At 63.1% G+C, this 55181-nt stretch carries 60 protein-coding genes and 2 tRNA genes (2 of these 62 cut by a window edge); 35 read left to right on the top strand and 27 right to left on the bottom strand.

Annotation, left to right across the window (positions count from 1 at the left end; all coding sequences use genetic code 11):
• Positions 1 to 1055 carry the 3' end of a beta strand repeat-containing protein gene (locus tag AC04PH_RS09500; RefSeq protein WP_483065504.1) on the top strand. Its footprint begins 3985 nt before the window's first position, so only the last 1055 of its 5040 coding nucleotides appear in the window; the start codon falls outside the window, past its left edge; it ends in the stop codon at positions 1053 to 1055.
• A 185-nt stretch (positions 1056 to 1240) separates the two neighbouring features.
• Here the strand turns inward: AC04PH_RS09500 and AC04PH_RS09495 are convergent, their stop codons facing one another.
• A complete protein-coding gene (locus AC04PH_RS09495) occupies positions 1241 to 1507 on the bottom strand; it encodes a hypothetical protein (protein WP_483065503.1) in 267 nt (88 codons plus the stop codon).
• A gap of 334 nt (positions 1508 to 1841) precedes the next feature.
• Here AC04PH_RS09495 and AC04PH_RS09490 point away from each other — a divergent pair, with 334 nt between their 5' ends.
• The gene (locus AC04PH_RS09490) at positions 1842 to 2108 is read left to right on the top strand and encodes a hypothetical protein (protein WP_483065502.1); all 267 of its coding nucleotides are present in this window, start codon (positions 1842 to 1844) and stop codon (positions 2106 to 2108) included.
• Positions 2109 to 2206: 98 nt separating this feature from the next.
• Here the strand turns inward: AC04PH_RS09490 and AC04PH_RS09485 are convergent.
• Positions 2207 to 2296, bottom strand: a tRNA-Ser gene (locus tag AC04PH_RS09485).
• 163 nt (positions 2297 to 2459) lie between these two features.
• Between AC04PH_RS09485 and AC04PH_RS09480 the strand changes: the two genes are divergently transcribed.
• Positions 2460 to 3296: a DUF2059 domain-containing protein gene (locus AC04PH_RS09480; RefSeq protein WP_483065501.1), complete on the top strand. Its 837-nt coding sequence runs from the start codon at positions 2460 to 2462 to the stop codon at positions 3294 to 3296.
• A gap of 44 nt (positions 3297 to 3340) precedes the next feature.
• On the opposite strand, the gene AC04PH_RS09475 is transcribed toward AC04PH_RS09480, so the two are convergent.
• On the bottom strand, positions 3341 to 3694 hold the full coding sequence (locus AC04PH_RS09475) for a hypothetical protein (protein ID WP_483065500.1): 354 nt from the start codon (positions 3692 to 3694) through the stop codon (positions 3341 to 3343).
• A gap of 189 nt (positions 3695 to 3883) precedes the next feature.
• Here AC04PH_RS09475 and AC04PH_RS09470 point away from each other — a divergent pair, with 189 nt between their 5' ends.
• The 7 genes from AC04PH_RS09470 to AC04PH_RS09440 all read left to right on the top strand — a co-directional run bounded on the left by AC04PH_RS09470 (position 3884) and on the right by AC04PH_RS09440 (position 9656).
• Positions 3884 to 4696, top strand: coding sequence for a 50S ribosomal protein L21 (locus AC04PH_RS09470; protein ID WP_483065499.1), 813 nt, complete (start codon positions 3884 to 3886; stop codon positions 4694 to 4696).
• 12 nt (positions 4697 to 4708) lie between these two features.
• Entirely contained in the window at positions 4709 to 4978 is a 270-nt protein-coding gene (gene rpmA, locus AC04PH_RS09465) for a 50S ribosomal protein L27 (RefSeq protein WP_483065498.1), read from the top strand.
• Between the two features lie 126 nt (positions 4979 to 5104).
• Complete coding sequence (locus AC04PH_RS09460) at positions 5105 to 5668, top strand: GNAT family N-acetyltransferase (protein WP_483065497.1); 564 nt, start codon at positions 5105 to 5107, stop codon at positions 5666 to 5668.
• On the top strand, positions 5668 to 6189 hold the full coding sequence (locus tag AC04PH_RS09455; protein ID WP_483065496.1) for a GNAT family N-acetyltransferase: 522 nt from the start codon (positions 5668 to 5670) through the stop codon (positions 6187 to 6189). The genes AC04PH_RS09460 and AC04PH_RS09455 overlap by 1 nt, the downstream gene beginning before the upstream one ends.
• 38 nt (positions 6190 to 6227) lie before the next feature.
• Complete coding sequence (obgE, locus tag AC04PH_RS09450; RefSeq protein WP_483065495.1) at positions 6228 to 7286, top strand: GTPase ObgE; 1059 nt, start codon at positions 6228 to 6230, stop codon at positions 7284 to 7286.
• Positions 7274 to 8380 carry a glutamate 5-kinase gene (gene proB, locus AC04PH_RS09445; RefSeq protein ID WP_483065494.1) on the top strand — a complete coding sequence of 369 codons (1107 nt, stop codon included), beginning with the start codon at positions 7274 to 7276 and terminating at the stop codon, positions 8378 to 8380. Before obgE ends, proB begins: the two co-directional genes overlap by 13 nt.
• Positions 8381 to 8393: 13 nt before the next feature.
• Positions 8394 to 9656, top strand: coding sequence for a glutamate-5-semialdehyde dehydrogenase (locus tag AC04PH_RS09440; RefSeq protein ID WP_483065493.1), 1263 nt, complete (start codon positions 8394 to 8396; stop codon positions 9654 to 9656).
• Between the two features lie 40 nt (positions 9657 to 9696).
• On the opposite strand, the gene AC04PH_RS09435 is transcribed toward AC04PH_RS09440, so the two are convergent.
• Positions 9697 to 10287, bottom strand: coding sequence for a histidine phosphotransferase family protein (locus tag AC04PH_RS09435; protein ID WP_483065492.1), 591 nt, complete (start codon positions 10285 to 10287; stop codon positions 9697 to 9699).
• 32 nt (positions 10288 to 10319) lie between these two features.
• Between AC04PH_RS09435 and AC04PH_RS09430 the strand changes: the two genes are divergently transcribed.
• The 3 genes from AC04PH_RS09430 (at position 10320) to olsA (ending at position 12269) form a co-directional block, all read left to right on the top strand.
• Positions 10320 to 10511, top strand: a complete 192-nt coding sequence (locus AC04PH_RS09430) for a DUF3553 domain-containing protein (protein ID WP_483065491.1) — start codon at positions 10320 to 10322, stop codon at positions 10509 to 10511.
• 151 nt (positions 10512 to 10662) lie between these two features.
• A complete protein-coding gene (olsB, locus tag AC04PH_RS09425; RefSeq protein ID WP_483065490.1) occupies positions 10663 to 11430 on the top strand; it encodes an L-ornithine N(alpha)-acyltransferase in 768 nt (255 codons plus the stop codon).
• Between the two features lie 11 nt (positions 11431 to 11441).
• Positions 11442 to 12269, top strand: a complete 828-nt coding sequence (gene olsA, locus AC04PH_RS09420; protein ID WP_483066177.1) for a lyso-ornithine lipid O-acyltransferase — start codon at positions 11442 to 11444, stop codon at positions 12267 to 12269.
• Here the strand turns inward: olsA and AC04PH_RS09415 are convergent.
• Positions 12231 to 12866, bottom strand: coding sequence for a thiamine phosphate synthase (locus tag AC04PH_RS09415; RefSeq protein ID WP_483065489.1), 636 nt, complete (start codon positions 12864 to 12866; stop codon positions 12231 to 12233). The two genes, olsA and AC04PH_RS09415, sit on opposite strands and share 39 nt — an antisense overlap.
• Before the next feature lie 120 nt (positions 12867 to 12986).
• On the opposite strand from AC04PH_RS09415, the gene AC04PH_RS09410 reads away from it, so the two are divergent.
• The 4 genes from AC04PH_RS09410 (at position 12987) to AC04PH_RS09395 (ending at position 17304) form a co-directional block, all read left to right on the top strand.
• The gene (locus tag AC04PH_RS09410) at positions 12987 to 13733 is read left to right on the top strand and encodes an RNA methyltransferase (RefSeq protein ID WP_483065488.1); all 747 of its coding nucleotides are present in this window, start codon (positions 12987 to 12989) and stop codon (positions 13731 to 13733) included.
• 251 nt (positions 13734 to 13984) lie between these two features.
• Positions 13985 to 14518 carry a hypothetical protein gene (locus AC04PH_RS09405; RefSeq protein ID WP_483065487.1) on the top strand — a complete coding sequence of 178 codons (534 nt, stop codon included), beginning with the start codon at positions 13985 to 13987 and terminating at the stop codon, positions 14516 to 14518.
• A 174-nt stretch (positions 14519 to 14692) separates the two neighbouring features.
• Entirely contained in the window at positions 14693 to 15838 is a 1146-nt protein-coding gene (gene ctaA / locus AC04PH_RS09400) for a heme A synthase (RefSeq protein ID WP_483065486.1), read from the top strand.
• Positions 15835 to 17304 carry a carboxypeptidase M32 gene (locus tag AC04PH_RS09395; protein WP_483065485.1) on the top strand — a complete coding sequence of 490 codons (1470 nt, stop codon included), beginning with the start codon at positions 15835 to 15837 and terminating at the stop codon, positions 17302 to 17304. The genes ctaA and AC04PH_RS09395 overlap by 4 nt, the downstream gene beginning before the upstream one ends.
• A 127-nt stretch (positions 17305 to 17431) precedes the next feature.
• On the opposite strand, the gene AC04PH_RS09390 is transcribed toward AC04PH_RS09395, so the two are convergent.
• Positions 17432 to 18214, bottom strand: coding sequence for an enoyl-CoA hydratase (locus tag AC04PH_RS09390; protein WP_483065484.1), 783 nt, complete (start codon positions 18212 to 18214; stop codon positions 17432 to 17434).
• Between the two features lie 52 nt (positions 18215 to 18266).
• Between AC04PH_RS09390 and AC04PH_RS09385 the strand changes: the two genes are divergently transcribed.
• Positions 18267 to 18692: a PaaI family thioesterase gene (locus tag AC04PH_RS09385; RefSeq protein WP_483065483.1), complete on the top strand. Its 426-nt coding sequence runs from the start codon at positions 18267 to 18269 to the stop codon at positions 18690 to 18692.
• Here the strand turns inward: AC04PH_RS09385 and AC04PH_RS09380 are convergent.
• Both AC04PH_RS09380 and AC04PH_RS09375 read right to left on the bottom strand, forming a co-directional pair.
• Positions 18689 to 19729, bottom strand: coding sequence for a hypothetical protein (locus AC04PH_RS09380; RefSeq protein WP_483065482.1), 1041 nt, complete (start codon positions 19727 to 19729; stop codon positions 18689 to 18691). The genes AC04PH_RS09385 and AC04PH_RS09380 overlap by 4 nt on opposite strands.
• A complete protein-coding gene (locus AC04PH_RS09375; RefSeq protein ID WP_483065481.1) occupies positions 19726 to 20037 on the bottom strand; it encodes a hypothetical protein in 312 nt (103 codons plus the stop codon). Before AC04PH_RS09375 ends, AC04PH_RS09380 begins: the two co-directional genes overlap by 4 nt.
• Before the next feature lie 243 nt (positions 20038 to 20280).
• On the opposite strand from AC04PH_RS09375, the gene rplM reads away from it, so the two are divergent.
• The 7 genes from rplM to AC04PH_RS09340 all read left to right on the top strand — a co-directional run bounded on the left by rplM (position 20281) and on the right by AC04PH_RS09340 (position 25377).
• Entirely contained in the window at positions 20281 to 20778 is a 498-nt protein-coding gene (gene rplM / locus AC04PH_RS09370) for a 50S ribosomal protein L13 (RefSeq protein WP_483065480.1), read from the top strand.
• Positions 20778 to 21278 (top strand): 30S ribosomal protein S9, encoded by a 501-nt coding sequence (gene rpsI / locus AC04PH_RS09365; protein ID WP_483065479.1) that lies wholly within the window; start codon positions 20778 to 20780, stop codon positions 21276 to 21278. The genes rplM and rpsI overlap by 1 nt, the downstream gene beginning before the upstream one ends.
• Before the next feature lie 205 nt (positions 21279 to 21483).
• Positions 21484 to 21969, top strand: a complete 486-nt coding sequence (locus AC04PH_RS09360; RefSeq protein ID WP_483065478.1) for a hypothetical protein — start codon at positions 21484 to 21486, stop codon at positions 21967 to 21969.
• A gap of 206 nt (positions 21970 to 22175) precedes the next feature.
• Entirely contained in the window at positions 22176 to 22556 is a 381-nt protein-coding gene (locus tag AC04PH_RS09355) for a hypothetical protein (protein WP_483065477.1), read from the top strand.
• 75 nt (positions 22557 to 22631) lie between these two features.
• Positions 22632 to 23489 (top strand): ABC transporter permease, encoded by an 858-nt coding sequence (locus AC04PH_RS09350; protein WP_483065476.1) that lies wholly within the window; start codon positions 22632 to 22634, stop codon positions 23487 to 23489.
• Positions 23486 to 24295, top strand: coding sequence for an ABC transporter permease (locus AC04PH_RS09345; RefSeq protein ID WP_483065475.1), 810 nt, complete (start codon positions 23486 to 23488; stop codon positions 24293 to 24295). The genes AC04PH_RS09350 and AC04PH_RS09345 overlap by 4 nt, the downstream gene beginning before the upstream one ends.
• Positions 24292 to 25377 carry an ABC transporter ATP-binding protein gene (locus tag AC04PH_RS09340; RefSeq protein WP_483065474.1) on the top strand — a complete coding sequence of 362 codons (1086 nt, stop codon included), beginning with the start codon at positions 24292 to 24294 and terminating at the stop codon, positions 25375 to 25377. Before AC04PH_RS09345 ends, AC04PH_RS09340 begins: the two co-directional genes overlap by 4 nt.
• Here AC04PH_RS09340 and AC04PH_RS09335 read toward each other — a convergent pair.
• From AC04PH_RS09335 to mnmA, 8 genes are all read right to left on the bottom strand, one after another.
• Positions 25374 to 25889, bottom strand: a complete 516-nt coding sequence (locus tag AC04PH_RS09335; RefSeq protein WP_483065473.1) for an acyloxyacyl hydrolase — start codon at positions 25887 to 25889, stop codon at positions 25374 to 25376. The two genes, AC04PH_RS09340 and AC04PH_RS09335, sit on opposite strands and share 4 nt — an antisense overlap.
• A 24-nt stretch (positions 25890 to 25913) precedes the next feature.
• Complete coding sequence (locus AC04PH_RS09330) at positions 25914 to 26531, bottom strand: TetR/AcrR family transcriptional regulator (RefSeq protein WP_483065472.1); 618 nt, start codon at positions 26529 to 26531, stop codon at positions 25914 to 25916.
• Complete coding sequence (ppk2, locus tag AC04PH_RS09325) at positions 26524 to 27378, bottom strand: polyphosphate kinase 2 (RefSeq protein WP_483065471.1); 855 nt, start codon at positions 27376 to 27378, stop codon at positions 26524 to 26526. Before ppk2 ends, AC04PH_RS09330 begins: the two co-directional genes overlap by 8 nt.
• A 52-nt stretch (positions 27379 to 27430) precedes the next feature.
• On the bottom strand, positions 27431 to 28429 hold the full coding sequence (locus tag AC04PH_RS09320; protein WP_483065470.1) for an alpha/beta fold hydrolase: 999 nt from the start codon (positions 28427 to 28429) through the stop codon (positions 27431 to 27433).
• Positions 28413 to 29330, bottom strand: a complete 918-nt coding sequence (gene metA, locus AC04PH_RS09315; protein WP_483065469.1) for a homoserine O-acetyltransferase MetA — start codon at positions 29328 to 29330, stop codon at positions 28413 to 28415. The genes AC04PH_RS09320 and metA overlap by 17 nt, the downstream gene beginning before the upstream one ends.
• A gap of 39 nt (positions 29331 to 29369) precedes the next feature.
• On the bottom strand, positions 29370 to 30233 hold the full coding sequence (locus AC04PH_RS09310) for an ATPase (RefSeq protein WP_483065468.1): 864 nt from the start codon (positions 30231 to 30233) through the stop codon (positions 29370 to 29372).
• Positions 30234 to 30266: 33 nt separating this feature from the next.
• Complete coding sequence (locus tag AC04PH_RS09305; RefSeq protein WP_483065467.1) at positions 30267 to 31556, bottom strand: MFS transporter; 1290 nt, start codon at positions 31554 to 31556, stop codon at positions 30267 to 30269.
• A gap of 83 nt (positions 31557 to 31639) precedes the next feature.
• Complete coding sequence (gene mnmA / locus AC04PH_RS09300) at positions 31640 to 32779, bottom strand: tRNA 2-thiouridine(34) synthase MnmA (RefSeq protein ID WP_483065466.1); 1140 nt, start codon at positions 32777 to 32779, stop codon at positions 31640 to 31642.
• Positions 32780 to 32916: 137 nt separating this feature from the next.
• Between mnmA and sciP the strand changes: the two genes are divergently transcribed.
• The 5 genes from sciP to AC04PH_RS09275 all read left to right on the top strand — a co-directional run bounded on the left by sciP (position 32917) and on the right by AC04PH_RS09275 (position 38593).
• Entirely contained in the window at positions 32917 to 33195 is a 279-nt protein-coding gene (gene sciP, locus AC04PH_RS09295; RefSeq protein ID WP_483065465.1) for a CtrA inhibitor SciP, read from the top strand.
• 91 nt (positions 33196 to 33286) lie between these two features.
• Positions 33287 to 34000: a response regulator transcription factor CtrA gene (gene ctrA / locus AC04PH_RS09290; protein ID WP_483065464.1), complete on the top strand. Its 714-nt coding sequence runs from the start codon at positions 33287 to 33289 to the stop codon at positions 33998 to 34000.
• Between the two features lie 121 nt (positions 34001 to 34121).
• On the top strand, positions 34122 to 36272 hold the full coding sequence (gene ligA / locus AC04PH_RS09285; protein WP_483065463.1) for an NAD-dependent DNA ligase LigA: 2151 nt from the start codon (positions 34122 to 34124) through the stop codon (positions 36270 to 36272).
• A complete protein-coding gene (recG, locus tag AC04PH_RS09280; protein WP_483065462.1) occupies positions 36269 to 38359 on the top strand; it encodes an ATP-dependent DNA helicase RecG in 2091 nt (696 codons plus the stop codon). The genes ligA and recG overlap by 4 nt, the downstream gene beginning before the upstream one ends.
• A 111-nt stretch (positions 38360 to 38470) precedes the next feature.
• Positions 38471 to 38593, top strand: a complete 123-nt coding sequence (locus tag AC04PH_RS09275; RefSeq protein ID WP_483065461.1) for a hypothetical protein — start codon at positions 38471 to 38473, stop codon at positions 38591 to 38593.
• Positions 38594 to 38811: 218 nt separating this feature from the next.
• Here the strand turns inward: AC04PH_RS09275 and AC04PH_RS09270 are convergent, their stop codons facing one another.
• Positions 38812 to 39261, bottom strand: a complete 450-nt coding sequence (locus AC04PH_RS09270) for an iron-sulfur cluster assembly scaffold protein (protein ID WP_483065460.1) — start codon at positions 39259 to 39261, stop codon at positions 38812 to 38814.
• A gap of 67 nt (positions 39262 to 39328) precedes the next feature.
• Here AC04PH_RS09270 and hisI point away from each other — a divergent pair, with 67 nt between their 5' ends.
• Entirely contained in the window at positions 39329 to 39691 is a 363-nt protein-coding gene (gene hisI, locus AC04PH_RS09265) for a phosphoribosyl-AMP cyclohydrolase (RefSeq protein ID WP_483065459.1), read from the top strand.
• 36 nt (positions 39692 to 39727) lie between these two features.
• Here hisI and gluQRS read toward each other — a convergent pair whose 3' ends face one another.
• The 8 genes from gluQRS to rocF all read right to left on the bottom strand — a co-directional run bounded on the left by gluQRS (position 39728) and on the right by rocF (position 49266).
• Entirely contained in the window at positions 39728 to 40576 is an 849-nt protein-coding gene (gene gluQRS, locus AC04PH_RS09260; RefSeq protein ID WP_483065458.1) for a tRNA glutamyl-Q(34) synthetase GluQRS, read from the bottom strand.
• Positions 40573 to 41190: a class I SAM-dependent DNA methyltransferase gene (locus tag AC04PH_RS09255; RefSeq protein WP_483065457.1), complete on the bottom strand. Its 618-nt coding sequence runs from the start codon at positions 41188 to 41190 to the stop codon at positions 40573 to 40575. Before AC04PH_RS09255 ends, gluQRS begins: the two co-directional genes overlap by 4 nt.
• A 22-nt stretch (positions 41191 to 41212) precedes the next feature.
• Positions 41213 to 42568 carry a methylenetetrahydrofolate--tRNA-(uracil(54)-C(5))-methyltransferase (FADH(2)-oxidizing) TrmFO gene (gene trmFO / locus AC04PH_RS09250; protein ID WP_483065456.1) on the bottom strand — a complete coding sequence of 452 codons (1356 nt, stop codon included), beginning with the start codon at positions 42566 to 42568 and terminating at the stop codon, positions 41213 to 41215.
• Positions 42569 to 42671: 103 nt separating this feature from the next.
• Positions 42672 to 43379 (bottom strand): hypothetical protein, encoded by a 708-nt coding sequence (locus tag AC04PH_RS09245; protein ID WP_483065455.1) that lies wholly within the window; start codon positions 43377 to 43379, stop codon positions 42672 to 42674.
• 93 nt (positions 43380 to 43472) lie between these two features.
• Entirely contained in the window at positions 43473 to 46217 is a 2745-nt protein-coding gene (gene gyrA, locus AC04PH_RS09240; RefSeq protein ID WP_483065454.1) for a DNA gyrase subunit A, read from the bottom strand.
• Positions 46218 to 46338: 121 nt separating this feature from the next.
• A complete protein-coding gene (locus AC04PH_RS09235) occupies positions 46339 to 47385 on the bottom strand; it encodes an ornithine cyclodeaminase (protein WP_483065453.1) in 1047 nt (348 codons plus the stop codon).
• Position 47386: 1 nt separating this feature from the next.
• On the bottom strand, positions 47387 to 48325 hold the full coding sequence (gene ctlX / locus AC04PH_RS09230) for a citrulline utilization hydrolase CtlX (protein WP_483065452.1): 939 nt from the start codon (positions 48323 to 48325) through the stop codon (positions 47387 to 47389).
• A complete protein-coding gene (gene rocF / locus AC04PH_RS09225; RefSeq protein WP_483065451.1) occupies positions 48322 to 49266 on the bottom strand; it encodes an arginase in 945 nt (314 codons plus the stop codon). Before rocF ends, ctlX begins: the two co-directional genes overlap by 4 nt.
• A gap of 85 nt (positions 49267 to 49351) precedes the next feature.
• Between rocF and AC04PH_RS09220 the strand changes: the two genes are divergently transcribed.
• Positions 49352 to 49771, top strand: coding sequence for an Lrp/AsnC family transcriptional regulator (locus AC04PH_RS09220; protein ID WP_483065450.1), 420 nt, complete (start codon positions 49352 to 49354; stop codon positions 49769 to 49771).
• On the opposite strand, the gene AC04PH_RS09215 is transcribed toward AC04PH_RS09220, so the two are convergent.
• Together AC04PH_RS09215 and AC04PH_RS09210 are read right to left on the bottom strand one after the other, a co-directional pair.
• Positions 49754 to 50206 (bottom strand): disulfide bond formation protein B, encoded by a 453-nt coding sequence (locus AC04PH_RS09215; protein WP_483065449.1) that lies wholly within the window; start codon positions 50204 to 50206, stop codon positions 49754 to 49756. The two genes, AC04PH_RS09220 and AC04PH_RS09215, sit on opposite strands and share 18 nt — an antisense overlap.
• Positions 50203 to 50781 carry a YqaA family protein gene (locus AC04PH_RS09210; RefSeq protein ID WP_483065448.1) on the bottom strand — a complete coding sequence of 193 codons (579 nt, stop codon included), beginning with the start codon at positions 50779 to 50781 and terminating at the stop codon, positions 50203 to 50205. The genes AC04PH_RS09215 and AC04PH_RS09210 overlap by 4 nt, the downstream gene beginning before the upstream one ends.
• Before the next feature lie 116 nt (positions 50782 to 50897).
• Here AC04PH_RS09210 and ypfJ point away from each other — a divergent pair, with 116 nt between their 5' ends.
• From ypfJ to AC04PH_RS09195, 3 genes are all read left to right on the top strand, one after another.
• Positions 50898 to 51758, top strand: a complete 861-nt coding sequence (gene ypfJ / locus AC04PH_RS09205; protein ID WP_483065447.1) for a KPN_02809 family neutral zinc metallopeptidase — start codon at positions 50898 to 50900, stop codon at positions 51756 to 51758.
• A gap of 61 nt (positions 51759 to 51819) precedes the next feature.
• Positions 51820 to 51905 (top strand) — tRNA-Leu (locus AC04PH_RS09200).
• Positions 51906 to 52597: 692 nt separating this feature from the next.
• Positions 52598 to 55181: the 5' end (the start) of an Ig-like domain-containing protein gene (locus AC04PH_RS09195; protein ID WP_483065446.1), read on the top strand. The gene runs 6872 nt beyond the window's last position; only the first 2584 of its 9456 coding nucleotides appear in the window; it begins with the start codon at positions 52598 to 52600; its stop codon lies off the right edge, out of view.

Raw genomic sequence — 55181 nt, 5'->3', positions numbered from 1 at the left:
ACCATTCCACCAGCGTCACGCTGAGCGGCCTTGCGGGGAGCGACGAGCTGACCGGCGGTGACGGCGCGGACCTGATCTTTGGTGGTGATGGCAATGACTCGATGTTCGGCGGGGGCGGCAACGATATCCTGAACGGCGGCACGGGGTCCGACAATATGTTCGGCGGGTCCGGTGACGACAGGATTTTCGCGAACTTCGAGGACACCGGCACGACCATCTTTGGCGGAACCGGCACTGATACGCTGGTCGTGGCGGACTCGTTCTCGTCGACCTTCACCCTCGCCGGTGACATCGAAAAGGTCTTCGGTAATGTCGGCGACGACACGCTGGACGTCAGCGCCAACATGACCGGCGTGACGATCAGCGGGCAGGAAGGGAGCGATACGCTGACCGGGGGCAGCGGCGACGATACAATATTCGGCGGTGATCAGGCCGATGCCCTGTTCGGCGGCGGTGGCAATGACCGGCTCAACGGTCAGGTCGGGGCCGATACGCTGTCCGGGGGCGCAGGTGACGATACGCTTTACGTCGATGCAGCCGATCTTTCGGCCGACGTGTCGGGCGGGGCGGACACGGATACCCTCGTATTCCTCGACGATACCGGTATGGCGTTCACGCTGAACGCGGATATCGAACGCGGCTTTGGCGGTGGCGGCGGCGACACGATGGATGCGTCCGCCAACACCGCGGGCGTCTTGTTGAGCAGCGGTGCAGGCATGGACCAGGTCATCGGCGGATCGGGCAGCGACACGCTTTTCGGCGGTTCGGACGGCGACCGGCTGACCGGCGGCGGTGGCGACGACCTGCTGAACGGCGGCGCGGGGGCGGACACCTTCGTCTTTTCGTCCGGCAGCGGTGCCGACCGCGTGCTGGTCTTCGAAGACGGCACCGATCTTCTGGACGTGACCGGTTACGGTATCTCTCAGGTCTCGCAGTTCACCGCGGTCACGACGGTCGGCGCACACACGCTGATCGACATCGACGGAACCAACAGCATCCGGCTCGATAATTTCCTGGTCGCCGATCTCGACAACAGCGACCTGGCGACGGTTTAGGGGCGCAAATACAAGACAGCGGATTGTGCGGTCAGCGGATCGCACAATCCGACATTCGCTGCGGCGTACAGCGTAACCCTGTCGTGCGCCGGGGCGACAGGGCATTCACACAGGCGCCTACACCCAGACGCATAGGCGCGACATGGACCGCGCCGGATTAGGCCGCGTCTTCGGGCGCGGCCTTTTTAAATGAAATGCTTATCAAGCCACGCGTTAGTACCTTTAAGCACATACGTGTACGCTGGTCGTTTAGTAAATTCGATAACCATTAACCTGTCGTCTTCATCAACGTATTGAGCGAAGTGGTCTTTCACTTCCTTCTGCGTATTGTTGGCCGAAAGCAACCACTGCGAAAGTTGTACTTTCACCGTATCCAGTTCTTTGAGCCGATCAATCAAAGCGTCGTAGCCTTTGTCTGCGACAAGATCATATGTGATGCTAAAGAATGCCATAGTAGTAATCGTCCTTTCTTACGCACTTACGTCGTAGTAGTTATTTTCGTTGCGCGGGCAGTTTTCGCGCAGAAGGTATGCGCACCGCTTCAAAGATGGATCATCCGTGCCGAAGCTTTCTTCGGAGTGGCCGCACTTGGAACAAGTCACTTCGACGCCTTCAACGGTCCCGTAGTCACCGTCCAAATCAACGTAGTCAGTGGTTGTCGAAACATATCCCATTCCGCGTTCCCTTCGAATGTCGCCGTCGCGTATTTGGCCCCCTTCAAGGGCCTTGCCGCAACCCCTTGTGTCGTAGCATAGTCGAATACGAACAATAAGGGAACATCGAAACATGATTAGTATCAAAGATCACCCGCTTTACATCTGCATGAAACAACTACCGCCGAAAGAGGTTGCCGCTTGGGTTCTGGACGACACGCTCGTAGAGAAAGCCGAAGTCAAGGACCGCAAGGCCGCGTTTCGCCGGGTCGCAAAGCACATCATGGGCGGTCGTGCAGAGCGGACGAAGTATGGCTTCAACTCCGACACGAACGGCAAAATCGCACGCGCTATGGAATGGGCGTTCAAGGCCGGGCAGAAGGTCGCGAAGGGCAAATGAACCGACGCAGCCTGTGGGCAGACTGTGGGTAGCGGAAATTCACCCCGAACGCAAAACCCCTTAAGATATTGAAAAATAACAGAAATATTGGATTAAAGTGGCGGAGAGACAGGGATTCGAACCCTGGGACCCCGTGAAGGGTCAACGGTTTTCGAGACCGCCCCGTTCGACCACTCCGGCACCTCTCCGCGCTGGGGTCAACGTGGTGGCGTTTACTGCGGGATGTGGGCCGGTGCAAGCGCAAAGCTGACGATCCGGGGGGCGGTCGTCGGGATGACAATCCCGTCAGCCCGCTTGGCAAGCCGTCGCGCGCGGATTATCTGACGGGAAGTGCAATCAGGGGTTTGTCATATGTTCATGCGACACGTCACATTGCCGGTGCTGCTGGCCACCGGATCGCTTTGGCTCGGCGGTTCCGTCGCGGCGCAGGACGACAGGACGCGCGCCCTGTTCGAGGCGATGGCATTGCCGGAGGTTCTGGACGTGATGCGCGCGGAGGGGCTGGTTTACGGCGACGAGATCGGCGCCGACCTCTTCGACGGGCCGGTCAGCGCGGACTGGCAGGCGAATGTTGCGGACATCTACGATATGGACCGGATGGAGACGCTGGTTGTCGACCGGATGGCGGACAGCCTTGCCGATGCGGATGTCGATGCGATGCTCGATTTCTTCACCTCGGACCCCGGTCGCACCTTCGCCCGGCTGGAGGTGTCCGCCCGCCGCGCCATGCTCGACGACGACGTGGAAGAGGCAAGCAAGGAAGCGGCCGCCATCGCGATGACCGATGAGACAGACCGCTACGCCCAGGTCACGCGGTTCGTCGAAGCCAACGATCTGATCGAGACCAATGTCGTCGGTGCGATGAATGCGAATTACGCATTCTACATCGGCCTGATGGACGGCGGCGCGTTTCCGGCCAGCCTGACCGAGGAACAGATTCTGACCGACGTGTGGTCGCAGGAACCCGAAATCCGTCAGAACACGACGGAATGGGTCTATTCCTTCCTGATGCTGGCCTATCAGCCCGCCAGCGACGACGACCTGGACGCCTACATCGCGTTCTCGTCCAGTGACGTGGGGCAGGATCTCAATCAGGCGCTTTTCGTGGCGTTTGACGAAATGTTCGTGCAGATCAGCCGCGGACTTGGGCTTGCGGCGTCGCAATACATGATCGGGTCGGAACTCTGATCACCGGTCATCGCGCGGCACCGTCCGCACGGGTGTTGGCCGCGTCAGTTGCCATAGACCATCAGCGCGGTCACCAGCGCACCCGGACTGTTTTCATAAAGTCCCAGATCGCCCTGTAGCTGCGTGATGCGGGCAGGGCGGTCTAGTTGGGGGATGCCGGCGGCCTCCATCGCGTCGCCGAGGGTGTCGCCGCCCCCGGCACGGATGTCGGGGATGATCGTGTCGAACCCCGACTTCACGATCACCTCGACCCGGGCGCGGCGCTGGTTGTAGATCGCATTTTCGGTGGCAGATGTCAGGGCGTTGACCGGCAGCGCGAAGGGGTTGCCGAGGTGGTTCGCCTCGCCCGTGCAGGCGGCCAGCACGAACAGCGGAAAAACAAGGGCTTGGCGGCGCATCGGAGCCTCTTTCGCGGGTGGGTGTGCAAGGGGTTGACTTGCACACCATCTGCGCAGATAAGCCGCCATCCGTGCAAGGCACTTGTGCGGGAACATGCAGAAATACGCCGACAACGGCGCGCTGTCCAAAGGCACCGAACGCCCGGAACACCGGGGGCCTCAGAGACGCGGAAAACGAAGGAATATCATATGTTTGCGGTTCTCAAGACCGGTGGCAAACAGTACAAGGTCGCATCAGGCGACGTGCTGCGTGTCGAAAAACTGGATGCCGCCGCCGGCGACACCGTCCAGTTCAACGAGATTCTCATGATCGGTTCGACCGTCGGCACGCCCCTCGTGGCGGATGCGGGCGTTCAGGCCGAAGTCATCGACCAGATCAAGGGCGAAAAGACCATCAACTTCGTCAAGCGTCGCCGGAAGCACTCTTCCGCACGCAAGAAGGGCCACCGCCAGCAGCTGACGCTGGTGCGGATCGGCGACATCCTTGAAAAAGGTGCCGACAAGTCCGGCGTGAAAGCCGCACTGTCCGGTGCCGGTATCGCGCATGTCGTCAGCGACGGTCGCTATGCGATGAACAAGACCGACCAGGCCGAAATGGACCGCCGGGTCGAGGCAGGCGAGGCGAAAGCCAAATCCGCCGAGACGAAGCCCAAGAAGGCGGCACCGAAGAAAGACGACAGCACCAAGAAGGCCGCCGCACCCAAAAAGGCCGTCAAGACCGACAAGCCTGAGGTCGAGGCCGAAACACCCAACGCCGGCACCAAGCCCGCCAACCTGCTGAAAGAACCGCGCGGCGGTCAGGCCGACGATCTGAAAAAGATCTCCGGCGTCGGTCCCGCACTGGAAAAGAAGCTGCACGACAACGGTATTTTCCACTTCGACCAGGTTGCCGCTTGGACAAAGGAAGAAATCGCCTATATGGATGACCAACTGTCGTTCAAAGGCCGGATCGAACGCGACGAGTGGCTCAAGCAGGCCGCCGAACTCGCAAAAGACGCATAAGGAGAGACACCGATGGCACACAAGAAAGCAGGCGGTTCATCCCGTAACGGGCGCGACTCGGCCGGGCGTCGCCTTGGCGTCAAGAAATTCGGCGGTGAGGCCGTGATCCCGGGCAATATCATCATGCGCCAGCGCGGCACAAAGATGTGGCCGGGCGCCAACGTCGGCATGGGCAAGGATCACACGATCTTCGCCACCGTCGAAGGCAACGTCCAGTTCCACAAGGGCCTCAAGGGCCGCACCTTTATTTCGGTCGTCCCGGTCGCGGAGGCGGCGGAGTAAACCGAAAATTCCAAGGTAACGCATTTGGGGGGATCGGTGAAAACCGGTCCCCTTACTTTTTCATCCTTTCGTCACGATATGGATGCAATGGAAGACGACCCCGGTTTTTCGAGGAGGGAAAACCAGATGATGCACCACACCATTGCGACGCCCGATCTGGCCGCAGCGAACACACAACTGTCGATCACCACGGATCGCTTCCTGCTGCGCCCACTGCGCCGGTCCGATGCCGGGCTGCTTGCGATGTATGCCAGCGACGAACGCATCGCGCGTGGCACCCGTGCGATGCCGCATCCGCTGCCCCCCGGCGTGGTAGAGGCGATGATCGACCGCGCCAGCGCCCCCGACCGGACAGAGGATATCTGGATTCTCGACGGCACCGCCGTTTTCGGGGCAGAGGCACTGGGCATCGTCAGTCTGGAGAGGATGGACCGGGGCCAATCCGAAATCTATTACTGGATCGCGCCCGCCTTCTGGAACATCGGTCTGGCGACGGAAGCCGTGCGCGCGTTGCTCGCCGCCAATCCCCACAACGCCCGGCGCATCTTTGCCGAGGCGTTTCAGGACAACCCGCAATCCGCCCGCGTGCTGACCAACGCCGGGTTTGATTATCTGGGCGACGCCGAGGCCTACTCCGTCTCGCGCCAGGCCGTCCTGCCGACCTGGACCTACACGATGAAGCTGGGGTGATGGGACGGTCGCATCTGTCGACCGACCGGCTTCACCTGCGGCCGCTTGTCATGGACGATGCGGCGCAGGTTACGGCAATGATCGCAGACTATGAGATCTGCAAATGGCTGACCCGCGCGCCGTATCCCTATACGCTTTCCGACGCGGAAGAATTTCTGACCAGCCAGCACGACAAGGCGGGCGTTGTCTGGGCAATCACCCAAGATGACCGGCTTGTGGGCGTGATCGGAACCAAAGGCGAGTTTGGCTATTGGCTCGGTCGGCCGTTCTGGGGGCGGGGTTTCATGTCAGAGGCGGCAACGGCGGTCGTTGACGACTGGTTTGACGATCCGGGCGCTCTGGACATGATCTCGGGGCATTTCGTCGGCAACGTGGCCTCGCGCACCGTTTTGCTGCGGCTCGGTTTTGTCGATACACACGCGGAAACTGTGCATTCTGTGGCGCAGGGCAAGGACGTGCCGCTGCAACGCATGGCGCTCACCCGCGACCGCTGGCACACCTTGAGAAACGCCGCGCGATAGCTTACCTGCGGCGCTGACCCTTTCAGAAAGCCCGTCCGATGAAATTCCTCGATCTTTGCAAGGTCTATATCCGCTCCGGCGGCGGTGGCGCGGGCTGTGTGTCGTTCCGGCGCGAGAAGTTCATCGAATACGGCGGGCCCGATGGCGGCGACGGTGGCAACGGTGGTTCGGTCATCGCAGAGGCCGTGGACGGGCTGAACACGCTGATCGACTTTCGCTATCAGCAGCACTATTTCGCGCAATCCGGCCAGCACGGCATGGGCAGCCAGCGCACAGGCAAGACGGGCGAGGATATCGTGCTGCGCGTGCCCGTGGGCACCGAAATCCTCGACGAGGATCAGGAGACGGTCATCGCCGACCTCACGGAAGTGGGGCAGCGTGTCACGCTGGCCAAGGGCGGCAACGGTGGCTGGGGCAACCTGCATTTCAAATCCGCCACCAATCAGGCTCCGCGCCGCGCCAACGCCGGGCAAGAGGGGATCGAACGCACGCTATGGCTCCGGCTGAAGCTCATTGCCGATGCAGGGCTTCTGGGCCTGCCCAACGCTGGCAAATCCACCTTCCTTGCCGCCACGTCGAACGCGCGGCCCAAGGTCGCCGATTATCCCTTCACGACGCTGGTGCCGAACCTGGGCGTCGTCGGTGTCGACAACGTGGAATTCGTCGTGGCCGACATCCCCGGCCTGATCGAGGGCGCGTCGGAGGGCAAGGGGCTGGGCGATCTGTTCCTTGGCCACGTGGAACGCTGTTCGGTCCTGCTGCATCTGGTCGACGGCACCTCCGGCGACCCGATGCGCGACTATCAGACCATCGTCACGGAAATCGAATCCTATGGCGACATTCTGGGTGACAAGCCCCGTGTGACCGCGCTCAACAAGATCGACGCGCTGGACGAGGAGGAGCGCGCCTTTCTGAAATCGGAGATGGAAGCGGTGACCGGCGGCGAAGTGCTGCTGATGTCCGGCGTGACGGGCGAAGGCGTGACAGAGGTGCTGCGCGCATTGCGCGACCGGATCGACGCCGATCGTTTGCGCCACCGCAAGGAAACCCGCACCGAGGACGAGGCGGCGGCAGAGGACGCGCCATGGCGACCCTGAGCGATGCGCGACGTCTGGTCGTCAAGATCGGCTCGGCGCTGCTCGTCGACCGGGACACCGGCGTTCTGCGCGCCGATTGGCTGCAGGCACTGGCCGACGATGTCGCTGCGATCCGCAAGCGCGGCACGGATGTGATACTGGTGTCCTCCGGCTCCATCGCGCTCGGGCGCGGCGTGCTGGGGCTCGGCACCGGTCTGTTACCGCTGGAACAGTCGCAAGCCGCGGCGGCCGTCGGTCAGATCAGGCTGGCGCGCGCCTACGAGGATGCGCTCGGGCTGCACGGCATCGTCACGGCGCAGGTTCTGGTCACACTCGAAGACTCCGAGAACCGCAAGCGTTACCTCAACAGCCGCGCCACGATGGAAACGCTGCTTGGGTTGGGCGTCACCCCCATCGTCAACGAAAACGATACCATCGCGACGGACGAAATCCGCTACGGCGACAACGACCGGCTGGCGGCGCAGGTCGCCGTCACCGTCGGCGCGGATCAGCTTGTGCTGCTTTCGGATGTCGATGGCTTCTACGCCGAAAATCCCTACATCAACAGTGCCGCTCAACGGTTTGATACTATTGACGATATCTCCCCCGAGATCGAGGCGATGGCGGGCGATGCCGGGTCGGGCCTGTCCAAGGGCGGTATGAAGACGAAGATCATGGCCGCGCGCGTCGCGACAGAGGCGGGCTGCGCCATGGCGATCAGTCTGGGGAGCGTCATGCACCCGTTACGGGCGCTGGCCGATGGCGCGCCCTGCACATGGTTCACCGCCCAGACCGACCCGCAGGCGGCGCGCAAACGTTGGATCGCCACGATGAAGCCGCGCGGGCAGATGGTCGTCGACGGCGGTGCGCTGACTGCGTTGCAGGGCGGCAAAAGCCTGCTGCCGGCGGGCGTGACGGCCGTCAGCGGAACGTTCGGTCGGGGCGATCCGGTGACGATCCACGATCCGCAGGGTGGGCAGATCGGCATCGGGCTGACCCGATACACCAGCGCCGAGGCGCGGCAGATCATGGGTCAGCAATCTGCTGATATCGCCGCGATCCTGGGCTACAAGGGACGCGCGGCCCTGATTCACCGCGACGACATGGTTCTTTAGGGGGACTTTCACGATGAACACGCAGGACACCATCGGCCCCATGATGGCTGAAATCGGCGAACGGGCGCGGTCAGCGGCGGTCACGCTGGCCTCTGCCACTGCGGCGGCGAAGCGGCAGGCTCTGGAGCAGGCGGCGGACATCATGTGGACGCGGCGCGCCGACATCATCGCCGCCAACAAAAAAGACCTCGCGTTCGGTGCGGAGAAAGGACTGTCGCCCGCGATGATGGACCGTTTGATGCTGGACGAAAGTCGCGTTCAGGGCATCGTGGATGGCCTGCGGGCCGTGGCCGCGCAGGACGATCCGGTCGGTGCGGTGGTCGATGAATGGACTCGGCCCAACGGGCTGCACATCCGCCGCGTGCGCACCCCCATCGGCGTGATCGGCGTGATCTACGAGAGCCGCCCCAACGTCACCGCCGATGCAGGCGCATTGTGTCTGAAATCCGGCAACGCGGTGATCCTGCGCGGCGGATCGGAGAGCCTGCATTCCGCCACCGCGATCCATGGCTGCATGGTCGAAGGCCTGCGTGCCGCTGGGTTGCCGGAAAGCGCGATCCAGCTGGTGCCCACACGTGACCGCGCCGCCGTCACCGCGATGCTGCAGGCCACCGACCATATCGACGTGATCGTCCCGCGCGGCGGCAAGGGCCTGGTCGGACTGGTGCAACGCGAGGCACGGGTACCCGTATTCGCCCACCTCGAAGGCATCTGTCACGTCTATGTCGACGGCAGCGCCGACCCAGATAAGGCGCGGCGCGTGCTTTTGAACGCCAAGACCCGGCGGACGGGCATCTGCGGCTCCGCCGAATGCGTGCTGATCGACCGGGCTTTTTCGGAGCGTCACGGCGTCGGATTGATCGCCGATCTCGTGGCGGCGGGTGTCGAGGTGAGGGCCGACGACAGCCTGTCATTCGATGGCAAGATCGCCGCGCAACCCGATGATTTTGGGCGGGAATTCCTCGACATGATCATCGCCGCGAAACAGGTCGATGGTCTTGACGCGGCGATTGCGCATATCCGGCAATATGGCTCGAACCATACCGACGCAATCATCGCGGAGGACGATGCGGTGGCGGATCGCTTCTTTGGCGAACTCGACAGCGCGATCCTGATGCGCAACGCCTCGACACAATTTGCCGATGGCGGCGAATTTGGCATGGGCGCGGAAATCGGTATCGCCACCGGCAAGCTGCACGCGCGCGGCCCGGTCGGCGCGACGCAACTGACCAGCTTCAAATATCTGGTGACGGGTGACGGCACCGTCAGACCCTGAGGACGACACGGCCAACCGACCATGCGCAGGGCGGGCAGCGTTAGAACCGGGCGCTGATCTCGCTCTCCTGCAGGTCGAGCGTCAGCGCGCGCCCCGTCTCCGTCAGGACCGAAGGCAGCATCGCGAACTGGACCTGCGCGGGTGTGTGGTCGAACCGCAGGCGCGGATTGGTGAGCGGGGCCCAAAGATCGGGGTCGACCTTGATCCGCGGGCCGGTCGCGGTCAGCCGCCATTCGTCGCCGACCATGGAGACGTGGATGTCGCCACCTGCGGGAAATGCGCTTTCAAAGCACTGCACAAGCAGGAACGCGATGCGCACATGAGCGCGCGGCTGGTCGCCGTCGATCTGCCAGAAATAGGTGAAACGCCCGCCACGGGCCGCGGCTGACAAAACCGAAAGCACCTCGGACCGGGTCGTCGTCTGATCCGGCCGTGCGGCGCCATATGCGATGCGGAAAAACCTGATCCGTGCGTTCGCATTGTCGACGCTTTCGCCGATCAGGGTCATCTCGGCACCCGGCGCATCACCGGTCAGCGACAGCAACTCGACCCCGTTGCTAATGGCCCCCAATGGGCTAATGAGGTCGTGACAGATACGAGACCCGACAAGGGCCGCCAGATCGGTGCGCATATTGGGTTTACTTTCCAAAGGGAGATTTCGCCATGTCCATGGAGTTGAACAGCGTGCTTGCGCCGGGCATGCTCGTGCGCCATCCGGACAGGCCGGACTGGGGCGTCGGGCAGGTGCAATCCAACATCGCGGGCCGGATCACGGTCAACTTTCGTGAGACCGGCAAGGTCGTGGTCGATGGGCGGCAGATCATACTCGAACTCGTGTATCAGGATGACGGGTAATGCAATCCAAGGTGGAGTTCGCATACTCAAAGTCAATCAATAAGTGTCATTGTCCTGCCAAAAGGTTGCGAAGCCGTGACCGGGTTCGTAAATTCCTCGGGTCGGCGCGGCGGTTGCGCCTGACTGTGGCAGACAGGAACCGGGCCGTGTCATGAATACGTTGCCGTCACACCTCGACGTGTGCCTCGCCACGTCGGAGGCGCTTGTCACGGCGGCGCAACGGTTGCGCTACGCCGTGTTTATCGAGGAAATGGGTGGTGACGGGCCGCTCGTCGACCATGCCGCACGTCTTGACCGCGACCGGTTCGACGATGTCGCTGATCAACTCGTGCTGATCGACCGTGCCCGTCCCGCAGACGCTTGCGTCGTGGGCGTTTACCGCCTGATCACTGCGGAAGCGGCCGCCCGGGCAGGTGGATTTTATTCCGCCGCCGAATACAATCTGACGCCGCTTCTGTCGTCGGGGCGCAGGTTGCTGGAACTCGGGCGGACCTGTCTGCACCCCGACTACCGGGGCGGCCCTGGGATGTTCCAGCTCTGGTCGGCGCTCGCCCGGATCGTGGCGGCACAGAAGGTCGAAATCCTGTTCGGGGTAGCGTCTTTCGCGGGGACCGATCAGGAAGCACTCGCGCTGCCGCTGTCCCATCTTCACCACGACCATATCGCGCCGCCCGATCTACGCCCGCGGGTGATCGACGGTGCGCCGATGAACCGGTTGGACCCGGACAGCATCGACCGCAAAAGCGCGCTGCGGGCCGTGCCGCCACTGATCCGGGCGTACTTGCGTCTGGGCGGCATGGTCGGCGACGGCGCGTTCGTCGATCATGGCGCGAACACCACGGATGTCTGCATGATCCTCGATCTTGAGAAAATGCCGGATCGCCAGCGCGCGCTGTATCTGGGCGGTGGTACCACGTGACCCCGACCTGGATGTCCGACAGCGATGCGCCCGCGCACAGACCGTTGGGTTTTCGCGACTGGGTCAGGGTGGTGCGGCGCGGGCTACCGCTGATTCTGCTCGTCTTCACCGGGCTGCTGGTCCTGTTGGCCGTGCGCCTGGTCGAGCGTCCGCTGCACGGCATCAACCGCCCGTGGACACCGCACATTACCCAGTTCGTCTGTCGCAATGCGTTCCGTATCCTCGGTCTGACCTATCGCACCAAAGGGCAGATCATGGCCGGGCCGGGGGCTGTCGTAGCGAACCATTCATCCTGGCTGGATATCTTCGCGCTCAACGCATCGAAGCGGATCTATTTCGTGTCCAAGGACGAGGTCGCCGGCTGGCCCGGGATCGGCTGGCTGGCGCGCGCGACCGGCACCGTCTTCATCCGCCGCGACCGGCGCGAGGCGGCGGGACAGGTGGCGCTGTTCAGGGCGCGGCTGGGGGCCGGGCACAAGCTGCTTTTTTTTCCTGAAGGCACATCGACCGACGGGCTGCGGGTGTTGCCGTTCAAACCGACGCTTTTTGCCGCGTTCTTCGATCCGGCGTTGCGCGACACGCTGGCGATCCAGCCGGTGACGGTGCAGTACCACGCGCCAGCGGGTGAGGATGCGCGGTTTTACGGCTGGTGGGGCGAGATGGCGCTGGCGCCGCATCTGCTGTCCACGCTGGCGGCCAAGCCGCAGGGGCAGGTGGTCGTTGTCTATCACCCTCCCGTCGCGGTGCGCGATTACGCAGACCGCAAGGCACTGGCGCGTGCGCTGGAAGACGCTGTGCGATCAGGCCTCGACCATCATCGCATCGCGCAACAGCCGTAGCGCCGCGACGGGATCGTCCTGTCGCCAGATTTCATCGCCGATGCCGAAGAAATCGCTGTGCGGGGCAAGGCTGCGGATCAGATCGGCGTCGAGCGCGCCTTCGGCCACCACCGGCACTTCGATCATCATCGACCACCACTGGAACAACTCCAGCTCGGCACGGCTGCCGTCGCCGAGTGCTGTTGTGCCCGCCGGGCCAAAACTGACGTAATCGGCCCCCAACTCACCCGCGGTCATGCCGTCATGCCGCGACGTGCCGCAAAAGGCCCCCACGATGGCATCGGCCCCCAGCGCCTTGCGGACCTTGGCGACAGAGCGCGCGCTGTCGGTCAGGTGCACACCGTCGAGGCCCAGCCGTTCGACCATCTGCACGTGGGTCTCGATCACCAGTGCCACGTCGCGGGCGTGGGTCACCTCGCGCAGGGCGTCGGCGGCCTTCGCGATCCGCTCCTCGTCGCGCAGGCCGGAGGCCAGCCGCACGCAGCCCACCTCGACCGCGTCCAAACAGGCGGCGAGCCGGTCGGGGAACGTCGCGAGATCGAACTCCGGCGGGGAAATCAGATAGATTTGCGGATTTACATCTTCGCTGTCGGTCATGGGTGCACCCGGTCTTTGCGCGTTGGTTCGCGTCGTCTTAGCGGGGTTTGGCGGGCTTGACCATTGCGGGTGCGGGGCGGGGCGCGTATCAGGCGGCAGCTTTCGCCAGATGGATCACCGATGCCCAGCGCCACCCCGCAGCCCGCCTTCGTCCTCGTCCGCCCGCAGATGGGCGAAAACATCGGGGCCGCGGCCCGTGCGATGTGGAATTTCGGGCTGGAGCGCATGCGCATCACCGACCCGCGCGACGGCTGGCCCAACCAGAAGGCCGTGGCCATGGCCAGCGGGGCGGGCCGCCTGCTGGACGAGGCGCAGATCAGCGGGACCACGGCGGAGGCCATCGCCGATTGTTCGTTCGTCTATGCCACGACGGCGCGCCAACGCGACCTGACCAAGCCGGTGTTCACGCCCGAGGCCGCGATGGTGGACGCGCGCGACCGGATCGCGGCGGGCGAAAACGTGGCCGTCCTGTTCGGCCCGGAACGCGCGGGGCTGGAAAACGACGACATCGCGCGGGCCAACGCGATCATTTCCGTGCCGGTGAACCCGAAGTTCCCGTCGCTCAACCTTGGCCAATGCGTGCTGTTGACAGGATACGAATGGCAACGCGCCACATCCGATGCCGCGCCCGTCACGACGCATCTGCCCGGCGACTGGGCCACCCAGACCGAGATCGAGAAACTCGGCGCGCATTACGAGGAACGACTGGAAGACGCCGGTTTCTTCTTCCCCGCCCACAAGGCCGACAGCATGAAGGTCAACCTGCGCAACCTCTGGTCCCGCATGCCGCTCACCCAAGCCGACGTGCGCATGCTGCACGGCGTGATGCGGCAGATGGTGCGGTGGAAGGAGCGGGGTGGTGGGTAGGGGGGGTGCCACGATGTGATTAAGCTAAGGATTGGGGCGACCAAAATTCTTTCGACAAGTCTCAGCGAAAGTCAGGGATGAGCCCTAAAGGAACCGATGCTGCACAGTTTTCAGATGACCGATTTAACCCAGGCTTGACGTTCCACCTTTCGCATAGCCATCCATGTTGTACTGCCTATTTTGTCTTTGCGCACAAGCCGATATAGACTATCTATTCTATCAGTATGCGACGCCCAAATACTCTGTACATATTGACTGCGACAGCGGCGGCATTCTCACTCTTTTTGGGAATCTTCCACTTAGCGCGGGCGGGTTTACCAACAGCTGATGTAATTGCACGGCAGACGGCGAACCGACCAATTGTCCAAGTCGCAGAATTCAGCCCCGGTGAAGTAGCTATTTTATCGCTGAATAACCAAATGGTGCTAGTCTGGAGACGCAATGAGGCTGATAGGACACTTGCAGTAAGCCAAAACGTACCAGATGACTGGCGACATCAAAACTCAAGGGTTATGGGTAGAGCGGAACCTGTCTTTGCTGACGATTCAAATTTGACGTTGGATAATGAATGGTTTTTTGCGTCGGTCGATTTTTCCAACCCATATCAATATCTATTGCTAAGAGCAGGTGACTTTGAAGGCTTCTTTGAGGGCCGGTATGCCGCTCACTTTGACTTGGCAGGACGGATAAGAAAAGGCGGCGGGAGCGAGAACCTGACCATCATCGAAGCCGAGTATGTTGACGACGGGCAAAGAATCCAACTCTTTCTTGAGGGAAGACCTTAAAGCCGACATTCGCGCACCTGCTGCAAATTCACACTTCCTCGCGCACTGCCCTCATTCGACCGGCCCCCCTGACAGCGCATCCCCAAAGCCCCCTGCGCCCCCACACCGCACCCATCCCGGCTTGCCCCCTGCGTCCGCCGGACCTAGGTTGCGCGCAAGATCGAGGAGACGCCGATGGCCAACAAACCCCGCAGCATTTTCGAAGATGTCGGCACCACGCAAAAGCAGGTGGCGGCTCCCGGCGGGATCGACCGGGGCGGGCAGGGCGCGCGGGGGGCGATCCGGGGGTGGCTTGTGGCGCTTTTCGCGCTTGTCGCGGTGATGATCGTCGTGGGCGGGCTGACGCGGCTGACGGATTCGGGGCTGTCGATCACCGAATGGGCGCCGGTCACCGGTGCTGTCCCGCCGCTGTCTGAGGCCGACTGGCAAACCGAGTTCGACAAATACAAAGAGATACCCGAATACCAGTTGCAGAACGCCGGCATGACGCTGGCGGAGTTCAAGACGATCTACTGGTGGGAATGGGGCCACCGGCAGCTGGGCCGGGTGATCGGGCTGGTCTGGGCCGTGGGCTTCGTCTGGTTTCTGGCGACCCGGAAGATCCCCAAGGGCTGGACCGGGCGGCTTTTGTTCGTCGGCGCGCTTGGCGGTCTGCAAGGCGCGATCGGCTGGTGGATGGTCCACAGCGGGCTGCAGGCGGGGATGCTGGATGTCGCCTCCTACCGGCTGGCCACGCATCTGGGGCTGGCCTTCGTCATCTTCGGGTTTCTGGCCTGGTATATCCTGCGGCTGTCGCGCCGCAGCAGCGATCTGTTGCAGGCCCGGCGGTCGGGTGATGCAAAGCTCGCCGGGCTGACGACCGCGCTGATCGTCGTCGCTTTCCTGCAAATCCTCATCGGCGCATTGGTCGCGGGGATCGACGCGGGCCGCACCTATCCCGACTGGCCGCTGATGGCCGGTGAATTCTTTCCGCCGCAGCCCTTCATGCTGGAGCCTGTCTGGCGCAACTTCTTTGAAGACGAGGGGCTGGTGCAGTTCATGCACCGGATGGCGGGATATTTCCTGTTCGCCTTCGGTTTCGTCGTCTGGCGCAACTCCCGCCGCAACGGCAACGCGCAAACACGGTTCGCCTACAACGCGATGATGGCGATGCTGGTGGTGCAGATGCTGCTGGGCATCATGACGCTGATCTATTCCGCGCCCTGGCACTGGGCGATCATTCACCAGCTGGGGGCTGTCGTGCTCTGGGTGCTGGTGCTGCGCGCGCGGTTCCTGGCGCGCTACCCTTATCCGCAATCCGTGAGAGGAAAAGCCGCATGAGCGCCTATGACGATCTGATGCAGTTCCAGCGCGAGACCGAGGCGCTGAGCCAGGTCGCCGGCCGTCTGGGCTGGGACCAGGAAACCGTGATGCCGGAAGGTGCCGCCCCGCAACGGGCCGAGGAACACGCCGCCATGAGCCGCGTGCTGCACGCCCGCCGGATCGACCCGCGCGTGGGGGACTGGCTGGAGAAGGCAGAGGCCGCGGACGAGGTGGCGGCGGCGAATTTGCGGCTGATCCGGCGTGAGTATGAGAAGACAGCGAAGGTCCCCGCCGATCTCGCTGCGGCGATCGCAAAGACCACGTCGCTGGCGCATCGGATCTGGGCGGCGGCGCGCGCGTCCGGGGATGTGGCATCCTTTCTGCCCATTCTGTCCGAGGTCGTGGACCTGATGCGCGAAAAGGCCGCCGCCACGGCAGGCGACGCGGACCCTTACGACGCGCTGCTGGACGACTACGAACCGGGGGCGACGGGGGCCGACCTCGCCGCGATGTTCGACGCCCTGCGCCCGCGTCTGGTGGATCTGCGGGCGGCGATTCTGGACAGGCCCGCGCCGCCCGCCTTGGCCCAGGCCTTTGACGAGGCAGGCCAATTGGCACTGTCCGAAAAGCTTGCCACCGCCTTCGGCTACGACCGCACCTTCGGGCGCATCGACAAGGCGGTGCATCCGTTCTCCTCGGGCTCCGGCCTCGACGTGCGGATCACCACGCGGACCAGCCCGATGGACCCGTTCAACTGCTTCTATTCCACGATCCATGAGGTCGGGCACGCGGGCTATGAGCAGAATATCGACCGCGACTACCTGCTGTCGCCGCTGGGGCAGGGCGTGTCGATGGGCGTGCACGAGAGCCAGAGCCGGATCTACGAGAACCAGCTGGGCCGCTCCCGCGCGTTCACCGGCTGGCTTTATGGCCAGATGCGTGACCGGTTCGGCGATTTCGGGATCGCGGACGAGGATACGTTCTATGCCTGCGTGAACCGCGTGGCGGACGGGTTCATCCGCACAGAGGCCGACGAGGTGCAGTATAACCTGCATGTCCTGCTACGCTTCGATCTGGAGCGGGCGCTGATGAGCGGCGATCTGGCGGTCGGCGATCTGGAAGCCGCATGGAACGACCGCTTCGCGGCCGATTTCGGCTATGCGGTCGACAAGCCGTCCAACGGGCTGTTGCAGGATGTGCACTGGTCCGAGGGGCTGTTTGGCTATTTCCCGACCTACACGCTAGGCAACGTCTATGCCGGGTGTCTGCATGACGCACTGCGCGCGGCGGTGCCGACGCTGGACGACGACCTTGCGGCGGGGGACGCCACGACCGCCGTGGCATGGCTGCGCGAGAACGTGCAGAGGCACGGTGGATTGTATACGCCGCGCGATACGATTGCCCGCGCGACCGGGCAGGATCCGTCTGAAGGACCGCTGCTGGACTATCTGGAGGCGAAGTTCGGCGACATCTACGGGCTTTGACCTCACGGAGCGGCTGCACCGCACGAAATTCTTGGGGATTTGGCCCTGACGGGCCAATTGGAGGTTTTGCACCTCCAAGCCTCCGCAAGGTATTTCCGACCAGAAGAAGAGAAGCGCGCCGCCGGTGTCAGGCCCAGTCGGGCGCGCGCTTTTCCAGGAACGCTGCTATGCCTTCGGCGGTGTCGTCGTTGGTCATGTTCGCGACCATGACGTCGCCGGTATAGGTATAGGCCTGATCGAGCGGCATCTGCGCCTGCGCATAGAACGCCTGTTTGCCGGTGGCGACCGCACTTGCCAGTTTGCCTGCGATGGTGGCGGCAAGATCGCGGGTTGCGCGATCAAGGTCAGCGGCGGGGACGGATGTGTTGATCAGGCCCAGCGTCTGCGCTTCCTGCGCAGATACGAAACGCCCGGTGGTGAGCATTTCGAAGGCCTGCTTGCGCGGGATGTTGCGGGTCAGCGCGACCATGGGCGTAGAGCAGAACAGGCCGATGTTCACCCCGTTCACGCCGAATTTCGTGTCGTCCGCGGCGACAGCCAGATCGCAGGTGGCGACCAGTTGGCAGCCCGCCGCCGTCGCCAGCCCGTGGACCTGCGCGATCACCGGTTGCGGGATCGTCTGGACGCGCTGCATCAGTGCGGCACAGCGGTCGAAGAGGTTCCTGAGCTTTGCCGCACCCTTGTCGGGCTGCTGACGAGCCACCTGCATCTCGCGCAGGTCGTGGCCCGCGCAGAACGCCTTTCCGGCCCCTTTCAGGATCACCGCGCGGATCGCATTCTCGGCCGCGATATCGTCCAGCGCGCCATGCAGGGCCGCGATCATCGCGTCGGACAGCGCGTTGAGATTGGCGGGCGTGTTCATCGTCAGCGTGGCGACGCCGTCGCTGTCGTTGCGGTCCAATATTGTCATTGCGCGCCCTCCGTGCTGTCCTGCGCGAAACTCTATGGCAGGGAGAGCCGCGATGGAACCGAAGATGACCGTGCCCGAGATGGAGGCGTTTCTGGCCGCCGAGTTTCCGCAGATCGACGGGGATTTCGCCATCGAGCGGATCACGGCGGAAGGCTGCGATGTGCGGCTTGTCGTGGCGGAGCGGCACCTGCGCCCGGGCAACACCGTTTCGGGGCCGTCGATGTTCGCGCTGGCCGATGTGGGCATGTATATCGCCGTGATGTCGCGGATCGGCCCTGTCGGGCTGGCGGTGACCACGAATTGCAGCATCGACTTCATGCGCAAGCCCGCGGCCGGGGTCGATATGATCGGCGAGGCGCGGCTGTTGAAACTGGGGCGGGTGCTGGCAGTAGGGGATGTGCTGATCCGCTCGGTCGGGATGTCGGAGCCTGTGGCGCGCGCCTCGCTGACCTATTCGATCCCCAAACACGCAGGTTAGAGCGCGCCCGTAGCCCCCCAAACCCAGCCGAACGCGATGACCGCGGCACTGGCCAGCGCCGATAATGCGGCCAGTTTCCAGGTCGAGAACGGCCGCTCTCCGAAGGTGCGGCCATGGATGCCGCAGGTCACGATCTTCATCGGCTTGCCGCCGTAGCGATAGTGCAGAATCCAGACCGGCAGCAGGATCCGGCGGTAGCGGATACCGCTGGTATGGGTCTTGTAGCTGACGTCGGTGATGCGCGATTTTCCCGAATGGCGTTTGATCCGGTTGCGGATCAGCAGGCGCTTGTCGCGCGCGTTGGCCTGCAATCCTTCGCGCACCGATTGCTGGTGCCGCTCCGCGGCAAAGCCGGACAGGAAGGCGGGGGTGTAGGGGCGCAGGGCGTAGGGGTCGAAGTCATGCAGTATCCCGTCGCGGATCAGCGGCGTGACATGGTGCGAGGCTGGCATCAGCAGGTCGTCGAAGCGGATTTTCATCGCGTCGCTGAACCGGCGCGTGACCCAGTTCTTGCCCTGTTTGACCCGGTAGGACACCGTGTAGTCGACCGCCTCGTCACTGTCGAAGGTCCAGAACGGTACGTAGATGCCCGCGACGCGGCAAGTCTCGACGACGCGGCGCAGGTCATTGGGTGCCGCGATGCGGTCTCCGGCCCAGGCAATTGCGCGGTCCTGTGCGCGGTCCCCTGTCAGGCGGAACGGGATCAGGCCAAGGGTTTCATAGCTGGCCGCCTGTTCGGTCAGCACCATCGGCCCGTCGCAATAGGCGCAGCGGGTCGTCAGCGCCGGACCTTCGAATAGCGCTTCGCCGCCGCAGGTCTCGCACCGGTGCACGGTGGCCTGGTCGACGACCTTCTGTTCGGTGTGCGGCAGGTCGGGGTGATAGTGGAATTCGGCCGCCGCGTCTGTGCCGGTCTCCACCGCGATCGGGTGCGTGGCTCCGCAGCTTTGGCAGGACAGCTTTCCGGTTTCGGGCGCGAAGACGCATTGGCCGGCGCAGGACGGGCATTGCAGGGCGGATTGCGCGACGGCGCTCAATCGTCCGACCCCAGGGCGGCAAGGATTTCCAGCAGGATCTGCAGCCGCAGCATCGCCCGGTCGATGGCCGCACCCAGATCGCCGAATGTCGCCCAGTCGCCCAGCACGGTGGCCACGAACCATGTGGCCATAGCCCAAAGCACGATGATCATCCAACCGGACATAGAGCGCAGGAAACCCGCGGACCCGTGCTTCAACCCGTGCTTTGCCTCGCGCATCACGATGATCTTGCGGATCGGCGCGATACCGGCCGCAGTCGCGAGAGCGAGCAGGACTGCGCCAAAAAGATAGGGGAGGTAATCGTCCAAGTGTTCACGCCGTCTGATTTACCCGCAAGCCTGCGATGAAAGTCCGGTCATGGCAATGCGGGGTATCCTGACCTCGCCGCATAACGTCAAACGAATGGGGTAAATTAATACCTTAATTTTAACGCATTGATATATTTATATTTTATGCTGATCGTGCCTCTTGACCGCCCCGCGCGCCCCTTTATAAGCCACCCATCCGAATGACGGGCCACCTATGGCCCCCGAACCGAATACTGGTGAGATATGAAAACCTTTTCTGCGACCCCGGCAGATATCGACAAGAAATGGATCCTGATCGACGCCGAAGGCATCGTTCTGGGCCGTTTGGCGTCGATCATCGCCATGCGCTTGCGCGGCAAGCACAAGCCCTCCTTCACGCCGTCCATGGACATGGGCGACAACGTGATCGTCATCAACGCCGAGAAAATCCAGATGACCGGCAACAAGCGTGACGAGCGTTATTACTGGCACACCGGCCACCCCGGCGGCATCAAGTCCAAGACGAAGGGCGAGATTCTCGAAGGCGCGCACCCCGAGCGTGTCGTGATGAAGGCCGTCCAGCGGATGTTACCCGGCGGTCCGCTGTCCAAGAAGCAGATGACGCACCTGCGCGTGTTTGCGGGTGCCGAGCATGGCATGGACGCACAAAAGCCAGAGGTTCTGGATGTCGCATCCATGAACGCCAAGAACACACGCATGCAGCACAAAGCCGACACGACCGGCACACCGGGGAGCGCATAATGGCCGATCAGATCAATTCGCTCGAAGAGCTGGGCGCCGCCGCTGGCGAGATGGACCTGGCCGAGGCACCTGTCGCACAACCTGAAATCGTCCGTGAACCCAAGAAGGACGAGTTCGGTCGTTCCTACGCGACCGGCAAGCGCAAGGACGCGGTCGCCCGCGTCTGGATCAAGCCGGGGTCCGGCAAGGTCACCGTGAACGGCAAGGAAATGAAGGACTACTTCGCCCGTCCCGTGCTGCAGATGATCCTGGCGCAGCCGTTTTCGGTCGCCGGTGTGTCCGGTCAGTTCGACGTGGTGGCCACCGTCAAGGGCGGCGGCCTGTCCGGTCAGGCCGGTGCGGTCAAGCACGGCGTGTCCAAGGCGCTGCAACTCTTCGATCCGTCGCTGCGCCCCGCGCTGAAAGCCGCAGGTTTCCTGACCCGCGACAGCCGCGTGGTGGAACGCAAGAAATACGGCAAGGCTAAGGCCCGCAAGAGCTTCCAGTTCTCCAAGCGTTAAGCGTCGCGAAACGATATCGGAAAAGGCGGTCCTGCGGGGCCGCCTTTTTTCGTTTGCGAAATCGGTTTTCCCCGGGATCAGCTACGGTAAGTCGTCAATAGTCACCCAGATGGGTGATGACCCGTGGCGTGGAATCACCGACCCTTTGTGCATGACAGGGACGGCGCGGATTCGTGCCGGTCCGGATTTCACGAGAGGAATTATGATGAAAAAGACAGTTTTTGCGGCAGCTCTGGCACTTTGCGCAGCCACCGGGGCAAGTGCGAACCATTATCTGCAATCAGCCGACCCGCAGGTCGTGGGTGCGATCAACGAGATGCTTCAGGTGCTCGGACAGGGGTGCAATCAGGGCAACGCGGCGGCCTGCAATTCGGCGGCGATGCTGCAGCAGCAGGCCCACCTGATGCTGTCGGCGGGCTATGACTGCCAGTTCCAGGGCAATCAGCAGGCCTGCGCCTTCTACAACCAGAACTATGCGCAACTCGAACAGGCCTATTACCAGCTGTCCAGCGTGGTGCAAAGCGGCGGCCTGATGCAGAACACCGGCGGCGGCGCCGGCATGGGAATGACCCATGCGCAACGGATGCAGCAGATCCACGACATGGGCGCGCAGAACACCGCGAATTACAACGCGCGTCAGCAGCAGATGGACCGGAGCCACCAGCAGTTTCTAGAGATGATCCGGCAGTAGCGCAAAGCGTCCGCGCGTCGCGTGTGTGAGGCGCGGACATCTGCGATGCCATGATCCGATGGGCAAATGCGATGAGGGGTCACCGGGGCCCACACTAACTTCCGGCCGAAAGAAATGAGCCGCTCTGCGCGCAAGGGGCGCTTTTCCACTTGCGCCGCGCTTTAGATTGCGCACTGCTGAAGTCATCCTGCTGACGGAGGGTCTTCATGCGTGCGATATGGGTTGCAGCTTTGGCGACGGCGGCTGCCGCGCCCGCCACGGCCGAACTACCGGACATCACCGGCCTTTACCGTGTGCCGCAGACCTATTCGGGATTTGACTGGGATTGCGAGCGGATCGGTGAGGAGGGCGGCGCCATCGCGATCACCCCGTCGCTGCTGGACGGCGTCACGCAGGATTGCGCGTTGCGCAACCCACGGGCAGGCACCAGCCCCAGCGACGTGATCTATGACGCGACCTGCCGCAGCACCGACTATGCATGGGAGCAGACGCTGACGTTTCGCCTGATCGGCGACCAGCTGACGATCATCAACCCGCTCTCAATTGACAGCGAGCTGGAACGTTGCCCCGCCTCACCGTCGTCCTGAAACGCCGCCTAGCGTTTTCCCCATTGACGATATCGGCCCCGCGGCACAATCATCGCCCTCATGGCGAAGAGCGCAATGACCGCAGATCAGAAACGCAGCATGTGGCTGATGGCACCGCCGTTCGCCTATGCGCTGTTGCTTCTGGCCGTGCCGTTGCTGGCCATCGTCCTGTTCAGCTTCTGGACGCAGGATTTCATCACCGTCGACACGACGTTCACCCTGAACAACTACCGCGAGATCGCAGAAAAGCCGATCTATCTGGCACTTCTGCAGCGGTCGCTGTTCGTCTCCGGTGTGGTCACGGTGGTGACGGTCATTCTGGCCTATCCGGTGGCCTACTTCGTGTCGTTCCACGTGCATCCCAGCCGCAAGTCGATCTGGCTGTTCCTCATCACGATTCCCTTCTGGACCAGCTACCTGATCCGGGTGTTTCTGTGGAAGGTCATCCTCGGCTACAACGGCGTCATCAACACGGGCCTTACGCAGGCGGGGATCATCGACGAGCCGCTGACCTTTATCCTTTACAACGTGAACGCGGTGATCATCACGCTGGCCCATGCCTTCGCACCCTTCGCGATCCTGCCGATCTTCGTCGCACTCGAAAAGATCGACCGGTCGCTGCTGGAGGCATCGCAGGACCTTGGCGAAGGCAAGCTGACGACATTCTTCCGCGTGACGCTGCCGCTGTCGGTGCCGGGGGTCGTGGCGGCGGTGCTGATCGTCTTCATACCCACCATCGGCGACTATGTGACGCCTGAACTGATGGGCGGCGCGGGCGGCAAGTTGATCGCCAACATGATCCAGACGCAGTTTCTGGCATTGAACAACGCGCCGCTGGGGGCAGCACTTGCCATCGTCGCGATGGTCTCGGTCTCGGCCATCAGTCTGCTGTTCGTGTTCCTGAACCGGCGCTGGCTGCGGGGGCGGTCATGAAGGGGCGCGGGCTGAAATTCTACGCCATCGCGTATCTGATTTTCCTTTACGCCCCAATCGCTTTGCTGCCGATCTTCGCGTTCAACGACGCCACGATCATCGCCTTTCCGCTGACCGGCTTCACGACCGACTGGTTCGGAGAACTGATGACGACAAAGGCGCTGCACACGGCCGTGAAGAACTCGCTCTTTATCGCGCTCACGACGGCGGCACTGTCGACCTGCCTTGGCATCTGCGCCGCGCGTGCGGGTGCGATGCCGCATTTCCGGTTCAAGGCCGGAATCATGGGCTTCGTGATGCTGCCGCTGGTGCTGCCCGAAATCATCGTGGCGGTGTCGCTGCTGGTCGTGGCGGTGCAGATCCTCGGCCTGGGCCTGTCGAACTGGACGATCATCGCCGCACACGTGCTGATCTGCACGCCGTTCTCCATCGCGATCCTCAACGGCGCGTTCCAGAACCTCGATCCGGCGCTGGAGGAAGCCGCGCTCGATCTGGGCGAAACCCGCTGGTCGGCGTTCTGGTCGGTGATTTTCCCGCTGGTGATGCCCGGTGTCATCTCGTCCTTCCTGATCGCCTTCACGATCAGCCTGGACGAATTCATCATCGCGTTCTTCCTGACGGGTGCGAACCCGACCATGCCTGTCTATATCTGGAGTCTGCTGCGCTTTCCCGCATCGCTCCCGATCGTGATGGCGCTGGGGACGATCCTCGTGGCGCTGTCCATCCTTCTTTTGACCATTGCAGAAATCCTGCGCCGCCGTGGCATCGCCCGCGCGGGCGGCAAGGATACCGGGGGCTTTTTGTGAAACCGCTGATCGAACTGACGGGCGTGCAGAAATACTATGGCGATTACCACGCCCTGCGCGACATCGACCTGACCATCAACGAAGGCGAGTTCTTCTCGCTCCTCGGTCCGTCCGGCTGCGGCAAGACCACGCTCTTGCGCACCATCGCGGGGTTCGAGGGCGTGTCCGAAGGCACCGTGATGATTGGTGGCAGGAACATGGACGGCGTGTCCGCCAACCTGCGCCCGACCAACATGGTGTTCCAGTCCTACGCGATCTTTCCGCATCTGAGCGTGGCAGAGAACGTGGCGTTTGGCCTGCGCAAGCGGAAGGATGTGGCGAAGGCCGACAAGCCTGCCATGGTGGACGAGGCGCTGGCGATGGTCGGACTCGCTGGCTATGGCAACCGCGCCGCGCACGCGCTGTCGGGCGGGCAGCGGCAGCGCGTGGCGCTGGCCCGCGCCCTGATCCTGAAACCCAAGGTGCTGCTGCTCGACGAGCCGCTGTCCGCGCTCGACAAGAAGATGCGCGAACAGATGCAGGTCGAACTGATCCGCCTGCAACGGCATGTCGGCATCACTTTCATCCTCGTCACCCATGATCAGGAAGAGGCGCTGGTCATGTCCGACCGCATCGCCGTGATGTTCGAGGGCGAGATCGGGCAGCTTGACGATCCCGAAACGCTCTACCGCCGCCCGAAGTCGAAGCGCGTCGCGGAATTCATCGGCAAAATGAATTTCCTGTCCGCCGAGATCACCGGCACCGGCGATCCGATCACGCTGGATGTCGCCGGTCTGGGCCGCTGCGAGGTGCCGCCGGAACAGGCGCCGGGCGGCGCTGCGACAGGATCAGGAACGGTCGGTATCCGACCGGAATCGCTGGGTATTCTGTTCGAGGGGGAGACCACGGACCGGCGCGTGGCCGATGCGGTGGTGGACGAGGTCGTCTATTACGGCGACATGACATATTATGACGTCCGCATCGACGGGGTAGAGACGCCGCTGACGATTTCCATGAAAAACATGATCGGACGACCGGTGCTGGACGTCGGCGTGCGCACGCAGGTCATCTGGGACGAACGCGCGATTGTCGTCATGCCCTAGTCGAGCGGAATCGCCACCCGCAGCGCGATGGTTTCCAGCCCCGGATTGAGGTCGAGCCGGTCTGCGTTGGACCGGTGGTCATATGACACCGTGAAGGTGGCACCGCTTTCGAACTCATAGCCCACACCAAGTGCCGAGCGGAATTGCAGCGCCCCGCCCAGATCCGGACCGTCCGACGGGCGATGCACGCCGGGCATCAGCGACGCCTCGACAAAGAACGGACCGGTGTCGATGCTGTCGGAGGTCCATTTGAACCCGGCCCCGGCCCAAAGATCGCCGTCGCCTGTGAGGGACACGCCGAACGTCGGCTGGAACGGGCCGTAGGCCAGCGTCGCGTCATAGCCGAAATAGGCCTCAGGCGCGATGATCCGGGTCTGGAACTCGACCGCAGAGGCCTGAAAAGACAGGCGCTGTGTGGCGTCCTGCGTGGCGATGCAGCCGGTCTGGCAGTCGTTCAGCGCCATGTCCGTCAGGCTGGCGACGGCGAAGATGACGGCGAGTGTTCCATCCATGGCGCGGCGTTCCGTGAAAAGGGGTCAGGTGTCGGGCGCGATCAGCCCCAGCCCGCGCAGATATACGCCGATGGCGGATTCAAGCAAGTCCTCGGGCGGAAACGGGCTTTTGGTGCCGGGAGAGCCGCGCGCGAAAAGCTCCACGATTCCGTGCGACAGGGCCCAGACATGGGCCGAGAACATCTGTGGCGGCGGTCTTTTTTCTGCGGGAATATGCTGCGAAAGGGCCGTCGCCGCCGTTTCCAGCACGCCCATGGCGCGACTGGCGGCGGCGTTCAGTTCCGGTGTGCGCTGCACGGAGATACCGCTTTCAAACATGGCGATGTAGTGGCCAGGGTTCTTGTTCGCAAACGCCAGATAGGCACGACCGGTGGCATAAAATGCCTCCAGCGCCGAGGGTTGGCCGTCGTCGTAGGCATGCAACATCAGGTCGCCAAAGCTGCGGTAACCCTGCAATGCCGCCTCGGCGATCAGGTCCTCGCGGCCTTCGAAGTGGCGATAGACGGCCGCCGGGGTCACGCCAGCCACGCGCGCGGCCTCTGACAGGGTGAACCCGGTCGGGCCTTTCTGTTCGATCAGTGACAGGCAGCCCGCCACCAATGCCTCTTTCAGGTTGCCGTGATGGTAACCCTGTTTAGCCATGCCAGAGGTCCACGCCACCCGCGACTTTTTCATCGACCGCGCCCAGGTCCTTACCGGGATAGTCGAGACCTTGCAGGACCGAGCGGATCGCGTTGACACGCGCGCGCTTCTTGTCATCGGAGCGCACGACAATCCACGGCTGGACATTGGTCCGGTCGAGCGTCTCTGCGATGGCATCGGTGTAGGCGTCCCAGCGCGACAGCCCCTCGACGTCGATCCAGCTGAGTTTCCATTGCTTGAGCGGATCGCGCTCGCGATCCAGAAACCGCTTGAGTTGCGTGGCGCGCCCGACGTTCAGCCAGATCTTGAACAGCTTGATCCCGTCGTCGACCAGCAGCTTTTCGAACGGGTTGACCTGATCGAACCACTTTTCGCGCTGTTCGGGGGTGCAGAAGTCGAAGACATGCTCGACCACGCCACGGTTGTACCAGCTGCGGTCAAAGAAAACCACTTCACCTTTGGTCGGCAGGTGTTTGATATACCTTTGGAAATACCATTCCCCGGCTTCGGTTTCGGTAGGTTTGGAAAGCGCCACGACGCGCGCCGCGCGGGGGTTCAGGTTTTCACGGAACCGTTTGATCGTGCCGCCTTTACCGGCCGCATCACGCCCCTCGAAGACGATGACGACCCGTTGACCGGTCTCGCGCACCCAGGACAGCATCCGCACCAGCTGCATCTGCAAGCGGTCGATCTCGGCCTCGTAGGCGTCCTTGTCCCAGCGTTTGTCATAGGGGTAATCCGGGTTGAGGATGTCCTTTTTGCCGCCGCCGGAAATGAGGTCGCGGATGTCCTGCGGTGCGTGCTCTTCGAAATAGCGGCTGATGCCGCCGTCCTGTGGCAAACTCATGACCCGGGCTCCCTTTGATCGTTGCGATCTGCAGTATGCGGGCGCACCGGTCCTAGCGCAATCCGGCGCGACCGGCGGCCCGGTCGATGGCGGCGACGGCGGCCTGCGGATCGGCGTGGTGCGGCATATGGCCGACACCGTCGAGCCGGGTCAGGTTCAGCTGCGGGATCAATTTCACCGCCTCTTCGGGATGCACATCGATCGGCACGGTTTCGTCGGCGGTGCCGTGCAGCACCTCGATCGGCAGGTCGAGTTCGGGATACCGCTGCGCCATCGCGACGACATGCGGGCGCAGGGTGTTCACCTGCCGCACGTTGGCGCGGAACGTCGTGGGCCGCACGGCGAGCGGACCACCGATATATTCCGCATAGCCGTCCGGGGCCGGTTGCGGGGCAAAGACTCCCTCGATCGCGTCATTCACCGCACTGTCGGGCGCGAAGGCAGAGATCAGAGGGATGATCACGGCACCGCCGAAGGACGACCCGTTGATGGTGTAATACTGCCCCAGGTCGCCGGGCCAGGGCATCAGCACGCCTGCAAAGGACACCACGGCGCTCGCGTTCACATCGGCCTGTGTATCAAGCCCTGTGTTGGCCCAGGCCATCGCGACGATCCCGCCGAAACTGTGGCCGACGACCACCGGATCGGTGATGCCCAGTTGCGTTGCCGCCTCGCGCAACATGGCGGCCTGCGCCATGGGGCTGTCGCCTTCGGTCGCCAGCGCGCCGGTCTCCACGCCCGGCACACGGTCGGTATAGCCCAGTCCGGGGCGGTCGAAGGCGGTGACGGTATAATCGTCGGTCAGCCGGTCCATCAGATCGAAGGTATAATCGCGCAGGTTGCCGCCTGCGCCATGCAGCAGCACCACATGCGGACCGGAGCCTTTCTGCACGTAATGCACGCGCCCGCCGGTCACATCCGCGAATTGGCCGATGGGGGGGTAGGTGGCTTCCGTCTCCTGCACGCGCTGGGAGGAGACGCAGCCGGTGAGGGCCGCGCCCGCGCCGAGTGCGACGGCGGTATAGGTCAGTGCTTTAAGTGCCAATCGCATCAAGGTCATACTTCGTCGTCTGATAAATTTCGTTGATCCAGTTACCATATAGAAGATGCGCGTGACTTCTCCACCGGTTGAGCGGTGGTTTCGTCGGGTCATCGTCGGGATAATAGTTCTGCGGCACGTTGATCGGCGTGCCCTCGGCCACGTCACGGTCATATTCCTGTTTCAGCGTGCCGTCGTCATATTCGAAATGGTTGAAGATATAGAGTGCGCGATGGCCCTGATCCTCGACCAGCGCCGGACCGGCCTCGTCAGAGGTAATGAGAGTGCGCAGGCCCGGTGCCGCGTCGATCTCTTCCTGGCGCATTTCGGTCCAGCGGCTGACGGGGATCACGCAATCATCGGAAAACCCGCGCAGATAGGGCGAGGTCGGCACGACATTGGTGTGGCGAAAGCAGCCGAAAGCCTTGGCATCCAGCAGGTGCTTTTTGACGCCGTGGAAGTAGTTGATCATCGCCATGCCGCCCCAGCAGACACCGAAGGTGGAATGCACATTGGTCTGGGTCCAGTCCATGACTTCGCGCAACTCGTCCCAATAAGTGACTTCCTCGAACGGCATATGCTCGATCGGGGCGCCGGTGATGATCAGCCCGTCGAACTTCCGATCCTTGACGTCCTGAAACGGGTGATAGAATTCGGCCATATGTTCGGCGGCGGTGTTGCGGGTCCGGTGTTCGGACATGCGGATCAGCGTCAGTTCGATCTGCAGTGGCGTCGCCCCGATGAGCCGGGCAAACTGGTTTTCCGTCTGGATTTTCTTCGGCATCAGGTTCAGCAGCGCGATCCGCAGCGGGCGGATATCCTGCCGGGCGGCGGCATCCTCGTCCAGCACCATGACGCCCTCGCGGCTGAGGACTTCGAAAGCGGGCAGGGCGGATGGCAGTTTGATCGGCATGGGGTCAGGTCCTGAGGTCAGAGGGCAGAGATAGGCGGCTCAGCCCCGCATCTCAAGTGCGTCGGCGATCATGCCGACAAAGCCCTCCTGATCGTGAACGGCGGTGACCGCATCCATCGGCACGGTAATGCCCCAGTTTTCGGCCATCGCGCGGTAGCGTGGCTGCCGGTGCGCCAGCGCCTTGGCAAAGGCCCAGCGGATGAAATCGTCCGGGTCCACCTTGTCCGGGGCCACGTTGAATTCGTCCAGATAGGCCTGCCATGTCGCAAGCAGGAACGCCGGATCGTATGACATCGGTTTCGGTTCGCGGTCGAAGCGGCGGACAAGTTCGGCGGTGTGTGCCTCCGTGCCCTCGATCCAGACCATGAGCGTCTTCGACGCAAGGTCGGTCATGATCGGGTCGTTGGGGTCATGCGCATCGACCCATTCACAGATCGACCCGCCGGTGTCGCAGATGAAATGCGGATACTGGTAAAGCCTGTTGGAACGTTCGATGAAATGCCCGGTGTCGTGCAGGGCCGCGATTTCCGACTGCTGGAACTGGTCCTGCCGCCGGGTGTATTCGTCCCACGGCAGTCCGCCCTTGTCCGGGTCGCCCGGTTTGCCTAGGTAGGACGACATCGGACGCAGATCGTTGAACGAGATGTTGGAGCCGATGTAGATACTGTCGGAGCGCAAAAGGTCGCGCAGGAACGGTACCTTCATCGCCTCTCGCTTGGCGTTGTCGGCGATCAGCTCGCCCATGTAGCGGGTGCCGATGCGGTAGTCGATGGAGTAGTGAAACCAGTCGCCGCTCTCGCGCAGCATGGACGACAGATAGGTCTTGCCCAGCCCGGACATGGCGAACAGCAGCACGCGCTTGTTGGGGGCGTTACGCCAGTCGGATGCGGTATTGTAGATCATGGACGCATGGGTAGTGCGGGACTGCGCGGAAATCTAGGCGTCTTGTGCGGCTGTCCGTCTGACCAGCACCAAAATCAGTATCGCTGCAATGAACAGAAACACCGCACCGACCATCCATGCGACAGGTGTGGTGTATATTTCAGCGACGGCCCCGGCCAGAACCAGCCCCAAAGCGGCCCCCAGCTGCTGTATCAACGATCTCAGCGACAGCATGGTCGACCGCTGACGGTCTTCGACGCAGCGATGCAGTATGCTGCTTGCCGGGGTTTCGCTGATACCGAGGACGACCGAATACAGAATGAACACCGCTACAAAGCCGGTGATGCCGCCCTGCAACGCCAATGCGATCTGAACGGCGGCCAGGCTGGCGAAGGTCACCGCCAGCGTCATGGCGTGCCGCCGTCTGAAAATCCGGCTGATGTGCGGCGACAGAAATGCGCCGAAGGCGATGGCGAAGAAGTAGCTCGCGGTCACGACACCGATGACGGTGTTCGCATAACCCGCATCCAGCATGGGCCTTGCGTGGGTCGGCCAGATCACCTCGACCGGGTTGGTCGCCATCAGAAAGAATGCCAGTGCCGCCAGCAGGAGCGAAAGGGTGGGGTGCTTCAGGGCAAGACGGCTCGCGTCCCCGATCACCGTCGGAACATTGGCGAAACCGTACTTGAGCGCCGTGACGTCCATCGGACGTGGCCCTTCGACAATGGCCACCATCGTGAAGACGAACACACCCAGCATCACGCCGAAACTTGCCACATAGGACACATCGTAGATGCTGAACCCGAGGCGCATTGCGACCCCACCCAGAATATCGGGCAGAAGCCCGCCGAGGATGGCACCGATGGCCAGCCCGACAGCATTGGCCCATTGCGCCTTGGCCAATGCGGGTTGGACATCCACATTCGGTGCCGAGGCCCGAAAGGTTTCGACGAACCACGCATCCAGCGTGCCGGACCGAAGCGCGCGTCCGAAACCGATGAAGGCAAAGGACAGCGCCAGAACATAAAAGTCGCGAGTCGAAAGAAAGAGCACGAGCGAAATCAGACTGGCGACGACCGCCATCAGAAAGACCGGCTTGCGGCCGATGCTGTCGGCAAGGCCACCGAATGGCAGTTCCATCACCATCGTTGTGAGCGAATAGACCCCGAAAAGAAGCGATATCTGGAAAAGGTCCATGCCCCGGTCGGTCAACGCAAGGGCGACGACGGCGACCGTCAGCCCCATCGCAAAGCGGTCGAGGAACTGGTGTATCTGAAACACGCGAATGTGCCGTCGCGCGGTGTCATTCAGTGCGGCGAAAGAGAACGCAATTTCGGTGGCCATGTTCGCAGCATCCCCGTTGCCGCCGCTGCGCACAATACCTCAGGCGTGCCGGGGCCTGCTTGGCGCCCGCAATCCGTCGCCTTTCAATACCCGCGCCAGATCCAGCCGCCGCCCAGCACGCGGGTGCTGTCGGGGTCGTAGAACACGCAGGCCTGTCCGGGTGACACGCCTTCTTCTGCCACCAGCAGTTCGACCTCGGCCTCAGTGTCCGAGATCGGGCGCAGCACGGCGTCTGTCGGTGGGCGGGTAGAGCGGACCTTGACCGCGATCTGGCGTTCGCCACCGGCCAGCAAACCGTCGTCGCCCAGCCAGTTGATCTCGCGCAGCGGCACCCGGCGGGTCGCCAGCATCGCTTTCGGCCCGACGATCACCTGCCGCGCCTCCACGTCCAGTTTCACGACGTAAAGCGGATCGGCCAGCCCGCCGATACCCAGCCCGCGCCGTTGTCCGACGGTGTAGTGGATCACGCCGCGGTGCTGCGCCAGGACAGTGCCGTCTACATCCACGATATCGCCCGGCTCCGCCGCTCCCGGGCGCAGCTTTTCGATCACGGCGGCATAGTTGCCGTCGGGTACGAAGCAGATGTCTTGGCTGTCGGGTTTGTCGGCGACGCCAAGTCCGAAGGTTTCGGCCAGTGCGCGGGTCTCGGCCTTGCTTTTCAAATGCCCAAGCGGAAAGCGCAGATAAGCGAGCTGCTCCGGCGTCGTCGAGAACAGGAAATAGGACTGGTCGCGCGCGGGGTCACCTGCCGTATGCAGCTCAGGCCCGTGGTCGCCCATCTTGCGCTGGATGTAGTGGCCGGTCGCCATGCAGTCGGCATCGAGGTCCCTGGCGGTTTCCAGCAAATCCTTGAATTTCACCCGCTCGTTGCAGCGGATGCAGGGCACCGGCGTGGCCCCCGCCAGATAGCTGTCGGCAAATTCGTCGATCACCGCGTCGCGGAACGTGTTTTCGTAGTCCAGCACGTAATGCGGGAACCCCATCTCTTCGGCCACGCGGCGCGCGTCGTGAATATCGCGGCCCGCACAGCACGCACCCTTCTTGGCCAGCGCCGCGCCGTGATCGTAAAGCTGCAGCGTGACACCCACGACATCATAGCCTTCGCTGGCCAGTTGGGCGGCCACGACGGAACTGTCCACACCGCCGGACATGGCGACGACGACCCGCGTTTCGGCGGGAGGTTTGGCAAAACCAAGGGAATTCAATGCAGGGTCGAGTGGCATGACGCGGTCCAGCGGCGATTGGGATCGGACCGCTATATAATAAAATTTGAAAGACTGACAATGGGCCGGTCAACCGATCGTTAAGGCTGATCTGCCAGAAATCGCTTCAGATCATCGAACCAAGAAAGAAGACAGCGATGTACCTGCGCAAGATCGACGGCCCCCGTTCCATCACCCTGCCTGACGGGACGGTCATGACCCGTGCGGACCTGCCGGACCCCAAGACGCGCCGATGGGTCGCCTCGCGCAAGGCAGCCGTCGTGCGGGCGGTGACCCACGCACTCATCACCCGGGAAGAGGCGCTGCGCATATACGCGCTGAGCGATGCGGAATTCCGGGAATGGGAAACAGCCATCGATTCGCATGGCGAAACGGCGCTGCGGGTCACCATGCTACAGCACTATAGACAACCATAGGTAGTATATGTCAGCATCTTTCCTAAAGTAACCGCTGATTAACTATTGCACGGTTAGTGTCGCTCAACCCTAGAAAGAGCGGAGAGATGTGATGCGTGTCCTACTGGTCGAAGACGACCCTACAACCTCCAAAAGCATCGAAATGATGCTCACACATGCCAATCTGAATGTGTACGCGACCGACATGGGCGAGGAGGGCGTCGATCTTGCCAGGCTCTACGACTACGATCTGATCCTGCTCGACCTGAACCTGCCCGACATGGACGGGCACGAGGTGTTGCGACAGCTGCGGCTCAGCCGGATCGACACGCCGATCCTGATCCTGACCGGCGACGACGACACCGCCAGCAAGATCAAGAGCTTCGGTTTCGGGGCCGACGACTATCTGACGAAGCCGTTTCACCGCGAGGAACTGGTCGCGCGCATTCACGCGATCATCCGGCGGTCCAAAGGCCATGCGCAATCCGTCATCAAGACCGGACAGATCGCGGTCAACCTCGACGCCAAGACGGTGGATGCGGGCGGCACGTCGGTGCATCTGACCGGCAAGGAATACCAGATGCTGGAACTGCTCAGCCTGCGCAAGGGCACCACGCTGACCAAGGAGATGTTTCTCAACCACCTTTACGGCGGCATGGACGAACCGGAACTGAAGATCATCGACGTTTTCATCTGCAAGCTGCGCAAGAAGCTGAGCGAGGCGACGCAGGGCGCAAACTACATCGAAACGGTCTGGGGGCGCGGCTATGTCCTGCGCGACCCGGAGGAAGAGGTCGCCGATGACCGCATGGTGATCGGGGCCTGACAGCATTGCACGACCACTCACGGACGATACGTGCATGACGACTGGACACGAGGGCGGGAGCGCCCGTAAAACTGCAAGGGACAGCCACCGGACCAGGGTGGCCTGATCTTCGGGGAACAGCGTGCCAGAACAAAAGAGCAAGGCGGATGAGCTGACGGAAAAGCCTGTCGGTGACCTGTCGAAGGCAGAGGCGCGCAGGGAACTCGCGCGTCTCGCCGCTTTGCTGGATGACGCCAACAGCGCCTACCACACCGCCGATGCGCCGGTGATGGACGATGCAGCCTACGACAGTGCCAAGCGACGCAATACCGCGATAGAGGCGGCGTTTCCGGACCTCAAGCGCGACGACAGCCCCAGCGATCAGGTCGGTGCGCCTGTGGCCGACGGTTTCGGAAAGGTGACCCATGCGGTGCGGATGCTCAGCTTGGGCAATGCATTCGACGATGCAGAGGTGGCGGAGTTCGACGCCCGCATCCGGAAATACCTGAACATTCCGGCAGAAAACCCACTGGCCTATACCGCCGAGCCCAAGATCGACGGGCTGTCGCTTTCGTTGCGCTATGAAGACGGCGTGCTGGTCACGGCGGCCACGCGCGGCGACGGGTCCGTGGGCGAGAACGTGACAGCGAACGCCCGCACCATCGGCGACATCCCGACCCGGATCGACGGCGCGCCCGAGGTGTTGGAGGTGCGCGGCGAGGTTTACATGAGCCACGCGGACTTTGCGGCCCTCAATTCCCGGCAGGCAGAGGCAGGGGGCAAGACCTTCGCCAATCCGCGCAACGCCGCCGCCGGGTCATTGCGGCAACTCGACCCCACGATCACCGCGTCACGCCCGCTCCGCTTCTTCGCCTATGCCTGGGGCGAAATCTCCGCGCCATTGGCCGAAACCCAGTCTGGTGCCATCGAAAGGCTGGCGGCCTTGGGATTTGCTACCAATCCGTTGACGCAAATCTGCACCTCGCCCGAAGAGATGATCGCGCATTACCGCCGGATCGAGGAGCAGCGGGCAACGCTGGGATACGACATCGACGGCGTGGTTTATAAGGTCGATGATCTCGATTTGCAGCGCCGTCTCGGCTTTCGCTCGACCACCCCACGCTGGGCCATCGCGCATAAATTCCCCGCTGAACTGGCCTGGACCGAACTGGAGGCGATCGACATCCAGGTCGGACGCACCGGTGCACTGTCGCCCGTGGCCCGGCTGAAGCCGGTGACCGTCGGCGGGGTCGTGGTGTCGAACGCGACCCTACACAACGAGGATTACATCGCGGGCGTCGGCGGCGACGGTGAGCCGATCCGCGGCGGCCGCGACATCCGCGTCGGCGACTGGGTGCAGGTCTATCGCGCGGGCGACGTGATCCCCAAGATCAAGGATGTGGACCTGTCGAAACGCAACAACCAGCCACCTTATCAATTTCCCGATACCTGCCCGGAATGCGCATCGCCCGCCGTGCGCGAGGCGGGCGATGCGGTGCGCCGCTGCACCGGTGGGCTGATCTGTCCGGCGCAGGCGATCGAGCGTCTCAAGCATTTCGTCGGGCGCGCGGCCTTCGACATCGACGGGCTGGGTGCCAAACAGGTGGAGATGTTCTTTGCAGACGACACGCTGCCGGTGCGCGAACCGGCGGATATCTTCACGCTGGCAGAGCGGGACAGCGCGAATGTCGCCAAACTGGAAAACCGGGACGGCTTCGGCAGAACCAGTGTGTCAAAACTCTTCAAGGCGATTGAAGAACGCCGCGCAATCCCTATCAATCGCTTAATTTTTTCACTCGGCATCCGCCATGTGGGAGAGACCGCGGCGAACCTGATCGCGCGCCACTACGGCGATTGGAACACGCTGGAGACCGCGCTGACCTCGGCCGAAATCGGCGAGGGTGCGGCCTGGGACGATCTGACCGGCGTCGATGGCGTGGGTGCCGTCTTGGCGACCTCGCTGATCAACGCCTTCCAGAACGCGGCGGAACGCGCGTCGATCGACCGGCTCGTGGCGCAACTGGACATTCAAGCGCCGCCCAAAGCCAGCACCGCCGACAGCCCCGTCGCCGGCAAGACGGTCGTGTTCACCGGCACGCTGGAAAAGATGACGCGGGCCGAGGCGAAGGCGCGGGCGGAAAGCCTCGGCGCCAAGGTCTCGGGCAGTGTGAGCGCCAAGACGGATATTCTGGTCGCCGGGCCAGGGGCCGGGTCGAAAGCCACCAAGGCCGAGGCGCTGGGAGTGCAGACGATCGACGAGGATGGCTGGCTGGCCCTGATCGGCGACGGATGAGCACGCGGCCGGAAATCCTGTTTCCGCTGTTTGCCGAGATCACGGTACTGGATGGTGTCGGCCCGAAAACCGGGCAGGTGCTGGAGGCTGCGGGCATCGCGCGTCCGCGTGACATGCTGTTCACCCTGCCGCACACCGGTGTCGACCGCGCGCCGCGCCCGACGCTGATGGATGTGCCCGCCGGGACCGTGGTGACTGTGCCCGTGACCGTCGAACGGCACGACCCGCCGAAATCGCGCGGGCGGCCTTACCGAGTGCATGTGAGCGATGCGCAATCCAGCTTTCAACTGGTGTTCTTTCACGCGCGCGGCGATTACCTGCAAAAACTGCTGCCCGTTGGGCAAAAGCGGATCGTGTCGGGCAAGGTCGAACATTTCGACGGGATCGCACAGATCGTGCATCCCGATCACGTGGTCCGCGCCGATCAGGCGGATGACATTCCGGCGTTCGAGCCGGTCTATCCGCTGCATGCCGGAATTACGCAAAAACTGATGTTCAAGGCAACGCGGGCCGCGCTGGAACTGGCACCGGCGCTGGCCGAATGGATCGACCCGGCGCTGAAACAGCGCGAGGGCTGGCCGGATTGGCATGACGCCGTCGCGCGCGCGCACAACCCGACCGCGATGCAACAGCTTGCCTTGACCGACCCGGCCCGCATCCGGCTGGCTTATGACGAGCTGTTCGCGCATCAGATCACGCTGGCGCTGGCCCGCGCGGTGGCGCGGCGGGGCAAGGGGATTGCCTCGGTGGGAACGGGTAAATTGCAGGGCAGAGTGCTGGATGCGCTGCCGTACCGGGCGACCGGTGCCCAGGACCGTGCGATCCGTGAAATCGCCGATGATCTTGGCAAACCGCTGCGGATGAACCGGCTGCTGCAGGGCGACGTGGGGTCGGGCAAGACGCTGGTGGCGCTGATGGCGATGCTTGTTGTGGCAGAAGCAGGCGGTCAGGCTGTGATGATGGCCCCCACGGAAATCCTCGCCCGTCAGCATCTGGAAGGCCTGCAACCGCTGGCCGAAAGCGCGGGTGTGGTGCTGGAGATCCTGACCGGGCGCGACAAGGGGGCCGAACGGCGCGCGAAACTCGCCGCCTTGGCGCGGGGCGATATCCACATCCTCGTCGGCACCCATGCGGTGTTCCAGAAGGACGTGGCTTTTGCCGATCTGCGGCTGGCGGTGATCGACGAACAGCACCGCTTCGGCGTCGCACAGCGGATGGAACTGGGGGCGAAGGGGCAGGCGGTCGACGTGCTGGTGATGACCGCCACGCCGATCCCCCGGTCGCTCGCACTGGCGCAATACGGCGATATGGATGTTTCGGTGCTCGATGAAAAACCCGCCGGTCGCAAACCGGTCCAGACGGCGCTGGTGTCGACGGGTCGCATGGATGAGGTGGTCGAGAAACTGCGCCGCGCCGTGGCCGACGGACGGCAGGCTTATTGGGTCTGCCCGCTGGTCGAGGAAAGCGAGGTCAGCGACATGACCGCGGCGGAAGAACGTTTCAACCGGCTCCGCGCGGCCCTGGGCGAAGGCGTCGTCGGGCTGGTCCATGGCCAACTGCCACCGGCGGAAAAGGACGCGGCCATGGCCCGCTTTGTCGCGGGTGAGACGAAGGTGCTGGTCGCGACCACGGTGATCGAGGTCGGCGTGAACGTGCCCAACGCGTCGATCATGGTGATCGAGCGGGCGGAGAGTTTCGGGCTGGCGCAACTGCACCAGTTGCGCGGACGGGTCGGGCGCGGCACCGCGGCCTCGACCTGCCTGCTGCTGTATCAGGAACCGCTGAGCGAGGGCGGACGCCGCCGGCTGGAGATCATGCGCGAGACGGAGGACGGTTTCCGCATCTCGGAGGAGGATCTGGCGATGCGCGGCGCGGGTGACGTGATCGGCACCGCGCAATCCGGCCTCCCACGGTTCCGCATCGCAGATGTCGAACGGCAAGCGGCGCTGATGGCATTGGCCCAATCGGACGCCCGCAAACTGCTGCATGACGACCCCGACCTGACGACACCGCGCGGGCAGGCGGCGCGTGTTCTGCTCTGGCTGATGGAGCAGGACAAGGCGATCCGTTTGATTTCAGTGGGTTAGCACGAGCGTTCCATTTTGTTCGCAAATGTTCTTAAAAAGTTCTTTACACAACGTTTCCAATATGGGAACAAAGTGGCAACAACGAGAACACGACATTGAGGAGCATCGCAAATGGCACAAGAGATCAAAACGGTTTTCGTCCGGTCATCGGACACGATCATTGCCGATGCGCTGGGTGTCGTGGCCCTTGGTGTTATTCTGTTTGTCGGATTGTCACTGCCTGCGATGATCTGACCTGCCTGCCGACTGCGTTTCAGGCCACCGCATATTGCCCTGTCCCACCTAAGCAATGCGATTGACCTGTCTGTCCCAACTTCACGTCACTGTTTCACTTCCGGGATTTGCCTCTCCTCGTGAAACGCCGGACCTGAGACGCAGTCAGCCACTTGACCCGCCGCCATCCTGTCCCGGATGCGCGGCGGTTTTTTTATGCAGGTTTGTGTGCAGGGATGTCAGGTGCAGGTTTGCTTGATGTCCGCCATGGCGGCCAATGTGGCCTCGAACGTCAGCATGATGGAGGCATGGCGGTTCTTGTAGTCGCGGGCGGGTTGCAGCACCTCCAGCCCGTCGAAAGGGGCGTCAGGCACGGGGCCGCCTGCCGTCAGCATCGCGTGCAACTGGTCACGTCCGATTTGCACCTGCGCCTCTGACAGGCCCACGACCTGCGCGCCGATCACGGCGGCGGCGGCCTGACCCAGCGCGCAGGCCTTCACGTCCTGTCCGTAGGCCGTGATGACGCCGTCCGCGATGTCCACATCGACCGTCACCGTCGATCCACAGAGCGGCGCGCGTTTCTTGACCGTCGCCTGCGGGGCATCCAGCCTTTCCGTGCGCGGCATATCCGCGGCCAGCGCCAGAATGCGCCCGGAGTAGAGTTTCATCATGTCGGATTCAGCAGACATGCAGCGTTGCCCCTTCATTGCTTCCCACCTAGATAGGTCCGAGCAGCGACAAAGCAAAGGCCGCCAGATGACATTCGACCCAGCGACACTGACCTACAACGCGCAGGGCCTGATCCCCGCCATCGCGCAGGACGCGACCAGCGGCGAGGTGCTGATGCTGGCCTGGATGAATGCCGCCGCCGTGGCCCGCACGCTGGACACCGGCGATGTGACCTACTGGTCGCGATCCCGGCAGGAGTTCTGGGTCAAGGGCGCGACGAGCGGCCATTCCCAGCGACTGGTGGAACTGCGATTCGACTGCGACCGCGATTGCCTGTTGATGCAGGTGGAACAGACCGGCCCGGCCTGCCACACCGGGCGACGGTCGTGCTTTTACACGGCTGTGAGGGACGGTGCAGAAGTGGTGACGGCAGCGCCCATCGATGGCTAGGATGCCTCCGGCGGGCGTATTTTCAGCAAGATAATACTAGAGCCCCACCATGCGGCGGATGTCCTCAGGCGTAGCCCCCTCGGCGCGGTATTTGGCAAGCGCGCGCGCGTCGTCGCGTTTGGCCAGCCGCTTGCCATTTTCGTCGCGGATCAGCCGATGGTGGTGGTAGGTGGGTTTGCGCAGATGCGCCAGGGTTTGCAGCAAAACGTGGATCTGCGTCGCCTCCGAAAGGTCGGCACCGCGGACGACATCGGTGACGTCTTGCTTGGAATCGTCCAGCACGACTGAAAGGTGATAACTCGTCGCCATGTCGGCGCGGCTCAGCACGATGTCGCCGACGGTTGAGGTCAGCATTTCAGAATTAATAACAATACGTTGCAGGTCATCCTTCATGTGTGATTCAAGGTAGTGGAGCGATGACAGGCCCGCGACGGCGACCGCCATATCCAGCCTCAGCACAGCGTCCGCAGGGCGCGGACCGGTCCGGTCGGACCGGTCGCGGCAAGTGCCGGGATAGATCAGCCCGTCGGGTCCGTGGGTCGGCACACCCTCCTGCGGCGCGCTGACGGCATCGGCGATGTCGCGGCGGGTGCAGGTGCAGGGATAGAGCAGCCCGCGCGCCCAGAGTCTGTCCAGCGCCGCGCCATAGACGGGCAGACGGTCGGATTGCCGCATCACCGGGGTGGGCCAGCTTAGACCCAGCCAAGCCAGATCGTCGTAAATCTGCGCCTCCCATCCAGGACGCGCGCGGGACCGGTCGATATCCTCGATCCGGAGCAGAAAGGTGCCACCGGCAGCGCGGGCCATGTCATGCGCCAGCAAAGCGGAATAGGCGTGTCCCAGATGCAGCGGCCCGGTCGGCGACGGCGCAAAGCGCGTGATCATCTGCGGCGCAGGATAATCACGTCGGACCCCATGTCGACATCGTCGAGGTGCGGGCCGTGCTCGCGGAACACGACTTCTGCCCGCCCATCGGCGACCGCATCGTCGAGAGCCGCAATGTAGCTCGTGTCCTCCAGCGTCGGGTCATTGTAGGAAAAGGCGAGCAGTCCGCCGGTATCCAGTTTGTCTACCAGCGGCGACAGCAGGTCGGCAGGGGCGGCCCCGAGGCTGATCACACCGGCGGCAACAATGGCCGGATAGGCACCGCGCCCAAAGGTCAGGTCTCCCGGCTGCGACTGCCAGAGCTTGTCGTAGACGCCCGATACCTCGGCCTGCGCCAGCATCTCTGCCGTCACGTCGGTGCCATGCAGCGTGCCGAAACCTGCCGCGCGCAGCGACACGCCCGCCAGCCCGGTGCCGCAGCCGAAATCCAGCAGTGGCGCGTTCGTATCGGCCAATGGCTTCAGCGCCGCCGCGATCCTGTCGGGCGTGTGATAGCCACGCGCCTTGACATCACGATCATAGGTTTCGGCCCAGTCGGCATAGACGGCGATGGTTTCCGCCACGGGCCGCGGGGTCCACAGTTGTGGTTGAAGTACGTCTTTCTTGTCGGTCATGGCATCAGCCTAACGTCTGTCGTCACGCCGCGTCCAGTGACAGTTGTGCGAGCCAGCCCTGCCAGTCTGCCTTGGCCCGGTCGGTGTAGCCCTTGTAGCGGTCCTTGCGTCCGCGCCGCCCGCCGCGCATGCCCTCAAGCGGGGGGAACAGCCCGAAATTCACGTTCATCGGCTGGAACGTCTTGGCGTCTGCCCCGCCGGTGATGTGCGTGACGAGCGCGCCCATCGCGGTGGTGTCGGGCACCGGCGCAAGCGTCCGGCCCGTCATTTCGGCAACGGCCATACGTCCTGCAAGCAGGCCCATGGCGGCACTTTCGACGTAGCCTTCGACGCCGGTGATCTGGCCTGCGAAGCGGATATTGGGTTTCGACCGCAGCCGCATCTCGTGGTCGAGGAGTGTCGGCGAGTTGATGAAGGTGTTGCGGTGGATCCCGCCAAGGCGCGCAAATTCGGCATTCTCAAGACCGGGAATCATTTTGAAAACAAACTTCTGCGCGCCGTACTTCATCTTGGTCTGAAAGCCCACAATGTTGAACAATGTGCCGAGCGCGTTGTCACGGCGCAGCTGCACGACAGCGTAGGGCTTGTTGAGCGGATCGTGGGCGTTCGTCAGGCCCACCGGCTTCATCGGGCCGAAACGCAGGGTTTCGCGGCCGCGTTCGGCCATCACCTCGATCGGCAGGCAGCCGTCGAAATAGCCGGCGGTCTCGCCTTCCTTGAATGCGGTCTTTTCAGCCGCCAGCAGCGCGTCGATGAAAGCCTCGTACTGGTCCTTCGTCATCGGGCAGTTGAGGTAGGCGGTGCGTTCGGCTTCCGTCTCGCCCTTGTCATAGCGCGACTGCATCCAGGCCACGTCCATGTCGATGCTGTCGGCATGCACGATGGGGGCGATGGCGTCGAAGAAGGCGAGCGCCTCGGCCCCGGTTTCCGCGCGGATCGCCTCTGCCAGCGCGCCGGAGGTCAGCGGGCCGGTGGCCACGATCCAGTGGCCGTCGTCGGGCAGGGCGGTGATCTCCTCGTAGGACACCGATACGTTCGGATGCGCCTTGAGTGCGGCGGTCACGCTTTCGGCGAAAGGATCACGATCCACCGCCAGCGCGCCGCCTGCGGGCAGGCGGTGTTTACCGGCCATGTCCATGATCAGCCCGCCTGCCTGACGCATTTCCCAATGCAGCAACCCTACGGCGTTTTGTTCGTGGTCGTCCGACCGGAAGGAGTTGGAGCAGACCATTTCGGCAAGATTTCCGGTGCGGTGCGCGAAAGTGCCGACCTTGGGCCGCATTTCGTGGATCACGACGGGCACGCCTGCGTTTGCCGCCTGCCACGCCGCTTCCGATCCGGCCATGCCGCCGCCGACGATGTGGAGTTCTTTGTTCATGGGCGCGATGTAGCCTGTCGCGCGCGGCTTGCAAAGGGCCCCGATAAGCGAAGGGGCGAAGGTGGGCAGCGCGGAGGGAGGAGCCGCGCCGCCCGGTGGTGACCTAGAAACCGGGAAGGATTTCGAACAGGCTGCGCGGTCCGAAGGTGGTGCCACGCTGCGCGCCTATGGCGACACGCGCGCCCAGCCCGACAAATGTATCCTCTGTGGCGATACCGCCCGTCTCGACACTGGTCTGGCCGACTTCGAGGTAGAACTGCGGACCGTTCTGCATTTCGTACTGGCCGCCGATGGCATACCGGCTGACATCGGCGTCATCCTGAAACGACAGACCCACGTTGCCGATCACGGCGAAACCGCTGGACAGATCATAGGTGCCATCCGCACCGACAATCGTCGCGTCGGAGATATTGCCGTCGATCTGACCCAGATAGCCTTCGATCTGGCCACCCATGAATTCGGTGCCCGCCTCGATCCCGTACAGGCTGACGGCGTCTGTGGTTTCGAGCTTGTCGAGACCGTAGAACGCGCCGACGGACAGCGTTTCGTTCAGGTGGTAGATCCCGTGCAGCGTCGCGCTGCTGGCATCGGTATTGATATTGTCCAGCCGGTAGCCGGACAGATCGCCGCTGATGCTGAACTCTCGCGTGATCGCGTATTCGATTGCGCCGTGATACGCGGTGCCGCCGAAATCGTCGCCGTCGATGGGGGTGCTGTATTCGATCCCGAGGGACCCGCCGGTCACCTGCGCATAGGCCGGTGCGGCAGCTACCACCACGAGGGCGGCAGCAAGTGCTGCTTTGTATGACATAATGCTCGCCTCATATTCGTGGGACTTTTGCCGCCCCTTGCGACCAGCGTTACAGCATCTTGCGGTTTCAGGCAATAAATTGGTGGCGCACCACTATTCGGGCGCGTCACCTGTGTCTTCTTCGTCGGCCTCGGCGATCCAGGCGACAGAGGCGACGTGTTCGCCCTTGGCGGTGTCGAACACCTTGACGCCACCAGCAGAGCGCGAGCGAAAGCTGATCCCGTCGACCGGCACGCGGATCGACTGGCCGGTGGATGTCACCAGCATGATCTGGTCGGAGAGGTCCACAGGGAAAGAGGAAACGAGATCGCCGCCGCGCATCGCTTTGTCCATCGCCATCACGCCCAAGCCGCCGCGGCCCCGGACGGGATAATCGTGTGAGGACGACAGCTTACCGGACCCTTTTGATGTAATCGTCAGGATCAGGTTTTCCGCCGCCGACATTTCGGCATAACGTTCGGTGGACAGGTCGCCGGCAGGCACCTCTTCCTCATCCTCGTTCTCCGCGTCGTCGGTCAGGCCCGCCATGGCGCGGCGCATTTTGAGGTAGGCGGCGCGTTCCGCCGGGTCCGCCTCGAAGTGACGGATGATCGACATGGAGACGACCTTGTCACCGTCGCCCAGCTTGATGCCACGCACACCGACCGAGGAGCGCGAATTGAAGACGCGCACATCCGTTGCCGGGAACCGGATCGCGCGGCCGGAATTGGTGACCAGCATCACATCGTCGTCGTTCGATGCGACGCGCGCGTTTATCAGTTTGTAATCAGCGGTTTCGCCCTCGAACTTCATGGCGATCTTGCCGTTGCGCATGACGTTGGTGAAATCCGACAGCTTGTTGCGGCGCACGGTACCCGCGTCGGTCGCAAAGACGACCTGCAGGTCGTCCCAGTCCTTCTCGTCGCGGTCCACGGGCATGATCGCGGCGATGGAAACGCCGGTAGGGATCGGCAGGATGTTGACGATGGCCTTGCCCTTGGCAGTGCGGCTGCCCAGCGGCAGGCGCCATGTCTTGAGTTTGTAGACCATGCCGTCGGTCGTGAAGAACAGCAGTTGCGTGTGGGTGTTGGCCACAAAGAGGGTGGTAACGACATCCTCTTCCTTGGTGGCCATGGACCCCACGCCCTTGCCGCCGCGGCGCTGTGCACGGAAGTCGGCCAGTGCGGTTCGTTTGATATAGCCGCCGGAGGTGACGGTGACGACCATATCCTCGCGCTCGATCAGGTCCTCGTCTTCCATGTCGCCGGACCAGTCGACGATCTCTGTGCGGCGCGGCACGGCGTATTTCTCGCGCACCTCGGTCAACTCGTCGCGGATGATCTGCATGATCCGTTCGCGGGAGCCCAGAATTTCAAGATATTCGCGAATCTTGTCGGCGAGGTCCTTGAGTTCGTCGGTGACCTCTTTCACGCCGATCTGGGTCAGGCGCTGCAGGCGCAGTTCCAGGATCGCGCGGGCCTGCGTTTCGGACAGATTATAGGTGCCGTCCTCGTTCGCCGTGTGCGTCGGATCGTCGATCAGCGCGATATATTCGAGGATCGGCTGGGCCGGCCAGCGGCGGGTCATCAGCTTTTCGCGTGCCTCTGCCGCGTCGGCGGAGGAGCGGATCGTGGCGACGATTTCGTCGATATTGGTGACGGCGACGGCCAGACCGCACAGGATGTGACTGCGCTCGCGTGCCTTGCGCAGCAGATAGGCGGTGCGGCGCGCGACGACATCCTCGCGGAAATCGATGAAGTTCGTCAGGAAACTGCGCAGCGTCAGCTGTTCGGGCCTGCCGCCGTTCAGCGCCAGCATGTTGCAGCCGAAATAGGTCTGCATCGGGGTGAAGCGGAACAGCTGGTTCAGCACCACTTCTGCCGTCGCGTCGCGCTTGAGTTCCACGACCACGCGCACGCCGGTGCGGCTGGTCTCGTCTTGCACGTGGGCGATGCCTTCGATCTTCTTGTCGCGGGCGGCCTCGGCGATGCGTTCGACCATGGTGGATTTGTTGACCTGATAGGGAATTTCGTCGATGACGATGGCCCAGCGGTCCTTGCGCAATTCCTCGATATGGGTTTTCGAGCGGATCACGACCGATCCGCGTCCTTCCAGATAGGCCTTCCGCGCACCGGAGCGGCCCAGCATGATGCCGCCGGTCGGGAAGTCGGGGCCGGGGACGTACTCGATCAGATCTTCGGAGGACAGATCGGGGTTGTCGGTCAATGCCAGTGTCGCGTCGATCACCTCTCCCAGATTGTGCGGCGGGATGTTGGTGGCCATACCGACCGCGATACCGCCCGCGCCGTTGACCAGCATGTTGGGAAAGCGGGCGGGCAGGACGGTGGGTTCCTGCTGCTTGCCGTCATAGTTGTCCTGAAAATCGACGGTGTCCTTGTCGATATCCGCCAGCAGGTCGGCGGCGGGGCGGTCCATCCGCACCTCGGTATAGCGCATGGCGGCGGGGTTATCGCCGTCCATGGACCCGAAGTTGCCTTGCCCGTCGAGCAGCGGCAGCGACATGGAGAAATCCTGCGCCATCCGCACCAGCGCGTCGTAGATCGCGCTATCGCCGTGCGGGTGGTACTGGCCCATCACATCGCCCACGGGGCGGGCGGATTTGCGGTAGGGTTTGTCGTGGGTGTTGCCGGTCTCGTGCATCGCGAAAAGAATGCGGCGATGCACCGGTTTCAGGCCGTCGCGCAGGTCGGGAATGGCACGGCTGACGATCACCGACATCGCATAGTCGAGATACGAGTTCTTCAACTCGTGTTCGATGGTCACGGACGGGCCGTCATAGACGGGGCGCGCGTCGGGTGTTTCGTCTGCGTTATCAGGGGTTTCGGGTGTGTCGCTCACGCCTTGTGCCTCGCGCTGATGTGTCTGCTCTATCTTGTTGGGCAGACACTATCAGACACCGGATATAGGGCGCAATGGCCGAAACCGCCCCGAGTGGTCGGGGCGGCACATCGCCGTCGGATCAGGCCTTGGCGCGTTGCAGCATCCCGAACAGATCGCGGGGATCGTCCGGGTCGGCAATCATGTCGAGTTCGGTGTAATGCGGCGTGTCCCTGATCCGGCGGTGGACATAGCGCAGCGCCGAGAAATCCTCGATCGCGAAGCCGACACCGTCGAACAGGGTGACCTCGCTGGCCGAAGTGCGACCAGCGATCTGACCGGTGATGACCTGCCAAAGCTCGTTCACCGGGTAGTCGTCGTTAAACTGCTGGATTTCGCCCTCGATCCGGGTTTGCGGCGGGTATTCGACGAACACGGTGGAGCGGTCGACGATATCGCGGTGCAGTTCGGTCTTGCCGGGACAGTCGCCGCCGATGGCGTTGATGTGCACACCGGCGCCGACCATGTTGTCGGTCAGGATCGTCTGCATGTCCTTGTCGGCGGTGGCAGTGGTGATGATCTGCGCGCCCTCGATGGCCTCCTCAGGTGTCTTGCAGGATACGACCCGCAGGCCGCTGCCTGCCAGATTGCGCGCGCATTTCGCGGTGGCCGCCGAGTCGATGTCATAGAGCCGCACTTCATGAAGGCCGCAGACGGCCTTCATCGCGAGCGTCTGGAATTCCGACTGCGCGCCGTTGCCGATCATCGCCATGGTGGTGGCGTCGGGTCCGGCGAGGTGTTTTGTCGCCACCGCCGACATCGCACCGGTGCGCAGGGCGGTGAGCAACGTCATTTCCGACAACAGCTGCGGATAGCCGGAATAGACGTCTGCCAGCAGGCCGAAGGCGGTGACGGTTTGTAGGCCTTCGGCCATGTTCTTTGGGTGGCCGTTGACGTATTTGAAGCCATACATCTCGCCATCCGAAGTGGGCATCAGTTCGATCACCCCGACATCGGAGTGGGAGCCGACGCGCGGTGTCTTGTCGAACAATTCCCAGCGTTTGAAGTCGGCCTCTATCTCTTCGGCCAGTTCGCGCAGAACTGTCTCGACGCCGATCTCGTGTACGAAGTTCATCATGTTCTGGACAGAGACGAAGGGCACCATGGCCAGTTTCGAAGGTTTCATCATGTCAGTGGTGTTCCGGTCTTGGTGTCAGGTGAATCCCGGCGATCATGCAGCGGGCGGAACCGCCGGCATGTTCGATCGTCGGAACGGAAATCGGGGTCAGCGCCGCGCTTTCGCCGATCAGCGCCTTCTGGGCCGCGGTCAGGCTGGCATGCGCGGTTTCGGACAGCACGAGGATGCGACCGCTGTCGCCCGTCAGTTCGATGGCATTGCCCGCGAAAGCGGCGATCTGCGCCTCGGTCAGGTCGATGACGTCGCGCCCGGTTTCCTGAAGGCGCTGCACGACGATGGCGCGGCGTGCCGGATCGGTGATCATCGACAACCCGACGAGCGCGAAATCGGTGGCGATGCACATCAGCACGTTGGTGTGATAGATCGCCTGTCCGCCCTTGTCGGCGGCACCGAAAGCGATGGGTTCATAGACGAAATGGGTGCAGAACCGTTCCAGCGCGATGGGATGCGCGCGGTTCGACGTGACGGTGTAGGCGATGCGCCCGATATGGTCGAGCACCATGGCGCCGGTGCCTTCGAGCGCCAGACCGTCCTGTTCCAGTCCGGAGTAGTCATAGACGGTTTCGACCCGGTAGGCGCGCTTGAGCATGTCGGTCACATCGGCGCGGCGTTCGCGCCTGCGGCTTTTGGCATACATCGGGTAGATCCCGATCTGCCCGCCGGGGTGCGTGGAAAACCAGTTGTTGGGAAACACGCTGTCGGGGGTATCGCTTTCACCGGTGTCGTCAAAGACGTGCACGGTGATACCTGCCGCGCGCAACGTGGCGACAGCGGCGTCGAATTCATCCCGCGCGCGGTTCGCGATGGTCAGGGGATCGTCCGCCGCGTCGGTCTGGAAGGCGTTGTCGACCGCCGTTTCCGCATTCGGGTGAAACGCGTGCGGGCGGATCATGACCACGGCGCGGGGGGCTTGCAGGATATTGCGGATCATGTGCGTGTGCTGCGCGTCGGCCTGTCGAACACCCGGCGACCCAGAAGCGAGGCGGTGAGGTCGGTCATCAGGTTGGCGGTCTTGCCACGGTCGTCCATGAAGGGGTTGAGTTCGACGAGGTCGAGCGAGCCGACGACGCCGCTGTCGCAGAGCATTTCCATGATCAGATGCGCCTCGCGCACGGTGGCACCGCCCGGCACGGTGGTGCCGACGCCGGGGGCGACGGAGGGGTCGAGGAAATCGACGTCGAGCGAGACGTGCAGGACGCCGCCGGCCTCTGCCACCCGGTCGAGAAAGGCGGCCAAGGGGGCCGCGATCCCGTTCTCGTCGATGGAACGCATGTCGAGCAGCGTGGCGTCGGTGCCGTCGAGTGCGGCCTTTTCCGCCGGATCGACGGAGCGCAGGCCGATCATGCAGATGTTGGCGGGGTCGACGCGCACGGGCAGGGGCGGGAAAGCGTCGAAGCCGTCGCGCCCGGTGAAATAGCCCACGGGCGTGCCGTGCAGGTTGCCGCTGTCGGTGGTGTCGGGGGTGTGGATGTCGGTGTGGGCGTCGAGCCAGAGCACGAAGAACGGCTTGCCCAGCCTGTCGGCGTGCGCCGCCATGCCCGCGACGGTGCCGGCGGCCAGCGCGTGATCGCCGCCCAGGAAGATCGGCATGCCTTGGGGTGCGGCCTCTTGCGCCGCGGCCATGAGCGTCTGCGTCCAGCCGACGGTGCGGGCCAGATCGTGCACCAAGGGATTGCGCGGTTCGGGCACGTCAACTTCGGCCGGGGTCAGGTTGCCCATGTCGGTGACGGTGCGGCCCAGATCGCCGATCGCGTCTGCGATTCCCGCGGTGCGGTAGGCGTCGGGGCCCATCAGACAGCCCTGCCGCCGCTTGCCGCAGTCGACCGGAGCCCCGATGAGAATACAATGTGTGTTTGGGTCATGCTTTGTCATGGCCGCAGTATGCCGCGAAACGGGCTTGGGTGAAGCCAGCAATTTGTGCATAAGGACGGTCTGTTTGACAGAGTGGGCGACCGGAATGGACAAAGTGGACAATCAGCTGATCGCGCTTTTGCGCCGGAACGGGCGTGCGACGCTGTCCGAACTGGCCGCCGATCTGGGGATCACCCGCGCCACCGTGCGCGCGCGGATGGACCGGTTGCAGGCAGGCGGCGAAATCGCGGGCTTCACGGTTCTGACCCGCGGGGATGTGACGACCCATCCGGTCCGGGGGCTGATGATGCTGGAGATCGTCGGGCGCGGGGCGCAGACGATCTCGAAAACGCTGCGCGGCATGCCTGCGGTGCAGGCCATCCATTCCACCAACGGCACCTGGGATCTGATCGCGGAAATCGGCACCGCCACGCTGGAGGATTTCGACCGGGTGCTGGTCACCATCCGCCGGATCGACGGGATCACGCGATCGGAGACATCTTTGCTGCTATCGACGCGGCGCTAGGGCGGCCATGATCCACAGGATCATCAGCGCGGCAGAGAAAAGCGCATTCCAGCTGGCCATCGACAGGGTCAGAAACTCCCAGCTCACCTGATCGCACATCACGAGCCGGGGGCCCTCGGTCGACAGAAGATCGCCCGACAGCGGGTCACCCCCGCCCGTGCAGGAGGCGGGACCCTCCCACCAGTCACGCTCCACCCCGGTGTGAAAGACGCCGATGCCGCTTGTGATCGCGGCGGCCAGCGCACCAAGCCAGGCGAGGCCGCGTGTGCCTGTGGCAAGGATCACTGCACTAACGAAAATTGCCGCGAAATGCGGCCACCGCTGCCAGTAACACATCTGGCACGGCGGGTAGCCCGCGTATTGGAAAAGATACGCCCCGATCAGCAGGGCCGCGGACCCACCGGCTGCGAGAATGGTCAAAGTGCGATGTGTCATAGATACCCCACTGCGACAAAGCCGCCGATCAACAGCACACAAAAGGCGATGAACACAAGACCCAGACGTCTCTCGATGAAATCACGGATCGGTGCGCCGAACTGGAACAGCAGGGCCGCGACGATGAAGAACCGCAGCGCCCGCGCGATGACGGCGGAAATGATGAAGACCGACAGCGACAGGCCGGTGACACCGGACATGATCGTGATGACCTTGAAGGGGAACGGCGTGATCCCCGCGATCAGCACCGCCCAGGCCCCGTACTGGTTGAAACTGGCGCTGAATTCCGCGACTGCGTCCGCCTTGCCGTAGAAGTCGAAGATCGGCTGCCCGACGGTGTCGAACAGAAACGCCCCGATCACGTAGCCGAACAAGCCGCCAAGCACGGACGAGACCGTCGCGATGCCGGCGATGACGAAAGCGCGGCGCGGGGCTGCGATGATCATCGGGATCATCAGCACGTCGGGCGGGATCGGAAAGAACGAGGACTCGACGAAAGCCACGACCGCCAGCGCCCAAAGCGCGTAGGGCGACTGCGCCAGCGAAATGGTCCAGTCGTAAAGGCGGCGCAGCATCGGCGGTCGTTCCTTGGCGGGGTCGCGGCGCTTAGGCCACGAAGCACGCGGCGGGTCAACCTTGTGCATCGGTTTCAGCCGGATAGAGTACAACCGAACAGCGGGGGATCAAAGCGATGAAATGGCGCGGACGGCGGGGCAGCCGCAATATCGAGGACCGGCGCCGCCGGGGCAGCACCGCACGCGGCGCGGGGGGTATCGGTGGCATCGGGCTGATCGTCGTTCTGGTGCTTGGGTATTTCCTTGGCATCGACGTCACGCCGCTACTGAACGGACAGGCGACGGATGTGCTGAACGACAGCCCTGCAGGGGTCGAGATCACCGCAGCCGACGAACGCGCGGCGGAGTTCGCCTCCGTCACCCTTGCCGATACCGAAGAGGTCTGGGCCGACATCTTTGCCCGTCAGGTGGGTGAGCCCTATGACCCGCCGACGCTTGTGCTGTTCAAGGGGGCGACGCAGTCGGCCTGTGGCGGGGCCAGCGCCGCGTCGGGCCCGTTCTACTGTCCGCCCGAAGAGAAGGCCTATCTGGACACCGCGTTCTTCGTGACGATGGAGCAGCGGCTGGGGGCGGGCGGCGATTTCGCCGCGGCCTACGTGATCGCGCATGAGGTCGCGCACCACGTCCAGAACGAGCTGGGCATTCTGGGGCAGGCCAACCAGATCCGGGCGCAAGCATCGGAGGCGCAATCGAATGCGATCTCCGTCCGGATCGAGCTGCAGGCGGATTGCTATTCCGGCATCTGGGCGCGCGCGGCACAAGAGAAATTCGGGTCGCTGGAACGCGGCGATATCGCCGAGGCGATGAATGCCGCTGCCCAGATCGGCGACGACACCCTGGCACGCAACGCCGGGCGCACCGTGCAGCCGCACACGTTCACCCACGGCACGAGCGAGCAGCGCCAGCGCTGGTTCGCACGTGGGCTGGAAAGCGGCAATCTGGCGGATTGCGACACGTTTTCGGCCAGTCAGCTTTAGCCCGCTTTCCAGATCGGGAATTGACGCTGCCGCGGCGCTGGCATACATCCGCGGTCATTGGGCCGGTGTGGCGGAATGGTAGACGCAGGGGATTCAAAATCCCCCGACAGCAATGTTGTGCCGGTTCGAGTCCGGCCACCGGTACCAACCCAACCTTTGCGGGCGTTAACCCTTTGGGCCGATATGCGGCGGATTTGTGCCGGATGTGATTCTTTCCGGGCCGATTCAGCGCAAATCCTGAAACGGCCCGGCATCAATCTGCACGATTTTTGACGATATTTGCGATTTTGCGAACAATTCAGGCAGTTCCGAAATGCGCGCCTGCACAAATATTGACCTTAGGTTAACAGCGCCGCCGGTTCCCGATCTCGAAACAGATGGCTGGCCGTTTTTCGCCTATAGCGTGTATAGTGAGTTGATTTGTGCGGTTTATCGGAAATCATTCCGTTTCATTGTTAACAATCCGTGAACAATACAGACGCCGCGAGGGGCCGTGCCCCGACGTTACGTGAGGTCATTGCGCCTGAAACCTGTCCAAAACGGCATGATTCCCTCACTTTTTGCTTTGTATCGCACCGTGTAGTGAGTAATCAGTGAATGCCCAACTGGGGGGCTTTCCGGCTGATTGGGGCAGCCGGGCCAGGACCAATCGTGTTCCGGCGAAGTTTAGATGTCTGCCGAATGCGGGAAATATCCGCGATTTGCAGAAATTGTTTAGTGTGCGGTTCCCGCTTTCGGGGACCGTGGACGGACGTGGACAGCCCGCCTTGGGCAAATTGCGTCGGTCAGACAGGTTTCATGCGTGGCGCTGCGCCGCGTGGTGATGAGGAGACGACAGGATGACGTTCAAGATTGATTGGGATCACTTTGGGTCCGACGCGACACGCACTTTGGAAAGCGGCGGAAAGTCCGTCGAGGTCAAGGTCTCCACGCCGCAGAAGGTCGGCAAGGAGTGGTTCGTCGAGAACGGCATGCTGAAGATCTGGGACGTCTCAAAGGACACCAGTGCGGACGTTCGCTTCGACAAGGAAGTCGAGAACATCAAGTTCACCCTGCTCGACGTCGACAAGGCCGACGAGATTACCATCATGACGAAAGATGCAGACGGGAATCCTGTCCCCGTCGCGTTCGAGGTCACCGGCAATCACCACGTCAACGGCAACACCGTCGTGGGCACCAAGACCACGTACAACGGCCCCGGCGCCGACGACGGCAGCCAGGATATCGAGATCACCATCCCCGGTCCGCTCAAGTCGTTCTGGATCGTGGCCGACAACAGCAGCCACGCGCATGCCTCCAGCACGATCGCCGTCAGCGACATCACGTTCGACCTGCATGCGGAACTCGACGGCTATGTCGAGGGCACCGATGGCAATGACACCATCGACGCCGCATATATGGACGACCCCGAGTGCGACAAGATCGACGCAAACGATGCGATCCTGCCGGGTGAAGGCGCGCAGGACGACATCGTTCTGGCAGGTAAGGGCAACGACATCGTGCGCTCGGCCGCGGGCGACGACGAAGTCTATGGCGGCTCCGGCAACGACATGCTGTTCACCGGAAACGGGGACGACGTGGCCTACGGCGGCACCGGCAACGACAAGATCGAGGCCAGCAAGGGCGACGACCTCGTCTTCGGCGGCGACGGCGACGACGACCTTTGGGGCGGCCTGGACGACGATACGGTCGTCGGCGGCCTTGGTGACGACACCGCAATCGGTGGTGACGGCGAAGACCTTGTCCTTGGCGGCAAGGGCGACGACACTTTGGACGGCGGCGCAGGCAAAGACGTCGTTTACGGCGGTGCGAACTCCGACAATATCAAAGGCGGCACAGGCGACGACACACTGATCGGTGGCGGCGTCAGCTTCAATGGCACGCTCGATTTCAACGATCTGGATACCGGTGACCTAGTGAACGGTCAGTATGCGGGCAACGGCGTGCACATCTATTCCGCCGATCCCAAGACGCCCGTGATGGTCTTCGATTCCGCGAATCCGACCGGTGGCGATCACGATCTGGGCGATGCCACCTTGGGCAAGGTGCTGATCCTGTCCGAGGACCGCGACGGATCCGACCCCGACGACAACGCCGGTGGCGGCACATTCGTGTTCGAATTCGACGGCCCGGCGCATGTCGGCTCGCTCGATTTCAAGGACATCGAACATGGTGCCTGGATCAAGCTCTACGATATGAACGGCAACCTGATCCGTCAGATCGACACCGCGCACACCGCTGACGGCGGCAAGCTGACCCAACATATCAACACCGACGGTGTGGTACGTATGGAAGTGAAGATCGCGAATTCCGGTGCCATCGACAACCTGAGCTACACGCTCGACGGTCAGGCGCTGGATACCGGCGACGTGATCAAAGGCGAGGACGGCAACGACTTCATCGACGGTCAGGCCGGTGACGACACGATGTTCGGCGGTGCCGGAAATGACCACATCATTGGCCGCGACGGCGACGACGTGGCTTTCGGCGGCGACGGCAACGATACCATCGACGATGCACCCGGCGCGGACGACGGCGCGGGCAACGACACCTTCTTCGGCGGTGCCGGTGACGACACCATCTGGGGCGGCGACGACAATGACGAGCTGCACGGCGACGCAGGCAACGACCGCCTTGGCGGTGAAGAGGGCGACGACACACTTTACGGCGGCGAAGGCAACGACCGGCTTTCGGGTGACGAGGGCAACGATACGCTCTTCGGCGGCGACGACCGCGATGTGATCTTCGGCGGGTCCGGTGACGATGTGGCCTTTGGCGGCGACGGCAACGACGAAGTCTGGATGGGGTCCGGCGACGACACCGCACATGGCGGTGAAGGCGACGACTGGATGCACGGCAACGACGGCGACGACAGCCTGTCCGGCGACGCCGGCAACGACATGCTGTTCGGCGAGGCCGGCGACGACGAGATTTCCGGCGGCGCGGGCGACGACCTGATCGAAGGCGGCACCGGCAACGACGTGCTGTGCGGCGACGACGAAGAAGGCGACGCCGGGCGTGTCGACGAACTGACGCTGAACTGGACATCTGCCGCAGCCGCGGGCACCGGCCTGGGCGCGACCCAGACCTATGCCGTGGGCGGCATGAACGTGACCGTCGGCTTCAGCCAGCAGGACGAAGGTGCCGTGGGCGAGATCCGCGATACCGCGATGTACACCGAAACCGGCGAAAACTTCGCCAACAACTCCGGTCTCTACCTTTATGGTCTGGGCGGTGAAGGCGGCATCGACAATACGTCGACCACCACGCTGAACTTTGCGTCCAACGACGCGGCTTATGGCGACGAGGTCCAGAACGTGTCCTTCCGGATCAACGACATCGACAACGGAACCGATGCGGACGACCACATCGACATCGTGACCGTGCGCGCCTACGACGCCGCGGGCAACGAGGTCGCCGTGA

Source organism: Yoonia sp. KMU-150, from assembly GCF_056858355.1.
Note: the sequence above shows the minus strand (reverse complement) of the source record. Positions and strands in the feature narration are given on the sequence as shown.

Excerpts from the sequence above, each read along its gene's own strand:
- AC04PH_RS09495 (WP_483065503.1), bottom strand. The coding sequence starts at position 1,507 with ATGGCATTCTTTAGCATCACATATGATCTTGTCGCAGACAAAGGCTAC.
- AC04PH_RS09490 (WP_483065502.1), top strand. The coding sequence starts at position 1,842 with ATGATTAGTATCAAAGATCACCCGCTTTACATCTGCATGAAACAACTA.
- AC04PH_RS09480 (WP_483065501.1), top strand. The coding sequence starts at position 2,460 with ATGTTCATGCGACACGTCACATTGCCGGTGCTGCTGGCCACCGGATCG.
- AC04PH_RS09475 (WP_483065500.1), bottom strand. The coding sequence starts at position 3,694 with ATGCGCCGCCAAGCCCTTGTTTTTCCGCTGTTCGTGCTGGCCGCCTGC.
- AC04PH_RS09470 (WP_483065499.1), top strand. The coding sequence starts at position 3,884 with ATGTTTGCGGTTCTCAAGACCGGTGGCAAACAGTACAAGGTCGCATCA.
- rpmA (WP_483065498.1), top strand. The coding sequence starts at position 4,709 with ATGGCACACAAGAAAGCAGGCGGTTCATCCCGTAACGGGCGCGACTCG.
- AC04PH_RS09460 (WP_483065497.1), top strand. The coding sequence starts at position 5,105 with ATGATGCACCACACCATTGCGACGCCCGATCTGGCCGCAGCGAACACA.
- AC04PH_RS09455 (WP_483065496.1), top strand. The coding sequence starts at position 5,668 with ATGGGACGGTCGCATCTGTCGACCGACCGGCTTCACCTGCGGCCGCTT.
- obgE (WP_483065495.1), top strand. The coding sequence starts at position 6,228 with ATGAAATTCCTCGATCTTTGCAAGGTCTATATCCGCTCCGGCGGCGGT.
- proB (WP_483065494.1), top strand. The coding sequence starts at position 7,274 with ATGGCGACCCTGAGCGATGCGCGACGTCTGGTCGTCAAGATCGGCTCG.
- AC04PH_RS09440 (WP_483065493.1), top strand. The coding sequence starts at position 8,394 with ATGAACACGCAGGACACCATCGGCCCCATGATGGCTGAAATCGGCGAA.
- AC04PH_RS09435 (WP_483065492.1), bottom strand. The coding sequence starts at position 10,287 with ATGCGCACCGATCTGGCGGCCCTTGTCGGGTCTCGTATCTGTCACGAC.
- AC04PH_RS09430 (WP_483065491.1), top strand. The coding sequence starts at position 10,320 with ATGTCCATGGAGTTGAACAGCGTGCTTGCGCCGGGCATGCTCGTGCGC.
- olsB (WP_483065490.1), top strand. The coding sequence starts at position 10,663 with ATGAATACGTTGCCGTCACACCTCGACGTGTGCCTCGCCACGTCGGAG.
- olsA (WP_483066177.1), top strand. The coding sequence starts at position 11,442 with ATGTCCGACAGCGATGCGCCCGCGCACAGACCGTTGGGTTTTCGCGAC.
- AC04PH_RS09415 (WP_483065489.1), bottom strand. The coding sequence starts at position 12,866 with ATGACCGACAGCGAAGATGTAAATCCGCAAATCTATCTGATTTCCCCG.
- AC04PH_RS09410 (WP_483065488.1), top strand. The coding sequence starts at position 12,987 with ATGCCCAGCGCCACCCCGCAGCCCGCCTTCGTCCTCGTCCGCCCGCAG.
- ctaA (WP_483065486.1), top strand. The coding sequence starts at position 14,693 with ATGGCCAACAAACCCCGCAGCATTTTCGAAGATGTCGGCACCACGCAA.
- AC04PH_RS09395 (WP_483065485.1), top strand. The coding sequence starts at position 15,835 with ATGAGCGCCTATGACGATCTGATGCAGTTCCAGCGCGAGACCGAGGCG.
- AC04PH_RS09390 (WP_483065484.1), bottom strand. The coding sequence starts at position 18,214 with ATGACAATATTGGACCGCAACGACAGCGACGGCGTCGCCACGCTGACG.
- AC04PH_RS09385 (WP_483065483.1), top strand. The coding sequence starts at position 18,267 with ATGGAACCGAAGATGACCGTGCCCGAGATGGAGGCGTTTCTGGCCGCC.
- rplM (WP_483065480.1), top strand. The coding sequence starts at position 20,281 with ATGAAAACCTTTTCTGCGACCCCGGCAGATATCGACAAGAAATGGATC.
- rpsI (WP_483065479.1), top strand. The coding sequence starts at position 20,778 with ATGGCCGATCAGATCAATTCGCTCGAAGAGCTGGGCGCCGCCGCTGGC.
- AC04PH_RS09360 (WP_483065478.1), top strand. The coding sequence starts at position 21,484 with ATGAAAAAGACAGTTTTTGCGGCAGCTCTGGCACTTTGCGCAGCCACC.
- AC04PH_RS09355 (WP_483065477.1), top strand. The coding sequence starts at position 22,176 with ATGCGTGCGATATGGGTTGCAGCTTTGGCGACGGCGGCTGCCGCGCCC.
- AC04PH_RS09350 (WP_483065476.1), top strand. The coding sequence starts at position 22,632 with ATGACCGCAGATCAGAAACGCAGCATGTGGCTGATGGCACCGCCGTTC.
- AC04PH_RS09345 (WP_483065475.1), top strand. The coding sequence starts at position 23,486 with ATGAAGGGGCGCGGGCTGAAATTCTACGCCATCGCGTATCTGATTTTC.
- AC04PH_RS09335 (WP_483065473.1), bottom strand. The coding sequence starts at position 25,889 with ATGGATGGAACACTCGCCGTCATCTTCGCCGTCGCCAGCCTGACGGAC.
- AC04PH_RS09330 (WP_483065472.1), bottom strand. The coding sequence starts at position 26,531 with ATGGCTAAACAGGGTTACCATCACGGCAACCTGAAAGAGGCATTGGTG.
- ppk2 (WP_483065471.1), bottom strand. The coding sequence starts at position 27,378 with ATGAGTTTGCCACAGGACGGCGGCATCAGCCGCTATTTCGAAGAGCAC.
- AC04PH_RS09320 (WP_483065470.1), bottom strand. The coding sequence starts at position 28,429 with ATGCGATTGGCACTTAAAGCACTGACCTATACCGCCGTCGCACTCGGC.
- metA (WP_483065469.1), bottom strand. The coding sequence starts at position 29,330 with ATGCCGATCAAACTGCCATCCGCCCTGCCCGCTTTCGAAGTCCTCAGC.
- AC04PH_RS09310 (WP_483065468.1), bottom strand. The coding sequence starts at position 30,233 with ATGATCTACAATACCGCATCCGACTGGCGTAACGCCCCCAACAAGCGC.
- AC04PH_RS09305 (WP_483065467.1), bottom strand. The coding sequence starts at position 31,556 with ATGGCCACCGAAATTGCGTTCTCTTTCGCCGCACTGAATGACACCGCG.
- mnmA (WP_483065466.1), bottom strand. The coding sequence starts at position 32,779 with ATGCCACTCGACCCTGCATTGAATTCCCTTGGTTTTGCCAAACCTCCC.
- sciP (WP_483065465.1), top strand. The coding sequence starts at position 32,917 with ATGTACCTGCGCAAGATCGACGGCCCCCGTTCCATCACCCTGCCTGAC.
- ctrA (WP_483065464.1), top strand. The coding sequence starts at position 33,287 with ATGCGTGTCCTACTGGTCGAAGACGACCCTACAACCTCCAAAAGCATC.
- recG (WP_483065462.1), top strand. The coding sequence starts at position 36,269 with ATGAGCACGCGGCCGGAAATCCTGTTTCCGCTGTTTGCCGAGATCACG.
- AC04PH_RS09275 (WP_483065461.1), top strand. The coding sequence starts at position 38,471 with ATGGCACAAGAGATCAAAACGGTTTTCGTCCGGTCATCGGACACGATC.
- AC04PH_RS09270 (WP_483065460.1), bottom strand. The coding sequence starts at position 39,261 with ATGTCTGCTGAATCCGACATGATGAAACTCTACTCCGGGCGCATTCTG.
- hisI (WP_483065459.1), top strand. The coding sequence starts at position 39,329 with ATGACATTCGACCCAGCGACACTGACCTACAACGCGCAGGGCCTGATC.
- gluQRS (WP_483065458.1), bottom strand. The coding sequence starts at position 40,576 with ATGATCACGCGCTTTGCGCCGTCGCCGACCGGGCCGCTGCATCTGGGA.
- AC04PH_RS09255 (WP_483065457.1), bottom strand. The coding sequence starts at position 41,190 with ATGACCGACAAGAAAGACGTACTTCAACCACAACTGTGGACCCCGCGG.
- trmFO (WP_483065456.1), bottom strand. The coding sequence starts at position 42,568 with ATGAACAAAGAACTCCACATCGTCGGCGGCGGCATGGCCGGATCGGAA.
- AC04PH_RS09245 (WP_483065455.1), bottom strand. The coding sequence starts at position 43,379 with ATGTCATACAAAGCAGCACTTGCTGCCGCCCTCGTGGTGGTAGCTGCC.
- AC04PH_RS09235 (WP_483065453.1), bottom strand. The coding sequence starts at position 47,385 with ATGATGAAACCTTCGAAACTGGCCATGGTGCCCTTCGTCTCTGTCCAG.
- ctlX (WP_483065452.1), bottom strand. The coding sequence starts at position 48,325 with ATGATCCGCAATATCCTGCAAGCCCCCCGCGCCGTGGTCATGATCCGC.
- rocF (WP_483065451.1), bottom strand. The coding sequence starts at position 49,266 with ATGACAAAGCATGACCCAAACACACATTGTATTCTCATCGGGGCTCCG.
- AC04PH_RS09220 (WP_483065450.1), top strand. The coding sequence starts at position 49,352 with ATGGACAAAGTGGACAATCAGCTGATCGCGCTTTTGCGCCGGAACGGG.
- AC04PH_RS09215 (WP_483065449.1), bottom strand. The coding sequence starts at position 50,206 with ATGACACATCGCACTTTGACCATTCTCGCAGCCGGTGGGTCCGCGGCC.
- AC04PH_RS09210 (WP_483065448.1), bottom strand. The coding sequence starts at position 50,781 with ATGCTGCGCCGCCTTTACGACTGGACCATTTCGCTGGCGCAGTCGCCC.
- ypfJ (WP_483065447.1), top strand. The coding sequence starts at position 50,898 with ATGAAATGGCGCGGACGGCGGGGCAGCCGCAATATCGAGGACCGGCGC.